Source organism: Candidatus Krumholzibacteriota bacterium, from assembly GCA_016932415.1.
Classification (GTDB): domain Bacteria; phylum Krumholzibacteriota; class Krumholzibacteriia; order Krumholzibacteriales; family Krumholzibacteriaceae; genus Krumholzibacterium.
The window spans coordinates 1-57,671 of the sequence record JAFGCX010000014.1 but is presented as its reverse complement, the minus strand read 5'-3'; the positions used below and the strand labels follow the sequence as shown (position 1 = coordinate 57,671).

Below are 57,671 nucleotides of genomic sequence, written 5' to 3'. Positions count from 1 at the left end.
ATATTTCCTTTAATATGGGATTATTATTGTTATGATGATACTGATCAATCATATGGTGGAGTATGTTTTGATATTGATATAATGAATCAAACATATACTAAAATAAATTTAGCCCTATATGATATAAATGATTTTGATTGTGCTGGAAGTGATAGTGACCCGCCCCCGATTCTTGTTCCACTTTCTGTCTCAAACTGCCACCCCTAGATTCGATGGAAGTACTGCTTCAGGTGCTGGCGGTCTGGCAGGGATGATATATCCCTTCGTTGTCGAATCCGAAACGCTCTCGCGTGACATGGCCATCATGGGGGGCTGACCCTTTCCCTTTTCGTCATCGGGTACGGGTTCAGAGGCAGGCGAGGACGAGTGAGTCGTGTCGAGGGCGCGGTCCCGCTCGCTATGTGGCGTATATGGGCTACCTGATCGCTTCGGTGATGGCGGTCCGGCCTTGAGCCTTGTGGTTTGCTTAGATGGCCCTACGTCGCTTGTGACTCCGCGAACCAGCCGGCTGTGCGCTTGCAGATCCCGACAAGCATCAACATCACCGGCACTTCTATCAGTACTCCGACAACTGTCGCCAGCGCCGCTCCCGAGGATAGTCCGAACAGCATCACAGCTGTGGCGATCGCAACTTCGAAGTGGTTGGAAGCTCCGATCATAGCCGCCGGCGCGGCGTCTTCATATTTCAGTTTCAGCATTTTAGCGGCGCCGTAGCCCAGTCCGAAGATCAGCATGGTCTGGATGAAGAGCGGGATGGAGATCCAGAGGATGGTAAGCGGGTTGGCCAGAATCGTTTCGCCCTTGAAGCTGAACAACAGGACCAGGGTCAGCAGCAGCGCGACGATCGTCACGGGCGTGAGCAGGTGCAGGAATCTTTTCCTGAACCATTCTTCACCCCAGCGCCCGATAACCCATTTGCGCGAGAAATATCCGGCAACCAGTGGCAACGCCACATAGATTGTGACGGACAGCAGCAGCGCCTGCCATGGAACAGGCAGTCTGCCGATACCGAGCAGGAAGCCACCCAAAACGCCATACAGCACCAGCATGGTCAGTGAGTTGATAGCGACCATGACGAGGGTGAGACCATCATTGCCACGCGCCAGGTATCCCCAGACCAGAACCATGGCTGTGCAGGGAGCTATTCCCAGCAGGATGCATCCGGCAAAATAGCTGCGCCAGAGGGGGATCTGCAGCATTTTCACGCCTTCCTGCAACACAATTGTTCCGGCGCCGTGCACCGCTCCGACCGGCAGGTCGAGCCCGAACGGCATTTTGACCAGATCCATCGCTTCGGTACCGATCAATCCTTTAAAGAGAACACCAAGAAACAGCGTGGCGATGGCGTACATGGTGAACGGTTTGACGCACCAGTTGATGAACAGGGTCAGAAAAACGGGCTTTCCGCTCTTGCCTGCTTTGACGACGCGGGCGAAATCAATCTTGACCATGATCGGATACATCATGAAGAAAAGGCAGACGGCGATCGGGATCGAGACGATGGGTGCTCCCTTGATATTAATAGCCATCTGGTCCAGTGTCCGCGCCAGTCCCGGGGCGATTTTGCCGAGAAGAATCCCGGCAACGATGCACAATCCGACCCATACAGTCAGATATTTCTCGAAGATGCTGGTCATATGTCGATCATTCGCCGGACAAGTTTCAATATTCACCGCGTTACCCTCCTTGTTTCACGGCGGCAATTACCGCTGAACGAACATGATTTTCCATTCCACTTCCCGGGAACCAGTCCCGAATAAACTGGTTGCTCTCTTCCTTGATATCAATGGATATCTCGGAAAAACCGGCATTGCTGAGCATCTGTCCGATCTCATTTACCAGAGCCGCTCCCCCTACGCATCGGCAATGCGCGTCCATATTCTGCCGAACCTCATCCGGGATGGGGGATATTGCGACCACATCGGATACGGCAAGCCGGCCATTTGGCTTCAATACACGGTGTGCCTCGCTAAAAACCTGCTTTTTTGCCGGGGACAGATTTATGACGCAATTGGATATAACTACATCAATAGAGTTGTCAGCTACAGGCAAGTGCTCAATTTCGCCCAGGCGGAACTCCACATTCGTGTAGTAGCTTTTTCGGGCATTTTCTCTCGCCTTCGCAATCATTTCAGGTGTCATGTCTACGCCGATGACCTTCCCTTCTTCGCCAACCTGTTTAGCGGCAAGGAAACAATCGAACCCTCCACCGCATCCGAGATCAAGAACGACCTCTTTCGGTTTCATCTCGGCTATCGCCTGCGGATTACCACAGCCAAGACCCATGTTCGCTCCATCCGGAACCGCTGACAACTCGGCGGTTGTATAGCCAAGGCGGGTCGAGAAACCAGGGTTCCCCAAAGGAGCCGGTCCGCAGCAACCGCCTCCGCAGCAGGAGCCGTTTTCTTTTGCGATTTTCGAATAGCGGGTTCGAACCTGCTCCCGGATATGATCTTTATCTGTGTTCGCCGTCATCATCCCACTCCTTTTTACTTACGATCTTCTCCCTGATCCGTGTAAGCTTTTATTTTCGGGCAACATTCATCGCCGCGCTGTTTTCTGCAAAGTTCGTCGGGATCACACGATGTGATTTTATCAAGTGTTTTCGCGTCGAGCGCGATATCCGGATCGCTGCTGAGCCGTGATTCGATCCAATCGATCAATACACCGAAATCATCCCGCTCCCTGCGAATCCGATAATAGACCCATCGTCCGTCTTTCCTACTGTCGACCAGACCGGATGAAATCAGAACTCCCATGTGACGGGAGGCCGTCGCGCCTGCGACTTGAATCAGCTCTGTAAGCTGACAGGCGCACAGCTCGTCGTGTTTCAAAAGAGCTGATACGATCCGGAGCCGGTTCCTGTCGGACAGCGCCTTGAATGCTGCAATCAGTTTATCCATTATGACCTCATTGCAATTGTATAGTTAGCCAAGTAACTAAATAATATATATTAAATCAGGAACCCCGGTCAAGTTCCTTTGTTGTTTTTCACGGGAATCGGTGTATTCAGATTCGAGTTTATGGGTAGCATGGGCCATACCGCATCACATTGCCATCGACGGTGAAGTAGATATGGTCGTCAGAACCCCAGACAGCGTCCCTTGGGAGAGAATATTCGGTCAGGACCTGCGTCATCGATCCATCGGACAGAAGCACGTAACCGGTCAGGCTGCTGCGGCAAACGCCCTGGTGGACGAGCAGGCGCTCACCCCGCGGATCGGTGGAGATGACCCAGGTGATGTAGCCAGTGTCAAAAAAATCAATTTCCACTGAGGTCTGTCCATCGAATGTGAACAGGATAAGTTTATAGTATGACAGATCGACGTCCGGGGCTGCCATCGATGTAATAAATCCGGAACCATCAGGCAGCGGCGCGAAGCAATTATGCCTCTTGCCGTTCAGGCCGTTAATCGGAGTTATGATACCGCTGTTCAAATCAAGGAATCCCATATTGTACACCTTAAGATCCGGATCGTAAAAGGCAACCAGTAAGCCTGCCTCCCCGGGAAGGAAATCGAAATGGTAGATCATCATCCCCCCGTCAGGTACCTCCTCGACATCCTGTTCGCTGCCGGCGACTGGTACCCGGCAGAGCGAAAGTTCATAAGTATTATCAGAGCGCCAATGGATCCGGGTGAAATAGATCGTCGTATCACCTTCTGCAAAACGAAGATTCCGATCATCGTGGTTGCCATCCGCAGGATTTTCAGTCAGTTGTCTCGCGGCGCCTGTCCTCATGTCCCTCACCCAGATATGCGAGGCATAATGCGTCGGATAGATGACTTCTTCGCGCTCGATGGCGAGGTATCGTCCGCCGTTGGATAAACGCGGGTAGTAAAACAGGTCCCCCTGCTCGTGGTCGAAGACCAGGGAATACTCAGGTTCGATATTCTCTTCGGGGGAAGTCACAGATTTTGAATCCCCGCAACCGCACAGGGTAAAAAGGATCAGAGTGACAAAACCGGCTGATCCCAACCATTTTATTGTTTGCATGAGATTTCCACTCCTCTCGCAATGCACGCCGGCAATTTCACCCAATAGATATCCATCTTCTTGTTCATCGGGGACTGCATATTATCCAGCAATTGCCTGTAGTCAGTCACCGGCGCCGGATCAGATACTGTTTCTGTTCTCATGCTTGAAAAGAACAGGTATCTGCCGTCCGGAGATACGGTCGGGCTCATTTCAGCCGCGTCAGAATTGATCTTTTCGCCGAGATGGACGGGCTCGGTCCAGGAATCGTCCGGTTTACGGAAGGCGACGAAAAGATCGCCCCTTCCCGCCGCGTGTCCCCAGCTGTGCGAGCTGTAGATTAGAAACCGCTCATCGGGATCGATAAAGGCGTTGTATTCGGCTCGCGTGTTGATCGAATCGGACAGGACTTCAGGCTCAGAGTATCTGCCTTCTTTAAACCTCGATCTGCATATCTTCATGTCATAAGAGGTAAAATAGATCGTCCCGTTTTTTGTGATGGAAGGGTAGAATTCGTTTTGCCCGGTATTGACCGGCTCGCCGAGATTGCGCGCTTCTCCCCAGCCATCTCCGACCCGCTCGACATACCAGATGTCGGAATCCTTTGATTCATCGCCTGCCCTGAGCGGCCGCTCGGAGCAGAAATAAAGACGATTGCCGTCCGGAGAGAATTGAGGTTCATAATCATCATACTTGCCCGAAAAGGGGGCGATTCTGTGAGACTGCCATCTGCCGTCGACTTCCTTCATCCAGACAAGCACGTAACGCGGTTTCTCCAGAACGCCGAAGAATATCTCCCTGCCGTCGGGGGAGATGGCGATATCACGGTCATCCATGCCGGTGCAGACGATGCCAGGCGCGAAGAGTTCCGGGGTCTCGCCAGGAGCCGTTTGACCCAGGTAGGGACCTTTCGGGACCGGTGTGCTGTTTTGCGCGGAACATGCCGGGATGAGGATGGCTGCCGCGGCCAGAAAAAAGAAAGATTTTATCTTCATAACTGCCTTTCGCAAAGTAGGTTTCATTTTACAGCATAAATATATGCGTGACATCCGCGCCGGAGCAGATATTCTCGACAGACTGCTTTCAGGCGCCCGCAGACAGCTGCATCAGGAGGACAAACGGAAGCGGTAAGTGCCCGTCCAGGAGACGGTGAAGAGAGGCTGACTTGATAGCCCGGTCACCGCTTAATATCGTAAGGGGTAACCGGGCTATTGTACAATGTCGTATCGGAATCGGATCTATTTCAACAGCAGAAGTTTTGTGTTAAAAAGATCCTTACCGGCGATAATCATTCGCGCGAAATAAATCCCGGACGACACGCTCTCTCCATAATCGTTTGTGCCATTCCATGTCACCTGGTGCACTTTCCTGGCGTAGTGACCGGAGACCAGCGTTTTCACGTGCCGGCCATTGACCGAGTAGATGTTTATCTCGATTTCCGCCGCCTCGGGGAGATTGAACGAGATTAACGTCGATGGGTTGAACGGATTCGGCCACGCTCGCAAGTACGGTTTTTGTTCCTCCACGCTGGAGACACGAAGTGGGTCAGGCAGCGTTCCCGAACAACGGCCGCTACGAATCTCGAATACCCCGGTCTGATACGTCACGTTATCGATCACCGTAGAGATCTTGTACTCATAGTCGGTGCTCGCTGAAACGGGGAATTTGGCCAGATAGAACCGATCTTCATCACAGTCGTCCTGATAAGCGGCGACCTGCTGCCAGGGGATGGCGCCGTCCCTGCGGTAGTACACCTTGTTCTGCTTCGACGGAAACTTGGTATACCAGTAAACGTGGATCTTGCAAGTCTCCGCGTTGAATGAAGCTCCATTGCTGTAAATGTTGCTGTAGTTGTTATTGAGAGCGAAGCTCCCTGTCACATCGACCGGGCAGTCCATGGGGTCGTCTTCTGATTCAACCGTTATCTTGTAGCAGTACTCGTTTGCCGCCGCGAGGCCAGTCAGCACGACCGTGTACTCAGTCTCCTCCACACCGGCTTGCTGCTGGCTGTAACTGCAGGCGGGGTAGCAGTCCATATCTGGATCATAGGCGACGACCGAAGTCGCCGGGAGGTTAGTCTCAAATGTGATCTCGGCGTCCCAGGTATAGGACGGTGAATCGAAGGTGGTATTCACTTCTACATTAGTTATCTCGAGGTAGCAATTATCCACTTGCTGGGCATAGATGTCGCCGCTGTCGTCGCGCAGGTCTGTCCAGGCGATGATCGTTCCGTCATTACCATGGTAAATCATGGCGGGATGCCCCTGCCGATTTGATACCGTACAGACAGGCAACCCCGACGCCGACCATTTCTTTACTCCATCTGCATCCACCCGCTGGGCATAGATGTTGTAGTTGCCTGTGAGGCGAGCATCGCACCAGGTAGTGATGACGCCGCCGTTGCCGTCTGTCGCAGCCGAGAACTCCTTGCCGACCATTATGGGATCAACTATCATCACGCCGGTATCCGACCATGGCTGGTTGCCGTCTCCGTCGATTCGTTGTGCCCAGAGCCATTTATATGTTTCCGGTGAGGGACCAGGGTCTTTACTGCCGAAAACATAGATTGCGCCACCGTCGCCATCCGAGACTACGCGATGATCCGCGTCAGCGGGATAGACTGTCGATATCCATTTGTCCGCCACCCATTGAGCTGTTCCACTCGAATTGACGTGCTGGGCATAGATCTTGTACCAATGATCGTCATAAGCGTAAGTCACGCTATGGTCCCAGCTGATTATAGCGCCACCCGAGCCGTCCGCCACCAGTTGGGGTGAATTGTCATCGACATCGACAATGTTGTAGTTTCCTATATTGACCTGATTGTTCCACAGCACAGAGCCTCCGGCGTTGACTCTGGCCGCTCTAACGTCATGGTCTTCATCTATCCAGGCGGCTATGCACCCGCCGTTTTCATCGGAAACGATTTGAGGGTAGCATACTGGCGCCTCAAAATTGCTTCCGAGACAGATGCCTGCAGGATCCGGATACCAGATCAGATTGCCGCTGGAATCGAGTCTCTGAACGGAAACGCGATAATAATCATCATACCATCCTGTAGAACCGTTATACACTCTTTCATGCCACCCATAGGCGATAATCGCGCCACCTGCTCCATCCGGCATCGCGTCGAGCGATTCACAACCGAACAGCATGCTGCCGGACATGATGACTGCTCCCTCGGGGCCCCAGGGAAGCGTCCCGTCCGCTCCGACCTTTTGAGCATATAAAAAGGCAATACCGCTATAACAGTTGAAGACTATAATCGCTCCGCCATTTCCATCAGGCACGACCTGGTGGGAAATGAATGATCCGAATATATAGGTATTATCTGCAATTATGACCCCATCCTCCTGCCAGAGCGGGTCTCCATCAGCGTCGATTTTTTGAGCGTAGATGGAATAACTGCTTCCACGGGTATCAATCCACGCGATGATCGAACACCCGTTTCCGACTTCAGCGATACTGGCGTTGAATTGAGATCCATCTTCAGTACAAACGCCTTCCCCTCCGGAGGTCCATGATCCCCAATCCGCGGCCGCGGGAACTATCCAACCGGTCAGGATGATAATTGTGATAACAGGGATCATCAAACTAGACTTATTCCGCATATGAAATTTCTCCTTCTTCCATGATGAGAAAATATTATCCTGCGTACCAATCCTTTGAATAAAAACAACTTGATGCAGCGAGTTTTCGCTTTGAGATTTGAGAGATCTACATTTTTTCACCCCCCCTGTCCGTTACGGAAAATCCCGTAAGGCCGATATCAGCATCGCAGGCATGGGGATAGAATCAGGCATTCTCTGAAAAACCAGCCTTATTTCAGACTGGTCGGGTGCTGTCTAGATAGAAAATATAAAGCCGCAAAAGTCCATATCATCTTCCCCTAGTCCACGAAGGACCAAATAGTAGCAGCGGTATTTATTAACAATCAAGATATTTTTCAACTCTTCATAGCCCGCCGGTCACCACTGCCCGTCCCGAAAGAATTTGACGCCCCGCAAGCTTATAGGGTATGATACATAAACTTATGCGTCGCGGGTGGGCCCGCCGGACACAGTATTTCGGCACCTGCTTCCAGGTGACTGCTCGACTTCAACCAGGATATTTAAAATGCGAAAATCTTCGGATAAAAGGAAATCTTCACTTAATTACAACGAAGGCACGATGAACAGGATATTTTACCTTATCCTCTCCTGTTTTTTCCTTTCAGGAGTCGCCGGGATCATCTATGAAGTGCTCTGGATCAGGATGATCGAGAGGGTCATCGGCGGCGCGCCATTCGCCGTAAGCATCATACTTACCATCTTCATGGGCGGCCTCGGCCTGGGGAGCTATCTTGCCGGCAGGTTCATCGACCGGATCAGGGACACTCTGGCCCTGGTGAAGATATACGGGATGCTTGAGCTGGTGATTGGTATCTACGCTTTTCTGATCCCTCTGCTGCTCGCTCTCTTCGAGCCGCTCCAGGCAGCTCTTTATAACAATCTCTACGGCCACTTTACGATATACAATATCCTCACCTTCATCGGTTGTTCCGTGATTCTTTTCATTCCCGTCCTCTGCATGGGAGCGACTTTGCCGATCCTCTGCAGGTTCTATGTCGCCAGGCTCTCACATCTCGGCACTCACGCCGGGCGGCTGTACGGTTTGAACACGATCGGAGCGGCCGCGGGTTCGCTGGCGACCGGATTCTGGCTGATAGACCTCTGGGGCGTGACCGGCACGCTCATCTTTGCCGTTCTCATCAACTTCCTGATCGGAGCGACATGCCTGTCGATCAGTTATAAAGCGAAGATCTCTGTTGGAAACGGAGGGCGGGAAGATCAGGATCCAGGGGAGGCTGAGCAGGTAGAGGGAACGAAAGAGGAAAGAGTCGATATCCAGCCCGGAGATTCCCTTGAAACTGGGAGCGCCCTGTTGATCTTCGCTGTCTCAGGTTTTTGCGCGATGGCGTGCGAGGTGATATGGACGAGGCTGCTCGGCCTGATCGTAGGCCCGACGACTTATTCTTTCACGATCGTACTGGTGACTTTTATCACCGGCCTCGCGCTGGGCAGCATGATCTTCGGTCATTTTGCCGACAGGGTGAAAAAAGTCATCTGGCTTCTGCTGTTCACCCAGGTGATCGCCGCCCTGCTTGTCCTGGCAGTCAGCCAGCTGCTCGGAAACAGCCAGATGCTTTTTGCAAAGCTGATCTTTACCTTCAAGGACCAGTTCGGGATGCTGAGCTTTATGAAAGCAGTGGTTCTTTTCATATTCATGATCATACCGACACTCTGTTTCGGCGCCACCTTCCCTCTGGTCGGAAAGATATATACCGAGTCGGTCTCGAAGGTCGGAAAATCGATAGGTTTCGCGTACATGATCAACTCGGTCGGAGCGCTCGCCGGTTCGTTCTGCGCGGGTTTCGTTCTCATCCCGCTTGTCGGCAAGGAATCGGGGCTTGGAATAACAGTCGCTCTGCAGCTTGCCACCGCTCTGGTCATTGCCGGCGTCCTTATGATCAGAATGAGAAAAAACTACGCGCGGTTCGCTTTTCTCGCCGTGCCGGCGCTGGCGGGGATCGTCCTTTCTTTCAACTATCCCGCGTGGAATCACAGGCAGCTGTCGATCGGTAAATACCACAGGTTTGAGGCGATCAAGGCGGATATAATCAATACCGGATGGCTGGGGGCGCTCCTGCAGGGACCAGAGATCCTGTCGAAAACGGAAGAAGGAGAGATAGTCTATTACGGAGACGGAATCGGCGGATTTACGACGGTCGTAAAGAGAAAGAACTCCCTTGGCGAGATCAACTACAGCATGACGAACAGCGGAAAAGCGGATGCCTCGACTTATGTCGACATGAAGACGCAGACGCTCCTTACGCATTTCCCGATGCTTTTCCATAAAGATCCGAAGTCGGTGATGGTACTCGGGCTCGCCAGCGGCATCACGGCGGGAGAAGTACTCTGTTATCCGGTCGACAGGCTTGATATTCTTGAGATAAGCAACCAGGTCGTATCGGCAAGCAGCTTTTTTGACCGCTGGAACAGAGATGTCCTTTCGGATCCGAGGACGCACCTGATCATCCAGGACGCGCGCGCTCATCTACAGCTCACGAACCAGGGATATGACGTGATCATCTCCGAGCCGTCCAATCCGTGGATGGCAGGGCTTGCCGCTCTTTTCACAAGCGAATTCTTTTCCCTCGCCCGCGAGAAACTGAATGATGACGGGATACTTGTGCAGTTCATCCACTCGTACCAGATGGACTGGGAGACTTTCGCCCTGATCGGCCGGACCTTTGCCGGCGTATTTCCAAACAGTATCCTTGTCTCGACCGGGCCGGGCGAATATGCCGGTGATTACCTGCTCGTCGGGTTCAAGGGCGAGGAAAGGCTCGATCCCCGGCATGCCGATCAGAAACTCCCATTTATCGGTACGTCGGAAAATGTCGTCCTCAGCGATCCGAGGCTGCTCTACCGGTTGATCGTCTCAGAAAACCTCGAGTGGCTCTTTGGCAAAGGTGATATAAATACCGAGACAAAGCCGCTGCTTGAATTCGCCGCGCCCCGGCTTATGTACTACGATGATCTTGTTGTTCCGGCGATAATCGAACGCAACAAAGAAAACAGTCTCGGCGCCGGCACAAAAGATATAGTCCGGCTGGTCGAGACGGATGCCGATTCGAGGATTGATTTCGCAGCCTATCTCCTCTCTCTATTCATGCCTCAGAGGGATGTGGTCGACACCTCCGTTCTGACCCCATCTCAAAAAGAGAGATTCTTCAGGCTGATGGAAGATTATTGCGTGAAAAACGAGATCGATTATTCGATCTTTGATGATGAGGAATTGAAACAGCGATGCCTCTCGATCCAGATAGACCTGCTCGAAAGCAGGCCGGAGCTTCTCTCTGACAGGCCCGATCCCTATTTTTACCGCGCCAGTCTCTACCATATGAACGGCAGGACAGTCGACGCGATCAAATATTACAATAAAGGATTAAGGATAGATCCGTATTCGGTGGTCGCGCGTAACAATCTCGGCAACATCCTGCTTGAGCGGGGGAGGGAGACCGAGGCGATAGACCAGTACAACGCCGCTGTCACTCTCGATCCAGGTCACCTTATAGCGCGTAACAATCTCGGCAACGCTCTGAAGAAGCAGGGAAGAACAGACGAGGCGATAACCCAGTACCTCGAAGTGCTGCGGCTGGACCCCGATTTTGTTCAGGCGCATGTCAGCCTTGGTGAAGCCCTCGTAGACAGGGGCAGGCTCGACGAAGCTATCGGCCACTACTATGAGGCCCTGCGGATAGATCCCGGGAATGCCGTCACCCACAACGATCTTGGAATAGCGCTTTACGGCAGGGGAAGGATAGATGAGGCGATCTCTCATTTTCAGGAGGCTATACGGCTGAGGCCTGAATATTCGAACGCGCGGATCAACCTCGAAAAAGTCCTGGCAAAAAAAAGGACGCTCGAAGGCTCGTGAGGCGAGACGGTGAAGGAAACTCTTGAGTTATCATGCAGAGCGACCGATAAAAAGCTATAAGGGGCGTTATTTCGCGTCTCGATAAATGTTTTTTGCAGAGAGTGCAAACCGGAACGGATGAATATGTCGCGCAGAGTTAATAATTCCCGCAAGCAGATCCGATCCGGACGTATGCCGATTATACTCGTACTTGGGCTTGGACTGGTCGCCATCCTGGCGATAGTCTATATCCAGGTGACTACGACCCGGATTTCCAGGGAATATATCCCTCTTGCCGAGGCTGTCAAAGAGATCAAATATGAATCAGTGATCGGGCATCTCTGGTTTGAGGAAATGATCAGCGGTGACAGAAACGAGGAAATAGACGATGTCTTTGCGCATATCGATCTTGCCGCCTCGTATGCCAAAGCGATGCTCGACGGCGATTCGATCTCAGGAAAAAGGATTTTCCCACTCAGCGATATCGAAACACGCATCGAGATAGAAGAAGTTCGCGCGAAGTTAAGCCAGTTCCGGGCGATAGCCGAACAGAGGTGGGCCGCAATAGACAGTTCGCAGATCGGATCGGAGATCGATCAGCGATTCGACATGGTATTCAGGGATTTTCTCGATCGCGCCAACCGGGTGGAAGCCCGTTTCGGAGGAAAGATCGCCGATGACCTTAAAAAGTTCCATTTTATTCAGAACGTGCTTATAGTTTTCCTTCTGGGGTTATTCTCTTTGGCCGGTCTTTTCTTCTGGAGATATGAAAAGAGCAAAACCTCGGGTATGATGAAGCTGCAGCTTAGCGAGGAGCGGTACCGGGGGCTGATCGAGGATATTCCGGTGATGATATGCCGGTTTCTTCCAGACGGGACGATCAGGTATGTCAATAAGGCATACTGCGATTATTTCGGGAAGGCGCCGGAGGAACTGGTCGGGTCATCATTTCTCGATCTGATTCCTGAAGAAGACAGAAAGACAGTGATCGGCAATATCAGATCTCTGACTCCAGAGCGGCCTACCCAGTCGCATGAACACAAGGTGATAAATCCGGACGGAGAAGTATGCTGGCAGCGATGGACGAACAGGGCGCTCTTTGACGACAGGGGCATAGCCATGGCTTACCAGGCTGTCGGGGAGGATATCACTGAGCGCAGAACTGCCGCGAAAGCGATTGAAGAGAGTAGAAGGCTCCTGAACGATATGGGCGATATCGCCAGGATCGGGGGCTGGGAAATGGATCTTGAAAGCGGGGGGAAGGCGGCGTGGACAAAAGGGACTTACGATATAGTCGAACTGGATGAAGATGAAAAGTTGCCCGGGCTGAATGAACATATCGGCTGGTACCTTCCCGAATACAGGGAGATGGTCAGGGAAAAGATCGACAGGCTGATCAAGACGAAGAAACCAATCCATTATGAGGCTGCTTTCAAGACAAGAAGCGGGGTTCTTAAATGGTGCAGAGTCTTCGGCGAAGCGGTCGAAAAGGATGGTAACGTAGTAAAGATCAGGGGGACTTTTCAGGATATCACCGATTTCAAGCAGGTCCAGATCGAACAGGAACGGCTGATCCATGAGATGAATGAACGGGTCAAGGAACAGAGGTGCATCTATGGCGTCGCCGAAGCGATCCGGAACAGGGAGAGTCTCGATCAGATATTCGAAGATGTCGTCGCGCTGATTCCGATGGGATGGCAATATCCGATGGTGACATGCGCGAGATTGATCTTTGGAGAAAAAGAATATCTTTCCGAAGGTTTCACCGACTCGAAATGGAAGCAGGCCTCCGATATAATCGTCCATGGCAATCTTCGCGGATCGATAACGGTGTGCTACAGGGAGGAAAGACCGGAAAGCTACGAAGGCCCATTTCTGAGGGAAGAGCGGGAACTTCTTGATACAATAGCCAACACACTCGGTGAGGCGATCGAGCGTTTTCGTGCCGAGCACGATCTGAAAAGACTCAGCCACGCGATAGAGCAAGCGGCAGAGACGATCGTAATAACGGACACAGCCGGGGCGATAGAATACGCCAACCCCGCTTTCGAGAGAATTACGGGATACAGTATAAGTGATGCAATCGGAAAGAACCCGAGGATACTCAAGAGCGGGGAGCACGGTGAGCAGTTTTACCGCGAGATGTGGAAGACTCTGACGAGCGGATCGATATGGGCCGGCTGGCTTGTGAACAAAAAGAAAGATGGCACTTTCTACACTGAAGAGGCCACGATCTCGCCGGTTCGGGATACGTCAGGCGCCATCGTAAATTATGTCGGCGTAAAGAGAGATATCACAGAGAATCTCAGGCTCGAGGAGCAGTACAATCAGGGTCAGAAAGTCGAATCGATCGGGAGGCTGGCAGGTGGAGTAGCGCACGATCTGAACAACCTTCTTTCTCCGATACTAGGTTACAGCGAGATGCTGCTCGATGATATTGATCAGGAAGATCCCCGCAAGGAATCGGTCAGTGAGATCATCAGGGCCGGGTACAGAGCGCGCGACCTTGTCCATCAACTGCTCGCTTTCAGCCGCAAGCAGACGCTCGAATACAAGCTGATCGATCTGAACGATATTCTCGACGGCATCGAAAAGCTTATAAGGAGAACGATACGCGAGGATATCGAGATCGTGATAAGCCCATCTCCCGATATCGGGATGATCAGGGCGGATACAGGCCAGATAGAGCAGGTTATCCTCAATCTCGTATCAAACGCCCAGGATGCGATGCCGGATGGAGGAAAACTCGCTTTAAGCACGCGGCAAGTCGAAACAGATACGCGGCAAGCCCGGAGGAATGAGGGGATCGATCCGGGGATTTACGTGATGCTGTCTGTAAGCGACACGGGAATAGGAATGGACAGGGATATCCGGGGGCATATTTTCGAACCGTTCTTTTCGACGAAGGGTGAAGCGGGGACGGGACTCGGTCTTTCGACAGCTTATGGCATTATCAAGCAACACGGCGGCAATGTACTTGTCGAAAGCGAACCAGGCAAGGGTACGACTTTTGAGGTCTATCTTCCAGTGTCGGATGATCCCCTCGACAAGGGGAAAATCTTTAAAAAGAAGCCTGAAAATCTTGAAGGTACAGAAAAGATCCTTCTGGTAGAGGATAACGAAAATGTGCGCAATCTCACCGAGACTATTCTGAAGCGGAAGGGATACTTCGTACTCGTGGCTGAAAACGGAGAAGAGGCGTTCGAGATCCTGAAGAATCAAAAGGGACCGGTCGATCTATTGCTGACAGACGTCGTGATGTCGGGAATCAATGGCCGGGAATTATATATCAGGGCCTCAGAAGAATATCCTGGACTGAAGGTGCTTTTCATGTCGGGGTATTCGTACGATGTCATAGCCAATCGAGGAGTACTGGAAGAAGGAATGTCGTTTATTCAGAAACCGTTTACGATAGACGCGCTTGCCACCAAGATCAGGGATGTCCTCGAGGAGCGATAGAAAGGAGAGCATGAGTTCTATCGCGGCGATTGCCGGAATTAACGGAATGGAAGATGCCGGAGAGATAACCGGCAGAATGTGCGCCGTGATGGCTGACCGCGGAAATGACGGGGCAGAGATCCTGCAGATCGGCAGAGCCTGGCTGGGACGCAACCTTTGCCTCTACGACAGGGCCCCGGATCTCGCCGAGCGTGGTATTTTCATCGATGAAAATAGTGGCCTGACGGTCCTGCTCGATGGAGAACTCTACAACGCTTCCACCCTGGCCGGCGAACTCGGCTGTGAAAATATCGATGAGACGGTCATTGCCGAAGCATACGGAAGATGGGGAAGGGCCTGCCTGCCGAGGTTCAGAGGCGCGTTCAGCTTTGTGATCTGGGACGGCAAAGAACGCGTCCTTTTCGCGGCGCGGGATTTTTTCGGTGAAAAGCCTGTTTATTACCACATCGCTTCCGACGGTACCATCACTCTCGCCTCGGCCGTCCGGGGGATACTTAGGAACCCCGGCGTATCGAGGGAGATCGACTATGAAGCGGTCTCGCATTACATGTACGAAAAAGCCTTCATCTATCCTGATACTCCACTGAAATACGTAAAATCGCTGCCGCACGGCGGATGGCTCGAATGGAGATCGGGAGTAGTTGAGACGGGCCGGTACTGGCACCCTCCGTATGGCGCCGGGAAGATCGAGGATCCGATATACGCTACCGCCAGGTATCGTGATCTGATGCTCGAGGCGATAACAAAAAGGCTGCCCCGGGATTATTCGAGCCCCGGGCTTCTGTACAGCGGTGGGACCGATTCGAATCTCTTGCTCGGAATGATCAAGCATGTCACCGACAGAAAGATCACTACACTGTCGATAACCGACGGGATGAGCGGACGCGATCTCGATTATTCGAGAAGGCTGGCGAAAAGATTCGACACGGAGCACAGGGAGATCAGGATGTCGGCCGCATCGATCAGGGAGAACCTCGCCGACCTCGTCTGGACGTACGGGACTCCAGGAGTCTCGATCGTCCAGGCTTTCTTCGGGACAAAGGAAGCCCATAAGATCGGAGTCAAAGTCGCCTTCACCGGACTCGGGGTGGAGCCGACCCTTGAACCTCTCTGGTATCTCAAATATATAAATATCCTCGAAAAGGCCTTTTCTCCGTTCAAAGCGCTCCCCGAGAAGTCGAGGGAAGGAATCTATGATCTTTTCTGCCGCGGCCTGAGGGGGAGCGGTTCTCGATGGAAGGGGGGAAAGTACAGGAAAGCGATCAGCATATTGTATTACTATTTTATGTTCAAAAGGGGATACTACCGGTGGTACGGGACCGGCCTGTTTCCCGACGGGATCAAGTCGCTCTTCTCCGGGGGGATCGATAAAAGAGGGTGGAAGGTCGGAGCTGACGGCTACAGGGATATATACAGGGATTGTCCCGTATCGGACCCTCACGATCTGAACAACATGGTCCTGATGAACAAGGGGCTGACCGTCAACGCCGTGCCCAAATTCGAAAGCGCCGGAGCTTTTAACCGGGTGCTGATGAGGTTCCCGTTTCTTGACCAGGACGTCGCGGAATTCGCTCTCGGCGTCTCCTATGATCTGAAATACAGGGGAGGGCGGAACAAATTTCTCGTCAGGGAAAACTGCAGAAGTTTCGTCTCGGAGGAGTGCGCTCAGCTTGGAAAGCAGGACTTCAAGCCTCCCTTTGAAGGATGGATGAGAGGAGAACTCTGGCCCGTTTTAGAAAAGATCATTTCAAGAGAGGCGGTGGAAGAGCGGGGGATATTCGACTACGACAGGCTCTGGCCTCTTTATGAAAGGTTTAAAAATGATAAGTCCGCCCTGCCATGGGCGGATATAATGGCTCCGGTGACCCTCGAACTATGGCTGAGATTGCATGTTGACCCTGCTCCCGGCGATACCTCCCGGCCGGAAATAGACTTTTAACGGAATGTTTTAAAAGAATCTGGGGGTGAGAGCCTGTTTTTATTTGACTGTTAATTGGCGATTTGGTAAAATAACCAACACGATATGAATCTGGATAAGAGTAAAGGATGTGATATGAACGGCAAATTGAAAGCAAGGTATGACGCAAGGGCTAAGATCATAAAGGCGATGTCGCATCCGAGCCGGCTCTTCATGGTCGATGAGCTTTCAAATGGTGAGCGGTGCGTGAACGATCTGACGAAACTGATCGGCGACGATGTCTCCACAATATCGAAGCACCTTTCAATCCTCAAGGATGTCGGTATAGTCGCTGATGAAAAACGGGGCGCGCAGGTATTCTATTCGCTGCGGGTCCCCTGCGTTTTGAACTTTTTCTCATGCGTCGAATCGGTACTCAAGAGCAATGCAGCCGAACAGGCGTCGCTTGTCGAATGAACTGTTGATATCTGACCGATGATTGTCAGGGCTGACAGCGGAAATGGATGGACTGTTTTTATGGACTGGAAAAAAGAATGGAAGACGATGGTGATCGGCCTGGCAGTCTTTGCCGCCTGTTTTTACCTGCCGGTCGAGGCGATACGCGGCTGGGCAAGGTTGAATACCGCTTTCTGGGAATCCCTTCAACTCATCAGATGGTACGCGCGCGAGCATGTCATCCTGTGCCTTGTCCCCGCTTTTTTTATCGCCGGCGCGATAGCGGTATTTATCAGCCAGGCATCTGTGATGAAATATCTCGGGTACAGAGCGAACAAGGTTCTCGCTTATGGAGTAGCTTCAGTCTCTGGAACAATACTCGCTGTCTGTTCCTGCACCGTCCTTCCTCTCTTTGCCGGCATCTACCGCATGGGGGCGGGTCTCGGGCCTGCATGCGCTTTTTTGTACTCGGGCCCGGCGATTAATGTCCTGGCAATAGTACTGACGGCGCGGGTCCTCGGACTGGAACTCGGTATTGCCAGGGCTGTCGGAGCTGTCGTTTTTTCGATAGTCATCGGTCTGTCGATGCATTTTATATTCAGAGATGAGGAAAAGATGAAAGCCGAAGCGCGGGCTGGTAGCGGCGAACCTGAAGTCACCAGGCCATTGTGGCAGAACGCCCTGTTTTTCGCCGCGATGGTCGGAGTACTTGTCTTTGCAAACTGGGGCCGGCCAGCGGTCGATGAAGGATTCTGGAGCGCCGTTTATTCGGCAAAATGGGTCATCACCTCGATCTTCGGTCTGGCGCTCGCGCTGATGCTTGTTGTCTGGATAAGGTTGTCACTGGTCAAGGTCGCTCTGGCCGCCGCGGCTACGGCGATCCTGGCCATGATCTTCAAGGATCAGCCGATGATCGCTTTCGCTGTTGCCGTAGCGGGGCTTTCCTGGGCTGCTGCTTCAGACAGCGGAGAGGGAAACGAATGGTCAGGGCAGACATGGGGGTTCGCCCGTCAGATAATGCCTCTTCTTCTCGGTGGAGTCCTGATTGCCGGACTGCTTCTCGGGCGCCCGGGACATGAGGGCCTGATTCCGGCATCATGGGTCTCAGGAGCGGTAGGCGGCAATTCGCTCTTCTCGAACTTCTTTGCTTCGCTTGCCGGGGCGTTCATGTATTTCGCGACTCTTACCGAAGTACCGATCCTGCAGGGGTTGATCGGCAGCGGCATGGGCAAGGGGCCGGCGCTGGCGCTCCTTCTTGCCGGACCCGCTCTGAGCCTGCCTAACATGCTGGTGATCCGCAGCGTGATGGGGACGAAAAAAACCATTGTATTCGTATCGCTCGTTATCGTGATGGCGACTATAACCGGCATGATCTATGGAGCCGTTTTTGGCCAGGAGGTATGATGAAGAAGATAGAAATACTGGGCACTGGATGTCCGAAATGCAAAAAACTAGCTGAACACGCCGAGAGCGCCGCGCGGGAGCTTGGAATAGAATATGAGCTGATCAAGATAACCGATATCAACGAGATAATCAGTTATGGCGTGATGATGACTCCGGCGCTGGTCATTGACGGCGAAGTAAAATCGTTGGGAAAAGTCCTGCCTGTCGATGAGATCGCCGATCTTCTCGATCGTGGATAGAGGAAAATCACGGGATCAGGTGATTCGGGCGGGACAGGACTTCATGTAGTCTCCCGGAGATCATGGAGAAGACATTTTGGAAATCACCGGAGGTAAGGTCAGATGAGATCAAAAAGGATAGTCACCGCGGTGCTTCTTCTGTTTGTCGCAGTGAGTGTCGTTTATCTGGTAGCGAGAGAGACGGGGGTCACTTCAAAAGGCGGAGAGACTTTGTCTGGCAGGGAAGATCAGGGATCGGCCGGGCGGAATGAAACGTTGGATGAAGGTTCATCCGGCCTCGCCCCGGCACCGGCCACAGTCGTGGCATATTACTTTCATGGTAAGACGCGATGCAAGACCTGCCTTACGATAGAAGCATACGCAAAAGAAGCGATCGAGACGGGATTCGCAGACGAGCTGAAAAAAGGGACACTCGTTTGGCGGGTAGTCGATGTGGAAGATCCCGAGAATGAGCATTATGTAGAAGAGTTCGAGCTTTCCACCCGTTCAGTCGTGCTCGAACGGATTGGAGAGGGTAAAAGACAGGAATGGAAAAATCTTAACAGCGTCTGGGAACTCGTATACGAAGAGAAGGAAAGCTTCATCGATTACATTCAGGAAGAGACTGAAGAGTTTCTAGAGGCGGTGGAGAAGTGACAGAACTGTTTTTAGGGATAGCTTCAGCATTCTGGCTCGGGATCCTGACATCGATCAGCCCATGTCCCCTGGCGACCAATATAGCGGCTATTTCCTTCACAAGCCGCAATGTCGGATCACCCTCAAGGGTCCTGGCGTCGGGAGCTCTCTATACGGCGGGGCGTACCTTTGCCTATCTCGTTGTCGGAGTATTCCTTGTGACGAGCCTGCTTTCAGCGCCGTATATCTCGCACAACCTGCAGAAGTACATGAACATCTTTCTCGGCCCTCTCCTGATACTTACCGGGATGGTCCTGATCGAGTTGATCGAGATCAATATGGCGGGGCGTGGAGCGGGGGAGAGATTTCAGAAAAAGATCGAATCTCTCGGGATGTGGGGATCGTTCCTCCTTGGAGTGATATTCGCCCTTTCATTCTGCCCCGTCTCGGCGGCCCTTTTTTTTGGAAGCCTCATCCCCGTGGCGCTAAGGCTGAGGTCAGGAGTAGTCCTGCCTGTCATATATGGTATTGCCACCGGGCTGCCCGTCATGCTCTTCGCCATCCTCATCGCGCTCGGCGCCAAACGGGTCGGGCAGGCTTACGAAAGGATCGTTCTTATGGAGAAATGGGCCCGGAGAGGAACTGGCGCGATATTCATACTAGTCGGAATCTATTACACGCTTACGCATATCTTCGGTATCCAGTTGTAATCCAGGTGAAAAAATCAGCGGACAGTATAGAGTGTTGATGATATCATTGAACTCATGAAGCGTATGATACCGGTCTTTCTGTCACTGCTCCTTCTTAACGCGTCGGTCTCTGCCGCGCAGCTTCCGGCAAATAGCCCGGGGGGGAAGGATCAGGCGGAAAGATTGAAGGAGTTCGAATCGCTTGCCAGGCGTCTTGATACGGGAAAGAACTCCGAGACTGTCGAATATTGCCTGAAATTACTCAGAGACGATCCTGGATCGATCATTGCGTCCGATGCTCTGATAAAGGCGAGATCGCGCTTCGGAATACTCGATTCTGACCGCCTCCTGAAAGCTGTTTCAGCAGACAATGTCGATCCTGGTGAAGTACTTCATTTCAGATCCTTTATCAGAAGTGTCCTGCTGAAGCGCTCGCGCGATTTCGAGGGGGCTGCAGAAGGATTATCGGATGCTGGCTCCGGATATCTTGCCGCTGGCGACGGCCTTTCAGCGCTGATATGTTTTATTGAAGGAATAAAATCGCAGATAGGCGCAAGGAATTCTTCCGGCGCCGAATTATTGGTAAAGAAAGCCCGCGATTGCCTGTCCAGATTGCCATATCAGAAAAGGATCGATCTGGAGATACTCTCTCTCGAAGCGGAGATCGCAAATATCTCCGACGATCTATCCACCGCGGACAGCCTTTTTTCTTTCGTCCTTGAGAACCGGGAAAACCATCAATACAGGCAGATCAAGGCATATTGCCTCTCAGGCCGGGGACGGTTAAACGAAAAACGGCAGAAATTCCAGGAGGCATCAGGATATTACCTTGACGCGCTGAAGGAGTACGAAAGACTTGGCGCGATCGAGAACCAGGCGATAATCCTGAACAACATGGGCCAGGTCATGGGGAAGCTTGGAGACAACGCAAGATCTTCGGGATACCTAAAAGAGGCTGAAGAGAAAGCGGAATCGATCGGCTCGATGTGGCTTCTCGGGTTCATTGACTACGGCCTCGGAGCGATCGCCGAGACGCAGGGAAACAAGGGAAAGGCAAGGGAATATTTCAGGCGTTCTCTCGACAATCACCTGGGCAGCGGCAACACCTGGGGTGAACTTGGCGCGAGGTTGAGACTGGCCTATATCCAGGTCCTCGACGGGGAGTACAGCGAAGCAATACGGCATTACGAACACGCTGTCAGTGAATATGAAAAGATGAAAAGCCTGTACGGGTTGAACTGGGCGCTCGCTGGGATGGCTCTCGCGAAACACAGGTTCGGTGATCTCGCCGGGGCGGAAGAATACTATCGGCGGGCGTACGAATTAAAGGTGAAGCTTGGAGACCTTAAAGGGGCGGCGTGGTGTCTCAATTCGACAGGAATGGTCTGCGACCTCGGTGGAAGATACAGGGAAGCGCTGACCAACGAATTCGAGGCGATGAAGATCTACAGGGAAATCGGCGATCTGAGCGGCGAGGGGGAAGCACACTTCAGTATCGGTTCGGCTTACTACTACCTTGGCAATTACCAGGCCTCGATCGAACATTATGAAAAAGCGAAAGAGATCGCCGCAAGCGGCAATAATATCGATCTTCTTAAAAGAGTGGCCAGCGGGATGGGATCGATCTACATGGTCTCGGGAAGATTCGATCTGGCTGAAAAGTATTACCTGGAATACCTCGAAACTGCCATAAAGACAGATGAAGCGGGTGATCTCATATGGGCGAACAACAATCTCGCTTCCCACTACATCGCCGCCGGAGACATTTTCGAGGCGAAAAAATATATCCAGGAAAACAGAAAGCTGATATCCGCCGAAAACAGGGACAGTCTCTACGGGATCAGGGCGCTGTACCTTGAAGGCATGGCCTGTGCCGACAGAGATTCATCGATCTTTTATCTCGACCAGTCCGTGTCGATGGCAAGAGTGAAAGGACTCGAGGAGTTGAGATGGAAGTGCCTGAGCGAACTGGGTGACAGGTACCGCGAGAAAAAGGATTTCGCCATGGCGAGAGAATGCTTCGAAGAAGCTGTCAGGACAGTCGAGTCCCTGAGGTTCATGACAGGTTCCGGACAGTTCCAGAGGCATATGCTGAGATCGGCGATCACGCCGTATGAAAGGATCGTCGCCCTGCTTCTCGATAGTGAAGATGACGGGAATGGAACATTAGAAGCATTCGGATACATGGAACGATCAAGGGCGTGGGTCCTTGCCGCTCGCCTGAGAAAGGCGAGGACGGAGAATTCGTTTGATGACGGCAAGGGCGCCGACGAGGAAGAACTCGAACTGGTATCAAGACTGTCCTTTCTGCAGAAAAGACTCCAGGAAGGCGGATTGAAGGATGATGAGAGAAAAAAGATGAATTCGGGGATCGAACGCATAGAAGAGGATTTCAGGAAGCTTCAGTTGAGAAAAGCGGGTGGCAGCGATTGGCGGATATCGGAGGTCTGTCCGGAGTTTGAAGAGCCCGAAGAACTCCTCTCGGCTCTTTATCCAGGCGAACTGCTGCTTTCATATTTTCTGGGGATCGAAAGATCATATCTTGTTTCTATCTCCGGTGGCATGGTGAAATACTATACCCTGCCTGGAAGGTCTGAGATTGAAAAAAAAGCGGGATATTTTCTAAGTCTTTTCAAAACCGGTGGTGACCGGCGGAGCGCCGGCGGAGAAGGAAATATCCCCGCTCATCTTGTCGAAAGAGCGCAAAGGCAGATATACGATCTTCTCCTCAGGCCAGCCGAGGGTGATATCAGGGCAGGGGACAGGCTTGTCATTATTCCCGATGGCCTTCTGGGACGGGTGTCGTTTTCTATGCTGAGAAGTGCGAGTGGGTACCTCGGGGACAGTCACCAGATATTCTACACGCCTTCTCTCAGGACTCTTTTTTACCTGAGGAATCGCCCCGGTGAGATGGCCGGTGACGTGGAGCGACTCCACGAAATGATCTCTTTCGGATACCGGGGACAGAGTGAGCAGTTTGATTCGAAGAGGGTATACCCGTTCACCGACATTCCGGTCCAGAACCTTCCAAATGCTGAACGAGAGGCGGTGAGGGTCGCCTCATTTTTCAATAAGTCTCTCGTGATCACTGGAAAGGATGCGAGCGAGAGGAGATTCAAGAATGCGCCGATCGGCATGATCTCATTTCTTCATTGCGCCGCGCACAGCCATGTCGACGATGATAATCCGCGAAGATCGTTCATCGTACTCGAACCCGATTCTCCAGGCCCGGACAGCCTCGCCTCGGTACATGAGGACGGGCTGCTGCAGTGGAGGGAGATAGCTTCCCTTGATCTCGTAGGAACCTTTGTATCCCTGTCGGCGTGCAGCTCGGCAGGCGGTGAGATCTCTTACGGCGAGGGAATACTCGGGCTTGCCCAGGCGTTTATTCATGCCGGCAGCCGGTGCGTCCTGGCTTCGCTGACCGACGTCCCCGACAGTTTTGCGGAAAAATTCATGGTCTCCTTTTATGAAAGAGTGACCGGAGGGAGTTCCCCCTCGGAGGCGCTCAGACAGCTCGGGCCTGAAGCGAGGGGTTGGGATGAAGTGGAAGGGAATCCGGGCCTGTGGGCTTCCTTTATCCTTACCGGCGACGGTGTGGCGGAAAACAGTTTTTCGAAGTAGAAAATATATTATGATTTTTATGTCATTTTATCTGCCGGAGAGTCTAACGATTGAGAGCACGACTTGAGAATATCACCGATGAGGATCTGGCAAGGCTGATAGCCGCGGATCGTCCGGAAAAAGCTTGCGAGGAACTTTTCGGCAGGTATAACAAAAAGATATACATGTGGTGTTTCTCGTATACCCATGACGCCGAGGAGGCTCTGGACTGCGCGCAGGAGATCCTCATGAGGGTCTTCGCGAAGATAGATTCTTTCTCTTTCAGGTCGAGTCTTTCCACTTGGATATACAGGATAACGAGGAATTACTGCCTCGGGGAGATAGCGAGCAACAGGAGAAAATGGTACAACAGGATGCTTGTACTGGATGAACTGACCGATTTCGTCCAGGGTGGCGACGAACCTGGAAAGAGATTGGAGATATCGGACGATATCGAATGGTTTGTCGAAAAAGCCGAGGGCGTGATCTCCGACGACGAGATGGAGGCATTTATCCTGCATTATTATGAAGGGATGAGGATAAGAGAGATATCGTCGATCATGCGGCGCGAGAACCTGACGGGAGCGAGGACTCTTATCCAGAACGCAAGGCGCAAATTCAGGAAGCTCATAAGCAAGGGGTAGAAGATTTGATAAAGAGAAACGGCGATGGCCATCCTGACATTGAGATGCTTGCCCTGTACAGATCGGGAGATCTCGGCAAGGCAGAAGCGTCAAAGATGGAGGGTCATATCAGGTCCTGTCCTCTCTGCAGGCACGAGTTGATGATGATCGATCGGTTTGAGTCTATCGACGGCGATACGGAGCTGGAGAGAGCATCGGGCTGGAAAGAAGCGAGATCCGGACTGGAGAGATTCTTTTCTGAAGATATCATCAAACGCTCATCCACCGTAACGAGTCGCCCGGGCAAAAAGACCGGCGGGTTATTTCAACTAAGGTGGCTGGCGTCGGCAGCGGCGGTAGTTTTGATCATCATAGCGTCGATCGTCGGCCGGGGTCCGGGGGATGTCGAGAATGGACCGACGAACGATCCGGTCCGCGGCGACGGAGCGGAAAAAATCAAGATCAGGTTGATCGAGCCTGCGGGGGATCTGGGTGAAGCGCCCGGGATCTTCAGATGGAAGACTGATGAAGAATTTGATTTCTTTTCTCTGGAGATATTCGACGCCGATCTCGCCGGGATATTCAGCCGTGAGAATATAAAAGGCATGGTCCTGACCCTTCCCGATTCGACAACCGGTGTATTTAAAAAAGGGGAAACATATATCTGGAGCGTCAAAGGTCACAAAGGCGTCACGTTATCGATCTCTGGCGATCAATGGTTCAGGATATCGGGTGGCGACGGGGAAAAGAGACCCGCGGAAGGAGATTAGGCTTCTTCAACATGCCTTTCCAACCGCTCGGACGCCTCTGTCCGGCTGATACCGGTGAAAATTTTTCCCAGTAGAAGGAAATCGATTCCTTTCCCCCGCGCAGTCTCATTATCTCCTTAATTCTTCCATTTCCAGTCCTGTTTCAATCAAAAGCCTGTTCTTCCGGAGGTTAGACAGGGCTATTCCCCGCTTCGGCTTCACGATCGGTCCGTGGCATATCTCTTGCCGTTCGGGGGTCTGTAGGATTGTCTCATCGAAGAGGCAGATCGATTGAACAAACGATAAAAAGTGTAAAAAACGGATTTGATTTAAACGGGAGCGTGAAGATCGTGAGCAAGGCAAGAAGAGAAGCAGATCGATTGCTGAAGACCGTCGTAATCTGCGCGGCGCTGATAATGATATTCAATACTGGAGCGGGTTCGTGCCCCTATCCGCAGCTTCAGATCCTGTTGCCGGGCGAGTCGCCCGCGCCGGGAACCGACCAGGGCAAGACTGGCACGCCGGTCTTACAGATAACCGGCGTACCTTTCGAGGTGATCGTCAGGGCGTGTGATGGTGAATGGAACACCGTCGCCGGTGTCAATCACGTTATAAGGATCACTTCGACCGATCCGAACGCCGTACTTCCTCCCTCCAGGCCGCTGATCTCCGGAGAACTGAGGGCGCTTGTCACTCTCAATTCATCCGGGATCTTCACCTTTACGGCAGAGGATCTTACCGACCGTGAACATTTTTCCGCGACATCCTCTCCCGTCGAAGCAGCCAGCGGAACTGGCGACGCTGCAGCGCTTGAGATCTCGCAGATATACGCGGACCAGTACGCAGGCGCGCCGTTCGATCTCGAGATTCGCGCCGTTGACGCGGGAGGCAATACCGACACAGGTTTTTCCTCAGTCATAGAACTTTCAGAATTGACGAGTATCGGCAATGGACGGATGAGCCCCGACACGATCGAGCTTCAGGGAGGCTTCTGGTCGGGAGCGGTCACTCTCTTTCTGGCTGATGAAAACAGTTCCGAATGCGCGGGCGGCAGCGTAAAGATATCGGCTGTCGCGATCGTGGACCGGACTATCAATGGGACAAGCGGTTGTTTCAGCGTACACCCAGGTGAAATGGCAAGAGTACAGCTTCTCGTGCCGGGGCAGGCACAGGCTCCATCGACGCTGGCCGGCCTGAGCGGATCTCCGGCCACGCAGACAGCCGGGTATGGGTTCAGGGTCTACGGGTACGCGACCGACGAGTTCTGGAACCAGGTGGAGAGTTCGGACGAGATCATGGTCACCTCCACCGATCCGGGCGTCCCGGTCCCGTTCACTGGATCTTTCGCCGGCGGAGCCATAGAATTCAATATGACCTTCATGACTGCGGGAAACCGGACTCTTACGGTCAGCGACCTGACTGATTGCGATATCATCGGGATGACGACAGAGGTTGTACCGGTCATCTCAAACGAGCCGACTTTCGTCATCGAGCCGGTTACCGGGCCGGTCACAGCCGGCATTCCGGTCATGGCGGGGGTCAATGTCATAGATAATGAAGGAAATCCCCTTACAGATTACAACGGTTACGCGATGCTCGCCGCCAATACAGGGCCGGGCAGCATCTCTCCGGAGACGATCAAGTTCACAAGCGGCGCCTGGCGCGGAGAAGTCACCTTCTTCGGCGCCGGCGAGGATATCCTCTTTTCCTGCATAGATTATTCGATTCCGCCAAATATCGGGACGAGTAGTACGATAGAGGTCTTTCCCGGTGAGTATGTGGCTCTCCAGGTCGTCATGCCGGGGCAGACTCCCCAGGGGGGAATGGATCCCGGTCTCTACGGAATGCCCGATTGGCAGGATGCCGGGGGGAGTTTTGATATAATGATCGTCGCGATAGACAGATGGTCAAACCGCGTTCCCGATGTAAACGATCGAGTAAGAGTCATATCGAGCGATGCCTATGCCGAAATCGCTCCCGAAACGCAGCTTTCCAATGGTACTGCTCTTCTCAGCGCGACATTCTATGCAGCCGGAGAGCACAATATATTTGCCAATGATATCGATATTGAGGAGACGACGGTATTCAAATCGGATGATTTCACCATCCTTCCAGGACCATTCTCAAAGATCATTATGATCGCTCCAGGCGAAGAGCTTGTTCCAGGGTCCGAAAGAGGAAAAGCGGGAACGCCGACCGATCAGACGATAAACCACACATTTACCGTGAAGATACTGGCCACCGACCAGTGGTGGAATCCGGTCGGAGAGGCCAATGATGACATAGAATTTGTCTCGACCGATCAGCTCGGTGAGATCATCAGCGGGGGATTCCTTGTCGATGGCGTTCTGGAGGTCTCGGTCAATCTGTCCACTGGCGGGTATCAGCTTATCACTGCTTCGAACATATCTGATCCCTCGATGGAGGAGGCTGTCTCGCAGGTCAGGATGATCAACAGCGGATTCCATTACGAGGTCGAGATCGATCGCGACCAGGTGGTCGCCGGAGAATCATTCACCCTTTCAGTCAAAGTGACAAACGACGCAGGGGCGGTAATGCAGGAGGTCAACTCCTTCGCCAGGGTTGAAGTGCTCAACGCGGAAAACGGCAATCCGGGAGGAGGCGTGCTTCTCAGTCCCAGTTTCCAGCTGTTGCAGGGTATCAGGTCTATCCGCCAGACATACACAAAAGCGGAACCGATCATCCTAGTCATCCGCGATGACGAGGGGAGCGCTCCAGGGATGACCGGGGTCGTAGCCGTCGCGCCTGCTCCGCCGGACAGGATGGCTGTTGAAAGCGATCTGCCGTGGATCGGCGGCAGAAAAAGCATGATCGTAAGAGCCAGCGTGCTTGACGAGTTCGGAAACGGTATTCCGGATCAACCGGTCGAATTCGAACTTGCCGGAGGCGCGGGATCGATCATGCCGATCGACGAATTCACAGATGGAGCAGGAATAGCAAGAGCAGAATTTTTCAGCCCGTACGAAGCCGAGATAGGGATGGTAAGGGTCAAGTCGAACGAACTTGCCGCCTCTTTGCAGATAGAAACTGCGCTGGTCGATCCTTCGTCGCCGGGAGGATCGGTAACGAACTATCCGAACCCGTTCCATCCCGACGAAGGCAATACGACGATCGCCTATAACCTTTCCGACGACGCTTCAGTCACGATGAAACTTTTCACTCTCAGCGGCAAGCTTGTCTTCAGAAAGAGCATCGCCCAGGGGGACGCCGGCGGCCTTGCCGGCTTGAACGAGATCGAATGGGACGGGAAAAACGGAAACGGCGCGATGGTGGCAAGCGGAGGATACCTTCTTGTCATAGAGGCTGTCCGTTCGGGAGAGACTATTCATTCAATGCGCAGAAGAGTTGGAGTCATAAGATGAAAGATCGGGAGGATCCGATGTTGTACCGTAAGAAAAAAACAATCAGATCGCTTGTCCCCGTCCTGGCGGCCCTGGCCGTCTTACTGGACCCCGCCGGACTCAAAGCCGGCTGGGCAGATGACCAGAACGGGGGAATGACCGGCGACTGGCTTGCCAGTTACCGTACCGCGAGAAGCCTCGGCTTCGGTGGCGCCTTTACGGCGATAGCCGACGAGCCTATCGGCATGGTCTGGAATCCCGCGGGGATGACCCGGCTGCAGATGAACGAAGTCTTCCTTGAAACTGCGGTCCTTTTCGAGGGGACATCAATAAACAGTTTCAGCTTCGTCATTCCCGGAAGAAAATTTCCGACACTGGGCCTGAGCGTCCTGACGCTCAGTTCGGGTTCGTTCGAAAGGACGAACGAATTCAACGAATCTATCGGGACATTCGGAGAGAGCGATATCGCTTTTATCCTCTCCGCTTCCCACGATCTTTTTTCCTTCCTCTCGGTCGGATCGAATATCAAGATCATCCGGCAGTCAATAGAGGATTACAGGGACACCGGGTTCGGCCTGGACCTGGGTCTTTTGTGCAGGGTGTCGCCGAAAGTCACGGCGGGCGCTTCCCTTTTAAATATTGGAGGTCCCTCGATCACGCTCAGAGACACGGACGAGAGTTACCCGGTCGGATTCAGGGGAGGCTTAGCCGTTCAGACATATTCGGGAAGGGCCCTTGTCACGGCCGAAATCGTACGTCTCGGGGCTGAAGAGACGCGTTTTCAGACGGGAGTGGAATACTGGCTGACGGAGAAGATGGCGATGAGGTTCGGCCTTAACGCTTTTTCACCCGCGGGAGGATTCAGTTTCAGGATGCCGCACGACCTGAAGGTCGATTACGGGATGGAGAATCATGAACTTGGCGTCACGCACAGGTTCAGCATCGGATACAGGTTTGGAGGATTCTACGCCAGGTCAAAAGCGGTCCCGGAAGTGTTTTCACCCCTTGGCAGCCGTTCAGTCACCAAGTTCGACCTCAGTTCCAGAACGAGGAATGAAGTGGCCGGATGGGTCCTTACGATCTCTGACAGGAACGAGGCGATCGTCCGCACTTTCGGAGGAAAGGGATCGATTCCATCGCACCTGATGTGGGATGGCAAGAGCAACACGGGAGATCCCCTGCCTGACGGAGCCTATAGATATCTTCTTAAAGTTACAGACACTGACGGAACGGAAGTGACAGGTAGGACCGGGATTGTCGAGATAGACACGAGTATTCCTGATCTTAACGTACCGGTAGTAGTGGGAAAAAAGTAAAAGGAAAGTGAGATGCCACAAAATAACCAGGACAGAGCGATAGCCGTAACGACTTTGACGATCGCGGTCGTAATACTGATGATATCCTCGATGCTGTCAGCGGCTGTTCCCGGGGCAGGAAAGCAGCGTACGGATATTCTGGGACCGCTGACCCTGTCGCAGCTGGGCAGAGAACTGGAAGGGGCAAGATCCGGTTCATTCCAGACGAAGTTGTTTGTTTCCCGGGAGATCGTAAGTTCGCTTGAGATGATCAAGAGAGCGGGACTTCCCGCCGATATACTCGCCGAAGTCTTTTTCCTCGAGGGGCAGGCAAGGGCGATGGCGGGGGAATACGAAACGGCAGCCGACCGGTTCGGCGAGGCGCTGAAGAGATCAAAGGGAGACGATTTCGCCGATGATGCTTTTTTCGCCAGGATAAGGAATCTCGAAGCGGCTGGGCTTGGCGATGAGGCGGAAAAAGAATGGAAAGAGTGGAGCAGGGCTTTTCCTTCCAGCCCTCTTTCGCCGTATGCCCGTCTGGCTGGGATCTGGAATGATATCCGGGCCGGCCGTATTGATGAAGCCGCGGGGAAAGCCTTTATCCTGGGGAGCGATATTCCATGGATGAAAAACGATCGAGGGCTGAATCTTGCTGTCGCTACCATCGAATACCTCGGCGAAGATGACGATGCCTGTATCCTTTCACTGGAGAGGGCGGGAGAGAGTGCTCCTGCTCTTATACTAAAGGGCCTGGCATTCGAGAGGAAAGGGGATCTTTTCAAAGCGGCTGGAGCCTACCAGCATCTGGCCGACCGGTATCCCGATTCGAATCTTCAGGGTTTCGCCCTTTTCGCCAAGGCGAGGATATTTTCCAGCAAAGACGATTATCGAAAGGCTGCCGCCCGTCTCAACCAGACTGGCGCCGGCCTTACCCGCGGCGACCTCTCCGTCCGCCTCCGATATCTTGAAGCGCTGAGCCTCTTTCTCTCCGGCGACGAAGGCGCGGGGTATGGGGTCATGCGCGAAATCGCCGAGGGGAATTCTGATGAAGCGGCCAGGGCACGATTCGCGATGGGAGAGATGAGATGGCACCAGGGAAGGTACGAGGATTCGATCACGGAGTTCAACAGGCTTCTTGAAAAGTTCTTCGATCATAGGCTGGCCGGGGCTTCATTGTACAGGATAGCCCGTTGTCTTGACGCTCTCGGACGGAATGTCGAAGCCAACAGTACATATCAGGCGGTCGCTTCGGGGTATCCATATTCACCGGAAGCTCCAGCCGCCGTATATCTTGCCGGAGTGGGACTGCTCGAACAGGGCCTGCCGTCCGCGGCGGCGCCATATTTTCAGCTTGTGCTGGACAGATACTGGGGAGAGCCGGATGGGTCCACATACCGGTTCAGGTCTTTGGAGCACCAGGAATTAGCCGAAGCTGCCCTCTGCCTCCTGGAGTACTCATACCACCAGACCGGAGACATGGGACTTCTAGCTGGCGCACCCCATCTGGTGCTCCATAAGATGCCATCGAGCAGATCCCGGTGGAGAGCGTACGCCCTTCTTCTTGACGCCGATGCTCTAGCCGCCGAATCGCGCTTTACCCAGGCGCAGGCGACACTGGAAAAACTGTTCGAGGAATTTCCGGACCACCCTGCCGGCGTAAAGGCGAACAAGCTGCTCGCCTGGACTTACGCGAAGCAGGGAAGGGAAGATCTGGCAATAGAGACGGAAGAGAGGATGCTCGCGCGTTATTCGGCGCAGGATGATCAGGAGAATATCAGCGCTGCTTCCCTGACGATAGCCCATTCATTTTTCAACAGGAAAGAATATGAAGAGGCGGTGCTCCGATACAATGATTTCTACAGGAGATTTCCCGAGCATGACGATCATATCTTTGCTCTTTACCAGTCAGGGCTCTGTTACCTGAGGCTCGGCAGGCCGGGGAACGCGGCCGCGTGCTGGGAAGGGGTCGTCGCCGCCAGTCCAGGTTCCCCCACCGCCCTCGAGGCATGGAAAAGAGCGGGAGACCTGTATTTCCACACGGGACATTACGAAGAGGCAAGAAGATGCTTCAGGGGGCTGATCGACAATACTTCCGATCGGGACAGAACAGCCGGCGCTATGGTGAAGCTGGCCAGTTGCGATTATAACGAAGGCAGGGACGAGGAAGCGCTGGAGCAGTTCAAGCAGGTCGCCAGCCTCTACCCGGATACTCCCGCCTCGGTGGAAGCGAGATCCGGAATCACCCAGGCTCTGTATCGCATCGGTCTTGAGGACAGCAGCGACGCGAGGCTGGCGGAACTGGTCGATGATTTCAGCGATTCGCCACTGGCTCCCGACGCGCAGTTCGAGATCGGGATGAGGGCTTATGACCGTGGAGATTATATCTCGGCGGGCGGGGAATTCCGCAAAGCGATCCAAAGATTCCCGACCTATTCAGCCGCCGACCGGGCGTGGTTCTTCATGGCTGATTCGTACAGCCGGGCTGATTCGATATCGCTGGCAAGGTTGGCGTGGGAAGAGTTCCTTGCTTATTTCGAGAAGAGCGAGTTTGAACCAGCCGCTACCTTCAGGCTGGGGATGATCCGGTTCAATGAAGGGGAATACACCGTCGCGGCGGAAGATTTCAACGCTGTCCTTGAAATGGATGCCGATGAAGAGACGAAGCTGGCATCGATCTACAACCTCGGGATGTGCTACCGGATCCTCGGTGATTACGACGCCGCGATCGCAATGCTTGACCGGTACAGGACTAATGGCGTGGCTGTAGCGGGCGATAACGGGCCTGACCGGACGCGGGAGATGGAAGTTTCCAAACTTCTCGGCGAGATATATGAAGAGCAGAAGATGTTCGAGAAGGCTGCCAGGGAATTCGCCAGGATACTGCCGGCGGCGGAAGAGGTTCCATCGCTTCAGATCGAGCTGAATTACCATATCGGATATTGCCGTGAGAGGATGGGAGATCCCGAAAAGGCTCTCGCGGCGTACATCAAAGCTGTTGATTCGGAGGACAAGACTGATCCGTTCAGGATCTCCGCCGTGATCCGTTCAGCCGCGCTTCACGAGAAAAAGATGAACTTTAAAAACGCGTTGATCGCGTACAGGGATATCATCCGGCACACCGACGATCCCGATCTTATCGGGGCGGCGAGGGAAAGGGTCGCTCAGATAGAAGAAGCCCTTAAGTAAAAGGCCGCAGCAGACCGGGTCGGCTGGTCCGGACGCCGCGCCGCGGCTGATATCACCGACGCGCGATCGGAAAAGAAACGAACGATTCAAAAAGGAGATGAAAGATGTTTTCGGAGTTCAACTGGATGGATGCTCTCGCCGACAGTCCGATCTTCCTCGTCCTGCTCGTATGCAGCGTCATAACTTTTGGCGTGGCTGTCGAGAGGCTGTACTACTTTTTCAAGCGCAGGGGAAGACCCGAGGAAACGATGGCATTATCGATAAAAAAGATTAAGAACAGGGACCTGAAGGAAGCGTACAGAGCATGCGAATCGTCTCCCCATCCGATGGGAGCGGTCGCCCTTCAGATCTTTGAAGGGAAGGATATCAACAGCGAACCTGTCGAGGAAAGGCTCCAGATAAGCCTCAGCGAGCAGAAGATGCTTTTCGAGAAAAACCTCGGAGTCCTCGGAACGATGGCGGCCGTAGCACCCCTGATCGGTCTACTGGGAACGATATGGGGAATAATGAGAGCGTTTTCCAATATGGCAGCCGCCGGGTCCGCGGCGCCGTCGGTGGTCGCCGCCGGCGTGGCCGAAGCTCTTCTTACGACGGCGGGAGGAATAGTCATAGCGGTACCGGCGATCATGCTTTACAACCACTTCTCGCGGCGGGCCAATGTGATCCTGACCGTTGCCGAGAACAACGCCCGCAGCCTCAGAGCGCTGATAATGGAGACAGGGAGTTAAGATGCTTCTGTTAGATGAAGACGGCAAAAATGGATATGGCATACACAGCGCGAACATGACGCCGCTGATAGACGTGTCGCTCGTGCTTGTTGTCATGTTGATGCTGCTCACACCGCTCGCTTTTGAATCGAGCATATTTATCCGGGGATCGGAACAGCAGAAAGATCAGCCTGTCGGGGAAAAGACGGTACTGACTCTTTCGATCGTATCGGAGGACAGCGTCAGGGTAGATGACCGTATGGTCAACAGAGAGAGCCTCGCGGCAGCGCTGCTCCCGCTGGCTGGGAGTGATGGCGGCAGACAGGCGGTCATCTCATGCGACGGTTCAGTGTCGCACGGGGCGTTCGTAGATGTCGTCGATCAGGTAAAGGTCTGCGGGATCACCGATATCGCTGTGACAGGGAGATAAGATGAAGGGAAGATTAATGAAAGCAACACCGGGGATCATGGGAGTAAATGTCACTCCGATCATAGATGTGGCCCTGGTGCTGGTGATAATACTTCTGATAACGGCTCCGGTCCTTTCAATATCTGATATAGGAGTCAACCTGCCTAAGACACAGACGAGGGGAGTGGAGGATGAGTCGAGATTGAGCATCACCCTCGGGCTGACCGGCGAGCTTTCGCTGGAAAAGAATATAGTATCAAGGGAAGGGCTTGCCGCCGAATTGAAAGAACTGCTTTCCATGCCCGGCCGGGAATCTACCCTGGTCGTAATCAGGGCGGATGAGGATGTTCCGTACAGGATGGTCAGGGAGATCCTGAAAGAAGCACGTAACGCCGGAGCGAGGAGGCTCGCGATCGCCACATCACAGGGAGAGAGGGGAGTCGAATGGACACCTACGCTCTAAAATTCGAGATCGCTTCGATACGGTCGAGGACGAATCGGTTCATCCTGGCGAGCGCTCTTCTTCATATCGTGGCCGGAGTGGTATGCCAGTCTTACGACTGGTACCGGCCTGAACTGCCCGAACCGGAAAAGGTCATAGAGATATCATGGATCGAGAAAGTCCCGGCCGACCAGGGAATAGCTATAGTCAATACGACCCCTGCCCGGGTCGCCACAAGGAAAAATCCCAAGAAAAAGGACAGTCCGGTCGAGGTCCCCGGCGCCGCCGAGACGGGGGAGAGACTGAACAGACATTTTACCAGCCTCGAGAGCAGGATAGGCAGAAAGGCCCTGGCGGCGTCTATTGCCACGCCTGTTCATATCAAGCGCCCGAAGGCGGCCTCATCGAGCCTTGCCAGGCAGGCGGGCAGGCAGCAGTTACCGCTGGAAACGGGGAGAAGCGAGCCTGTCGATCTCGAACACGCTCCCGGCAGAAAAGAGATCCATGCGATGCCGGTCGTCGAGCCGGTAAAAAAAGCAGGTTATAAAACAAATGACGAGGACCCGAAATCAGTTTCCGTGGGGGGGATCAAGCTCAGCGGCCCCGTTGCCGACAGGGATCTGCTTCAGTACGATTTGCCCGCGTACCCCGAGTGGGCGAAGAAGAGCGGTATAGAATCTTCGGTGATGCTTCATTTTGTCGTGCTGCCTGACGGAAGGATCAAGGAAAATATACTGATCGACAGGTCGTCAGGTTTCGAGGAATTCGATTCAGGAGCGAAGAACGCTCTGTCCGGGTGGAGGTTTGAATCTCTGCCCCGGGGCGCGGTCAGTGAACAGTGGGGGAAAATAGTCTTTGATTACAGGCTCGGAGGATCGAGCGGCGATTAATGGAAGCAGAGAGTCAAGTAAGGAGTAAAGGATAATGAAACGACATGATTCACATCTTTTTCGACCAGTTGTGATAGTAGCACTGCTTACGATATCAGTGGCCGCGATGTCCAGTGGTAAAGCGGTGGCGATTGCTCCACCGGCATCTGTCGCCGCTGTTGTTCCGGACAGTACTGTATCCCCGGGTATCGGTGGTTCCGGGATCTCCCTTACCGGTGGGGTCGACGGGAGTGTCCTTCGAAATCTTACGATAGAGGGTGAGGACAGGATCAACCTCGATTTCGACCGTCCAGCGCTAGATCTGGACCTGGCAGCGAGAAGAGCGCCGGGGCTGGGTTGGAAAGAAAGCTGGGAGTCGGTCGATATCGCGTCGAGTATGATTTTCCTCTCGGCGCTGGAAAGAGACAGGTACACGGGCAGACCGTGGTCGCATCTTTTCGCGACAGGGAAAGTCGCTTCGTTCAGGCCCGGGATCGGCAAGGTCGAAAAGTGGAATCTGACGATCGCCGATTCAAGGGGCCGTGTCATTAAGACCTATTCTGGAAAGGGAAGGCCTCCTGAGGAGATATGCTGGGACGGTAGTACGGAAGAAGGGATCGAGGCAGTCCCCGGGCTGACCTATTCATTCGTCGTTGAGACCTGGGATAGGGCAGGTAATCCGAGGAGCTACATAGGGGATAGCTTCCGGCTGCCGCCGTTCTACCTCGTCAACGATAAAAGAAACGTCCTCGTGATCTCAGGAAGCGAGATCCGGAACACTGCTGCCAATTCCGCGCGGACTGCCGGGGGCGTACCCGAGCTGCTGCTAGAAGCGGCTTCCTGGCTCAACCAGATCGAGCGGCCCGGGCACCGGGTAATAATCGAGACGAAGGCGCGGACAATAGCCGAGGCGAGGGATCTGGCCGATCATCTCAGCGCAGTCCTGGGAGATCTTGTCGCCGGCGATCCAGCGAGGATAAGCAGCGACAGCAGGGTGCTCGAAGACGCGCCGGACGAAGGGATAGTCTCGATAATAGTAAAGTATTGAAAATCCGTCCGGATGATTATAGAAATAAGGCAGAAACGACTTTATGGATCGGTTGAGAGATACGCGGATAGAGGGAGAGGACGCCGCCGTTGTACAGGCCTGTAGCATATCCCGCCGGGAAAGGCGAATGGAGACCGGAAGATCCCGCTATCGCTCATATAGATATGGACGCTTTTTTCGCGTCGATCGAGATCCTCGATTTCCCCGGACTTGCCGATAGATCTGTCATAGTCGGCGGTAGCAGCGACCGGGGCGTCGTGGCCGCGGCGAGTTACAAAGCGAGAGAGTACGGCATCCATTCAGCGATGCCGATATTTCAGGCAAAAAGACTCTGCCCCGACCTCGTCATCCAGCCAGGCAGGATGAACCGCTACGTTGAAATATCCCGAAAGATAATCAGGCTTCTCGGCCGTTACTCCCCGCTGGTGGAACAGGTATCGATCGACGAAGCGTTCATCGACCTGTCCGGGACGATGAGGCTCTTTGGAAGGTATGAGGATATAGTCGTCGCTATAAGGCGGGAGATAAAAGAGGAGACAGGACTGACCTGTTCGGCGGGGCTTTCGACGGGCAAACTCGTCGCGAAGATAGCATCGGATATCGACAAGCCTGACGGTATGGCGGTGATCCCTCCTGGAATGGTCGACGGATTCCTATGCGGCCTGCCGATCGGGAAGGTGCCGGGTGTCGGGGAAAAAAGCGCAGAACAGCTGAGAAAGAAGGGGATAAGATATCTTGGCGACATAAGGAAACTGCCACCAGCGCGTGTTTCGGAACTTTTCGGAAAACAGGGATCGAGGCTCCTCGAGATCGCCCTGGGAGATCACAATCCTCCCGTGATACCGTATTCAAGGCCCAAATCGATAAGCAACGAATTGACTTTTGCCGAAGATACCGCCGACAAGGCAATCCTCGAAAGGTATCTGCTTTCCCTCTCGGAAAAAGTCGCCGGAAGGTTGAGAAACCAGAATCTTGCCGGCAGGACGATAACGCTGAAACTCAAGGATTTCGATCACTCGATGATAACGCGCAGCATAACGCTCGATAACCCGACGCACCAGGGCAGGAAGATCTATGCCGAAGCGGGAAAACTTCTCGCAGCGTCGATCGGAAACAGAAGAAAAAGATTGATAGGGGTCGGAGTCTCCAATCTCGAACCGGAGGAAAAGGCCGGCCAGTACGATCTTTTCGACGAAAGACCTGCCGAAGAGGAAAGGTGGGACAGGGTGGACCAGGCGGTAGACGATATCGCGCACAGATTCGGCCATGGCGCCATCAGGCGGGGGAGGCTGCGCAAGGAGTCCTGATCATCCGGGCGGGCGGGAGCGATCTGTCCGGGGAAACCCCCTGATATCGTTTATTTCGGTGGATATCTGCCGAGCATCTTTTTTACCGATGCTTTTATGTCCTCAGCGGCGTCCTCTCTTCCATGGAGCACACTTTTGGCCCATCCTCTCCAGACAAGCTGTTTCGTGCGGGCATCTATGATATCGAGTATCAATGTTCCCTCGCGGTATTTGCGGACACTGATATCGCGTCCGTGGAACCGCCCCCACCTTCCATACCTGTAATGGTAGTGAGTCACATCGACCCTGTTTTTCGCGCCGGTGTAGAAAGCGATCAGAAAATCGGGTTTTTCGTTGACAGCCTTGAAATATCCGAGGGCATCCATCTCGTTTTCGACCGCCGTTATGACGTGTTTTCTGATCAGCGGGTCTTTCATCATCTGGCTGTCCGTCTTTTTTACATGCTCGATCCACTGATACGTCCTGAGCGCCGCGAAATCAGCGTCGGGATCGAAATCGGTCTCCACCTTTATCGTCGAACATCCGGTAGTCATCGTCAGAAGGCATATACATCCAATGATCAGAAGAGATCTCATCGCCGCTTCCTCCTTTAGCGATTGGTTCTGCCTGTATCGTAACTGAAACGACAGTCCGATTCAACCTGATAGTTGCCATTTATGGCCCGCCATGCTATCCTGCGCCATTATGATAGATGTCATCAGGCACACGGTCATGATAACAGGTTTTGTATTCGTGATGATGCTTGTTATCGAGTATATCAATGTCCTGACCCGGGGAATGTGGCAGGGCAGACTGGCACGAAACCGTTTCGGCCAGTATCTGATCGCCGCTTTTCTCGGAGCCGTTCCGGGTTGTCTCGGCTCTTTCGCCGTAGTCGCGATGTTTTCTCACCGGGTGATAGGTTTTGGAGCGATAGTGACGGCGATGATAGCGACGAGTGGAGACGAGGCTTTCGTCATGCTCGCGATGATTCCGAGGCAGGCCCTGATTCTTTTCGGTACACTCTTTGTCGTCGGGATCGCCGCTGGCGCGATAACCGATTTTATCACCCGCAGGATCACTAAATCGGAGATATTCTGCTGCGACGGCCTCGTAATCCATGATGAGCACGAAGATGATTTCAACCTGAGGGGGAGATTCATCGACCAGTGGAGGCACTGTACGATCGCCAGAGGCGTTCTCGCCATATCTCTCGTCGCGCTGGTTGCCGGCATCATCTCCGGGCAGGTCGGCGGACACGGCCACGGGCATCTTCCTGGAACATCCGCCGTGGAAGAGCATACAGGAGCAGTCATTTCTCATGACCACGCCGACAAGATCTCTCATCCAGGCGAACCTGTCGACGCGCCGGGGGAAACGGCCGGCGACCCCGGCCATCATAAAGGTGATGGCGGGGCCAGGTGGGGATGGGTAAGGGTGACGATGCTTTTTTCGACCGCGATAGCTCTATTTGTCGTGGCGACCGTTCCCGATCATTTCCTCGAGGAACACCTGTGGGAGCATATAGCGAGGGACCACCTCGCGCAGATATTCTTATGGACGCTGGGAGCCCTCGTATTTCTACATATCGTCACCGAATACTTCCACCTCGATGTGGAAGCGCTGACGGGAGGCGGGAAATGGGTGATCCTGTCCGCCGCCTGCCTGATAGGGCTGATACCGCAATCCGGCCCCCATCTGATCTTCGTCACCCTCTTCGCCCAGGGGCTGATACCTTTCAGCGTGCTTCTGGCCAACTCGATCGTCCAGGACGGCCACGGGATGCTGCCGCTTCTGGCCCACTCGCGAAAAGCGTTCATCATGATAAAGGCGATAAACGTGGTCGTCGGATTCATAGCCGGCGCACTGGCGATCCTGTTTATGTCGTGACAGGCCGGTCGCGCCGGGAGGTCACCGTTTTACCGCGAAGAAAAAATAATGAAAATTGTGATACCGGCTTATCCGTTCGTTTTTCGATATCGACCGGTAGATCCAGGCTGGAAAACGGGTCCTGAGCGGATATGATCGAAGCGGGATCGCCTCGACAGAGGTGAATCCTGTCTCCTCGAGGAGCTTTCCGACCCTCCACACGGAAGTGGGAAACTCGTACTCAGCCGGCTGGATAGTCGAACCCTTCAGCCTGTGATATGCTGATCTCAGAGCGGCGTGAGCAGGCCGCGGAAGGAGGATCGATTTCCAGAACTGAAATACCCCCCACGCGTTGACATCCTCAAGGAAAAGCATCCCTCCCAGCTTGAGAGTATCGTGGAACGACCGGAGTATCCGGCGAAGGTCTCCCGATTCGTGGTGGATCAGGTCTATACAGCAGAGGGCGTCGACCGATCCATGTCGGAAGGGGAGAGCGTGGATATCGCCGGCTATGTTGTTCGGTGAACCATGGGCCGCGCGAAGGGTTCTGAGAAGGCCATGCATCAGATCGAACGCGATGATCTTGTTATCTTCGCCGAGCCGCAGAAAATGGGTGTCGATACCGCATCCGGCGTTGAGGATCGTCATCCCTCCTGATGATGTCTTTTCCCTGACGAACGACCAGAACTCTTCTTTCGATTTCTCCCACTCCCTCTGGTACGATTCCTCCCGCCGGGGGGGAGTCCGGTGCTGCATCTGCTCGCCGAGCTTTTCCTCCTGCTCGAGATGCCTCCGGTCGAGGTCGTCGGGATAGAGGAGGGGTATCCCGCCGCGGATCTCGAAGATTTTTCCGCAATGAGTACACCTGAGATGCTGCTGACTGATGACCATGCGGCCCCCGTCATCAGGGCAGGCGAGAAGATCGAGTATGTCGCTGACAGAGTGATCGTCCATATATCTCTTTCAGTTCGATAAGAGCCGGCGTTCGTTCTCTGAATATATCCGATTTTTCCTTCATTTCAATTTGTTTGTTCATCGCCAGGCTCGCGACGTTCGCGGAAAGGACAAAGTGCCGATTCAAAGTCACAGTGGCAAGCGCTTTCTTGACAGGTCTGTCGATACCGTGATAGCGTTACTCCGGCAGAGGGAATAATATATGCCATTTACCCGATCTGGAGGACACTACAATGGATCTTGAATCTATTCAAGCGGCGCTTAAGGACAAGGGCGTCGATGGCTGGTTGTTCTATGATTTTCACAATCGCGATCATCTTGCCTACAGGATACTCGGACTCGATTTCGACAAGATGACGTCGAGAAGATGGTTTTACTACATTCCGGCGGAGGGTGATCCTGTCAGGCTGGTACACCGCGTGGAGATATCCAAACTCGATTCTCTCCCCGGTGAGAAGGTGCTCTATCACCCGTGGAAAGAACTTCACGAGAAACTCAGAGAGATCCTCGGCGCGCCGAAATCGATCGCCATGCAGTATTCACCCCTAAACAATATTCCCTACACGTCTATAGTCGATGCCGGGACGGTCGAGCTGGTAAGAAGTTTCGGACATGAGGTCGTCTCTTCGTCAGATCTCGTGCAGCTTTTCGAGGCGATAATCGACGAAAACGGATACCAGAGCCATCTGAAGGCGTGCGATATAATTCAGGGGATCAAGGATGAAGCTTTCGCCAGGATCGGTGCGGCTGTCAAGGAGGGACGAAAGATCACCGAGTACGACGTAGCCACCTATATCCTGTCGCGGTTCGAAGAAGAAGGGATCGATCCCGGGCATGATATCCCTATCGTCGGAGCCAATGATCACCCTGCCAACCCCCACTTTGAGCCGAAAGAGGAAGGGACATATCAATTCAAAAAGGGAGATACAGTCCTGATAGACCTGTGGGGAAAACTGAAAGCGCCCGGATCTATCTATTATGACATCACGTGGTGCGGATATATCGGTGATGACCCTCCGGCGAAATATGTCGAGATATTCAACACGGTAAGGGATGCCCGAAAGGCGGCTGTCGATTTCGTGAGAAAGTGTTTTGCCGGCAAGAGGCCCTGTTATGGATGGGAAGTCGACGACGCCTGCAGAAATGTGGTCAAAAAGGCGGGATACGGGGAGTATTTCATTCACCGGACGGGTCATTCGATCGGTGAAGAGGTACACGGAAACGGCGTACACATAGACAATCTCGAGACAAAAGACGAGCGACAGCTCGTACCGGGGATCTGTTTTTCGATAGAACCGGGCATCTATCTCGATGGAGAAATGGCGGCAAGAAGCGAGATAGATCTCTTTATCACCCTTGACAGCGAGGTAGTGGTAGCCGGGGATGAGCAGGAAGATCTCGTACTGATCGGAGTATAGGGCGAGTCAGTAAAGACAGGGCGCTTTCCGCAGGAAATGGAGAAGCTGCCCGGCCAGGCGGTAGCGATGTCTGTTCTGGACAACTACAGGCGGATCAGGGAGAGGGTGGCCGAAGCGGCCGTCAAGGCGGGGCGCGATCCAGGATCTATAACGATTGTGGCCGTGACCAAGACGCGTCCGGCTTCAGTCGTAATGGAAGCCCTGGAAGCGGGGATAACCGATGTCGGCGAGAACAGGGTCCAGGAGTTCCTCGGCAAGGTGGATGATATCCCCCTTCCGTGCAGGTGGCATCTTGTCGGGCATCTTCAGACGAACAAGGTAAGCAGGGTGATCGGACGTTTCGAACTGATCCATTCGATCGATTCATTTAAACTCGCTGAAAAGATAGACCAGGCTGGCGGGGGCCAGGGTAAAAGGACGAATATACTGGTCGAAGTCAATACGAGCGGGGAAGAATCGAAATTCGGGAGCAGGCCGGAAGATACCGTCGAACTCTGTTCGAGGATATCGGAACTGGAGAATATCAGGCTGAAGGGGTTGATGACGGTCGGCCCGTGGGTCGATGATATCACCCTCGTCGCCCGATCGTTCCGTTCCCTCCGGGAACTTGGTGAAAAGGTCCGATCGGCCGGGATAGATAATATCGAGATGACTCAACTTTCGATGGGGATGACAGATGATTTTGAAGTGGCGATAGCCGAGGGATCCACGATCGTGCGCCTCGGAAGGGTGATCTTCGGGCCGAGAGGAGGAGAGTAGGGGGTAGGCGTGTTGACAGAAAATCGACCGGAAAATCTATCCGGTGGCCGGTTTTCTGTTAAGGGAAAATGAGGGGCGTGGAACATGCCATGCGGTTTAAACGTATAAGTAACAATAAGATATAACTTTTATTTTAAAATATGGCATTGGACCGATAATTGCTTTTTTTGGATTTGAAAATAAATTTGTCAACTCAGGAGGCAGTAAGATGAGAATCACACCGCTTGATATCAGAAAGCAGGAATTCCGGAAGACGATGAGAGGTCTTGATTCCGATGAAGTCTACGCGTTTCTGACAACGGTCGCCGATGAATACGAAGCAGTTCTTTCCGACAATAAAAAACTCCGTGAGAGGATCGTTGAACTCGAGGAACGGCTCAGGGAATTCAAGGAGATCGAAAAGAACCTTCGAAACACCCTTCTTACCGCCGAAAGGATCACGGCTGAGGCGAAAGAGAACGCTCGCAGAGAGGCAGGGCTTATTCTGCGGGAAGCTGAAGTGGAAGCGGACAAATCGTCAGAATCGATCAGGGCTCACACGCAGCAGCTCAGAAGAGAGATCCTCGAGTTGAAGAAGCACAAGGATAATTATGTAACGAGATTAAGGACTCTTCTAAACAGCCACCAGAGAGTGATAGACGGGTTCGAGGATGATTTTGCCACGGTCGATAAAGAGATCGACGCGATAGGCAAGATGGTGGAAGAGGACACGAAATCACCCGCTGCCGGAGCAAGGATGAACCGCGACAGGATAACCGAGGATTTCGCTCATGAACCGAAAGACAAGGTGACCTGGGGTGAGGAGAAAAAAAGAGAAGATATGCCGAGACCGGTAGTCCCGAAACCTGACCAGCAGGCGGAGACCGGTTCCTCTGCCGCCGGACCGGCTCACGAACAGGAAGTTGAAAGAGCCCGGCAGAGCGATCCAGGTATGGAGATGGGATCATCCGGCGCTATAGCTGATGCCAATAAGGAAGCGACGAAAGTCGAATTCCACAGCATCGACGCCGACCATGTGCCGGTAGCGAAAGAAGATGATCCTGAAATAATGAGCGATTACGAAATAAGCAGAGTCCGCAGCGAAGTGGCTCACACTATAGAGGACAGTCTCTATCCGGAAGCCCATATCAGGGAATATTCCGAAGAGGGACAGTCGGCAGAGCAGCATCCTTCCGGGACGCGGCAGCAGGACCAGCATCAGCAGGCCCCGTCGCAGCCGGCCGGTCAGACGCAGCAACCGGCCAGTCATGCGCGGGTGGAAGAGCAGGTCCAGACTGCCGGGAACGAAACGGTAAACGCCCCGGTAATGACGGAAGACTCGCCAGAGCCCCAGGCCTCACAGACCCGGCCTGGGGAAGCTGTCCAGCAGGATAACTGGAAGTCGTACGAGGTCGAAAGCGGGAAAGAGGACTGGAGCAATTACGAAGTCCCGGTCGATGAAAAACCGCGGTCAGCGGCGAGTGCCGCCCCTCAAAGAAGCGGTAATGAGGCCGAGGTCGAAAATGCCCTCTCAGGGCTGACCGAGGCGGGAGGACCCACCGCCCCCCGGGCAGGCGTGGAACCGGAAGTGATAATAAGGTCAGAGCATATTTCTGCCGCTCCCAAACCTCCCGCGCCACAAGCTGCTCAGGAGACGCAGCAAAAGGCTCAGAAGAAAGACGAGGAACCGGCGGGAGAAGATACAGTCAGCACATGGTCGATGGAGGAATTAAGAAAAAATCTGTCGAACATCAGCAACGATCAGGAATAAAGCCAGGGTAAAGGCTTACAAGATACAATGCGCGGGAGGGGTTGGATACCGGTATCGGTTCCAGCCCCTCCCTGCTTTTTTTATATCAACCAATCACTCCCGGGGCAAGTTCCTATTCGATAGCTGCCCGTTTCCGGAAAGGGGCGGCCCTCGCGGGGCCGGACGATACCGATCGATTACCTCTTGCCTGCCGGCAGGATTGAGAGTATAACGGGTTTGTCCCCGAAGCTGCAAATAACGGTCGAAAGGAGCAATCGTGTCGGATCTATACTCGCGGATCAACGAGAGCGCGAAATATATAAGGAAACAGACCAGCCTCAGGCCGAAGACAGGGATCGTGTTGGGAAGTGGCCTGGGGGGGCTGGCGAAGATGATAACAGCCGCCGTGGCAATTCCTTACGAGAATATCCCGAATTTCCCGGTTTCGACTGTGAAGGGATTGCACGCGGGAAACCTCATCATCGGGAGGCTGGCCGGCAGGACCGTCGTCGCGATGGAGGGAAGGATCCATTATTACGAGGGGTATTCGATGAAGGATGTGACCTTCCCGATCCGCGTGATGAAAGCACTGGGGGCAAGATCACTTATCCTCACGTCGGCGGTGGGAGCTATGAATCCTCTCTTTCCGGCCGGTTCGATAGTCGCCCTGACCGACCATATAAATCTCATGGGCGATAATCCGCTGATAGGCCCGAACGATGAAAGGCTCGGAGTCCGGTTTCCCGATATGAGCGAACCGTACAACAGAAAGTATATCGCGCTTCTTGAAAAAGTCGCCCTTGATCTGAAGATCCCGCTTAAAAAAGGAGTCCTCGCCGCAGTCTCGGGGCCGAATCTCGAGACCGCCGCGGAATACAGGTTCCTGCGAAGGATAGGTGCCGATGTGGTGGGGATGTCCGTGGTCCCTGAGGATATCGTGGCGATCCATTCGGGGATGAAGGTGCTGGGGATATCGATAGTCACCGATGAAGCGCTTCCCGATTGCCTGAAGCCTGCTGACATAAGGGAGATAATCTCGGTAGCGAAAAAGGGAGAAAAACTTCTCTGCAGGCTGGTCGAGCGGTTTCTGCGCGAAATATAAAGATGCTTTTTATCGCCGCAGTGATACTTGACATGTATGAAGTAATAGATTATAAGATATTGACCTCTCTTCCATCGATTCGGGCATGAGGTGTCTTGCCGGGAGGAAGACCGGGGCCTGTACCAGGAATACAGCCGGTCGGTATTACAGTAATTGGAGTCGCAATCAAGATGTCAGATAAGAAAAAGCATATCAGTTACAAGCAGTTACCTTCGCAGCGTGACGCGATCCTTATGGAAGAGGAGATCCTCAGGTATTGGGACGAGCATGAGATCTTCCGGAGAAGTATCGAAGAAAGGTCTGACGACAAACCTTTTGTCTTCTACGAAGGTCCGCCGACGGCGAACGGAAGGCCGGGAGTCCATCACGCGATGGCGCGGACGATCAAAGACATCGTCTGCAGGTTCCAGACCATGCTCGGCCACAGCGTGATAAGAAAAGCCGGCTGGGATACTCATGGCCTGCCGGTGGAGATAGAGGTCGAACACAAGCTCGGGCTCGATGGAAAAGACCAGATTGAAAAATATGGAGTCGCTGAATTCAACCGGGAATGCCGCGAAAGCGTTTTTACATATCTTGATGAATGGCATACGTTTACTCGCAAGCTGGGATATTGGCTCGATCTCGATGACCCTTACATCACATGCGATAATGAATATATCGAATCGGTCTGGTGGATCCTCAAGCAGTTCTGGGACCAGGATATGCTCTTTGAGGGTCACAAGATCGTCCCCTATTGCCCCCGTTGCGGGACATCGCTTTCAAGCCACGAAGTCTCCCAGGGGTACAAGGACGTATCAGACCCTTCAATCTTCATAAAGCTCAAACTCGAGGATGAAGACGCGTTTTTCCTCGTATGGACTACGACGCCCTGGACCCTTATATCCAACGTAGCCCTGGCCGTCGGGCCGGAGCATGATTACGTGAAGGTGGAATTCAACGGTGAGGTCCTTATCTTCGCCGAAGCTCTCCTCAGCGTCCTCGACGGCGAATACTCCATCCTGGAAAGGATGAAGGGAGATAAGCTGGTCGGAAAGAGGTACGAGCCCTGTTTCCCCTGGTTCGGGGATGAAGAGGGAGCTTTCAGGGTGATCGGAGCCGATTTCGTCACTCTGACCGATGGCACGGGGATCGTCCATACAGCTCCCGCCTTCGGGGAGGACGATTACAAGATCGGACTGGAGGAGGGACTTCCCTTCGTTCAACCGGTAGATTCCGAGGGCAAGTTTACCGATAAGATCGACAGATGGGCGGGAAGGTTCATAAAGGATTGCGATGCCGAGATCATCGAGGATCTGATAAAGAGAAATATCCTGTACAAGGCCGAAGAGATAACGCACTCCTATCCGTTCTGCTGGCGGTGCGATTCGCCGCTTATATATTACGCCCGCAGATCATGGTATATAAAGACTACCGCGTACAAGGATCTTCTGATCGAAGCGAACAGGAAGATCAGCTGGTATCCCCCCGAAGTCGGCGAGAACAGGTTCGCCAAATGGCTCGAGGGGAATGTCGACTGGGCCCTGAGCAGGGAAAGGTACTGGGGTACGCCTCTCAATATCTGGACGTGCGATTCGTGCCAGGAGAAGTTCTGTATCGGGGATCTTTCCGAACTGCGCTCGATAAGCGAGCAGTTCCCCGATGATTACGATCTGCACAAACCGTTCATAGATGATCTCGATGTCGGTTGTCCTGATTGCGGTGGGAAGATGACGCGCGTGCCCGAGGTGATCGATTGCTGGTTCGACTCGGGAGCGATGCCTTTCGCCCAGTATCACTATCCGATGGAAAATATGGATTCTTTAAAGAATCAGTATCCCGCGGCGTTTATCAGCGAGGGTGTCGACCAGTCGAGGGGCTGGTTCTATTCCCTACTCGCCATAGGAGCGTTTCTCACGAAAGAGAGCCCGTATCAGAGATGCCTTCCTCATGGGATGATCCTCGATAAAAACGGGCAGAAGATGAGCAAGAGCAAGGGTAACGCCGTGTTCGCCAGCGACATTCTTGGCAGTGACGGAGCCGATTCACTCCGCTGGTACCTGATGACGAGCGGCGCTCCCTACCTTCCCAAGAGGTTCGATCTCGATGCGATGCGAGACGGGGCGAACAAGTTCCTCGGTACGCTGAGGAATCTTTACAATTTCTTCGCGATGTACGCCGATATCGACGGATTCAGGCCGACCGGAGATATCACCAGTGATAATATGATCGACCGGTGGCTTCTCTCCAGGTACAACACCGTCGTGCGGGAAGTCACAGCCTCGCTTGAAGGGTACGAGATGACGAGGGCGGCCAGGACGATACAGACATTCGTCATCGATGAGCTGAGCAACTGGTACCTCAGGCGCTGCAGAAGGCGTTTCTGGAAAAACGAGATGAGCGGCGACAAGCTTGCAGCCTACGAGATCTTCTTTAAAGTCCTCGAAGGGACCGTTTCCCTGGCGGCGCCCTTCATCCCGTTCCTCAGCGAAGCAGTATATCACAGGCTCCATGGCATCGACGGATCGGAAGAGAAAGGCGGGAGTATTCACCTTTCTCATTTCCCGAAGTTTGACGAGGCGATGATAGATGAAAAGCTTGAGAAGGATATGGACGAAGTGCGCAAAGCGGTGACCATCGGCAGGGCGGTAAGAAACAAGGCCGGCATCAAGGTGCGTACGCCCCTTTCGAGGATCCTGCTTCACAGTTCTTCGAAGGGCGCTCTTGGATGGCTCGACGATGAAGGGCTGGTCAGCCTCCTGCTTGACGAATTGAACGTCAAGGCGGTGGAATCGGTCGCGAGTACTGACGATTTCATCAGGTCCAGCGTCAAACCCGATTATTCAATACTGGGGAAAAGGTTCGGCAAGAATATGAAGGCGGCGGCGAATGTAATCGGGAACCTTAGCAGGGAGAGCATCAGCGAACTGGTTGAAAAGGAAAAGGTCAGTGTTGAGATAGACGAAAAGAAGGAGGTCATATCGCTCGACGAGGTCCAGGTCCATCAGGATACCGAGGAAGGGTTTTCCGCGGAATCTGAGGGAGGACTCACAATAATACTTGATATTAAGATGACACCGGAACTAATTAAGGAAGGCATTGCGAGGGACCTTGTCAACCGGATCCAGAACCTGCGGAAGGATTCGGGATTTGACGTGAGTGACCGTATCGAACTTTCGTACGACGCTCCTGATGAGATCGCCGAGGTCTTTGACCTTTACGGGGATCACATCAGCAGCGAGACCCTGGCGGAGAGGATATCGAGGGGAAAGCAGGAGTGGGATTCCAGGGCTGAAATCGATCTGGAAAAACATAAAATCGAACTCTGGGTTAAACTGGTTTGACGCTTGAGAAGAGTAGGAGAGATCAGATGCCAGCAAAACGCAAGAAGACAAAGCTGACAAAAAAAGAGATCGAGGTTTACAGGGAGAAGGTCCTTGCCGAGAGAGAGAGAATAATCATGGAGCTTGGCAGGATAGAGGAGACTATAAACGACGCGACAAGCGGCCAGGATGGATCCAAAAGATCCTACTCCAATCATCTTGCCGATCTCGGAACCGATTTTATGGAGAAGGAAAAGAACTTCTACTATGCGAGCCAGGAAGGGCATTACCTGCGTTCCCTCGACGACGCGCTCAAGCGTATGGAGCGTGGTATCTACGGGAAATGCGAGGAATGCGAAGATCTGATATCTTTCAAGCGCCTCGATGCCGTCCCCGGCGCCAGACTGTGCATCAAATGCAAGAGCAAAGCGGAAAAGGATATGAGGGGACGTTGACAGGTGTTGTATTTCACTATCGCAGCCCTCGTTGTAATTCTTGATCAGGCCTCAAAAAGGATAATCTGGGAAATCTACAGGTATTCGGGCGGAACCGATCTTATCGACGGTTTCCTCAGGATCACGCTGAGCAAGAATAACGGCGCGGTCATGGGGATTCTAGGCGGGTCCCGGATCATCCTGCTGAGCGTGACAATCATATCGATCGGCGCCCTGATATATTTTGCCTATCGAATGAGATACGCCCCCGTCTTCAAGAGGATATGCATAGGTCTTATCCTGGGCGGAGCCTTCGGAAACCTGATCGACCGCATCGCTACCGGTGAAGTGATAGATTTCATAGACATGGGAATAGGGGCATATCGCTGGCCCACCTATAATGTTGCCGACACGGCCGTATCGATCGGAGCGGTATTCCTGATCGTCGGATTCATAAAAGCCACTGACGATCTTTTTGAATCTCCCCGGGGGAAGGATCCCGCGGCTGCTCTCAAAAACAGCCGGTCATCCGATGAATGATCAGAAAGTATACGCTTTTATAGTCGATGAAGAATCAGGCGGGGACCGCCTGGACGCTTTCCTCGCGACAAGGATCCCTGAACTGTCCAGGTCGAGGATCCAGAAGGCGGTGCGCGGCGGGGAAGTCTTCATCGATGGAGATCCCACCGACAAAGTCTCCCGGAAAATAAAGGAAAACGAACGGATAGAACTTCATTTCGAACCTCCCGAGCTTCCACGGGCGATCGCGGAGGATATTCCTCTCGACATAATCTACGAGGACAAAGATCTTCTGGTAATAAACAAGAAGGCGGGAATGGTCGTTCACCCGGCGCCTGGAAACCGTACCGGCACATTGGTAAATGCTCTCCTGGCGCATTGCGGCGATCTTTCCGGGGTGGGCGGAGTGCTGCGTCCTGGTATAGTCCACCGGCTCGACGCTCTGACCAGCGGACTGCTTGTAGTCGCCAAGAACGATCCGGTACATATCTCGCTAAGCAGGCAGCTTATGGAGCGGAAGGTGAAACGGATATATTTCGCTTTAGTATGGGGCGAGATGCCCGAAAATGAGGGTAAGATAGATCTTCCGATCGGAAGATCCAGCGCGGACAGGAAAAAGATGGCCGTCAAGCTTTCGGGTGGACGGGAGGCTCGTACATATTACTATCTTCTAGACACATTTGGGCCGTTTCAGTATATTAAAGTGAAGCTGGGGACCGGCAGGACACACCAGATCAGGGTCCATCTAAGCCACATTGGACATCCGGTCCTGGGAGATGCTGTTTACGGGGGGAGGAAAGTCAGGAGAGGATCTCTTTCAAAACCCGATATGGAAATGGGGCATAAAGCGCTGTCAATGATCGACAGGCAGGCGCTTCACGCGGGAGAGTTGTCGTTTTTTCATCCCGGGCTGAAAGAAACAGTGAGTTTCAAAGCGCCGCTTCCTGACGATTTTCGCTCTGTACTCGCTTTTTGCGGGGGAAAAGATTGAAAGCAAGAGTCAGGGAATCAGGGCCTGTCACGATCATCGAAGTGACCGGAAAACTTATGGGCGGAGCCGATGCCGATATTTTCAGGGACCTTATACACGGCATCATTGAAGAGGGGAAAAGAAAGGTCCTCATCGACCTGTCCGGCGTGAAATGGGTGAACAGTACGGGGGTCGGGATACTGATAACCGGGTATACGACATTGAGAAGAAATAATGGAGACATGAAACTTTTGAACGTCTCCAACAAGATACAGAGTATATTGTACGTGACCAAACTTAATCTTATCTTCGAATGCTATGATGATGAAGATGAAGCTATAACAAGTTTTTCCTGAGTCCGGCGGCGGACCGGGGAACGGGAGGAGGGATCTCTGATCGCCATGACATCTCGTATTGTATTGGAGTTTCCAAGCAGTTACGAATGGTTGAATATGGTCGACCTGATTTGCTGTGAATTGACATGTGAGTCCAGCCTTTTCTCAAAAAACGAACTGAACGATATATCTATCTCTGTCATAGAGGCCTGCACCAATGCTCTGGAACATGGGAACAACAGTGATCCAGACCTGACCGTTCGCGTCGTATTCACCCGCCATAGCGAATATCTCGAAGTGGAGGTGTATGATTCGGGAAAAGGATTTGATTTTGAGGGATATCTTCAGCATATCCCCGATCCTTCGGATATCGAACACCAGAGAGGCAGGGGCATCTATATAATGCAGGAGATGATGGATTCACTGAAATTCGAAAAACTCCCCGAAAAAGGCATGAAAGTGACGCTCAGGAAGATGATCAATGGATCCGGCGGCGCCAGGGAATGATCTTTCAGAGAATCTTTCTTTCATTGACCTGAAAGCAACTCTAATCCATTCTGTTCGTAATTGAGTATGGGACGGTAGAGTCAGGACTGGCTGATTCCCGATGTTCGATATGGAGAGGTCCGATGGCCACCTCATCGTTTCTGGCTTCTTTTTATTTTGTGAGCGGCGCGATCATCTTCTTTCTCGGAGTGATGATTCTTCGCTATTCCTCGCGCGACATCGTCGGTTGGGCGACGGCTCTCGTACTTTTCTTCGCCGGCATAGGACCGATTCTCGGCGCTATAGGCGTCATCCTGGAAAATAATCTCCAGCAGGGGACCCTTCTCTTCAAGAACGTGATGGGGAACTTCGACTACGGGTGGGAATTCTTTTTTCCATCCCTGGTGCTATTCGCTCTTGTCTATCCTGTCAGGCACAGGATATGGAAATATATCAGAAGGTATGTCTTCCTTCTCTTCGTGCCGCATTTTTTCCACCTGATACTCGTCCTCTTCCTTCTCGACAGGGTCAACCCGGAGAACACATTCAATTTCCTGGCGAACAGGGAGATCAAGTTCGCCCCTGTTCAGGCGTTTTTCGTCTCTTCTGCGAGCGTTCTCAACATCCTGACTGCTCTTCTGTTCAAGGCTCACAACACCTTCTTTTCGCTCGTCAACATTTCGTACGCCGCCTTCTCCATTGCCCTGCTGAGAAAATCGATGAAGCTCGAGCTCCCCCCGAGGGTCCACAGGCAGATGAGAGTCGTCGTCACCGGTCTCGGTCTCTGTATAGTGATCTATTCGCTCGGCAAGACGGTGCCATTTTTCCTCAACCTTGAACTGGACGATAATGTCGTCACTGCCTTTATAAATGCCGCCCTGATCCTCGGAGGAGGATCGATCGCCCTTGCGATTGTGAGGCACCAGTTCCTTGATATCCGCCTTATCGCCAGAAAAGGGATATTCTATGGAGCTGTAGTGGCCATCTTCGCTACTATCTATCTTCTTACGATCAAACAGGTAACGGAGTTCTTCTACCGGTTCTCGGGAGCAAGGTTCGAATTTCTCGAAACGGTCCTGATCATCATCTTCATCATCATCTTCCAGCCGGTCTTCAGCAGGATGGAGGAGTGGATAGACCGCCTGCTCGCGAGGGAGGAAAAAAGCACCAGGGTCAGGATCCGGGAGCTTAGCGATGAGCTGCTTTCAGTGATTGAAGTGGAAGATCTTAAAAAGAAGATAAATGACGCGCTCGGGTCAGTATTTACCACAAAGAGGGTGGAGACGGTATTCTGCGATGAGATATTCGCCCTGAAAAACGACGATCCCTATGCTATCGAGGTAGTCAAGCTGATGATAAAGGTCGCCGAACCGATGACGAGGCTCGATTTCATGGAGGCGATGGGATTTCTTAACCTCAGGGGAAGGACTTTCCTTCGCCCTGGCAAAAAGGCGATCAATGAAGCTGTCAAGACGATGCCGGGGATAGTGAGGCGGTTTGCCGGGTACAAGCTTATAGTCCCGGTGCTGCACGAAGGGGCCTGCATGGCCGTTCTTCTCCTCGGCGAAAAAGAGGAATCGGACAAATATACGATGGAAGAACAGGCTCTTTTATCGATGCTTGCCCTGCAGATATCGGCGTCTCTTTCGCGGATAGAGCTTCTCAAGGAGGTCGTCGAGAAGAAGGTTATGGAAGAAGAGCTCAATATCGCCAAATCGATCCAGATGAACCTGCTTCCGACGAGTCTGCCGGTGATCGACCGGTACGAACTGGCCGGTCTGAGCATAGCAAGCAAGCAGGTCGGAGGCGATTATTACGATTTCATCCATGACGATTCGCACTTGGCGTTCGTAGTGGCCGACGTGTCGGGAAAAGGCGTACCGGCATCGCTCCTGATGGCCTCTCTTCAGGCGTCGCTCCGCTCGATGATGGACAGGATGAACGACCCTGTCGCGGTGATCGGCAGGCTGAACGATGTGATGTGCGATATAACTGCTCCGGACAAGTTCGCAACGATGTTCTACGGGTGCATCGATATCGACAGGAATGAGATCAAATATTCCAACGCCGGACACTTTTTCCCCGTTATCCTGAGGAAAAACGGTAAGGTCGAGGAACTCGATTACAGCGGGCTGATCCTCGGAGTAAGTCCGGGTTTTGAGTATGAGTGCAGGAAGACAAGGCTCGAGCCGGGGGATTCGATAATCGTGACGACCGATGGAGTGACGGAAGCGGAAAACCAGCAGGGAGAACTCTATGGCGAGGAAAGGCTGCATCCGTTCCTTGCCACGGTGAGGGACCATTCCGCTGACAGGATCAAGGATTCGATCGTGGAAGAGGTGAACAGGTTCTCATATCCGATGGGAGCGAACGACGATATGACGATCGTGGTGGTAAAACGCAACAGGCTGTAGAATAAAGCATTACAGTGTATTAGGCTGCCATTGGCGATATCGGCGGGAATGATTTAACAGGGGAAAAAGCGCAAATGACTTCCGCGGGAGAGGTGAAATCGCGTATACTTTGTATAGACCCCGGTTCAAAAAGAACCGGATTCGCCGTTAGCGACCAGCTGGGGATCACAGCCCAGGGGCTTGAGACGTTCGAGAGCTCGGGCGGCAATGATCTCATCGATCAAATAGAGGATCTTGTCGGGCGGTATGAGATTTCAACGGTAGTAATCGGATTGCCGCTTTCGATGAGCGGGGGAGAGACGGAAGGGACGGCGCGCTCAAGGCAGCTTGCCGTAGAGATCGGTAATCGATGCGGCGTAGCAGTTGAGCTGAGAGACGAGAGGATGTCGAGCCTCGAAGTCGAAAGGGTCATGAAGCGGGAGGGAAAGATCAAGAAGGCTGGCGATATAGATAAGTTGTCGGCTGTCATCCTGCTTCAGAACTATCTTGATGAATCGTTCGGATAAGGTCTCCCGGCCGATCGAGAGCGAAACCTCCACCCTGCGGAGATTATGTCATGAGTGTTAGAGTCTCGGTCCTGATATCACTGACATTGACTCTCCTTGTGATGATCTCCGTCCAGCTCGCCGATTTATACTATGAAGATGCCGGCAATTTCTCCTCGCGCAGAGTCTCGATAAAGGTCCATCCCGGAGCTACATTCAAGGAAGTGCAGGCTCTGCTCGCGGAAAAGGGGATCGTTCACAGGCCCGGCGTATTCCGCTGGGCGGCATATCTTACACGCAGGGAAAAAAATATCAAGGCGGGAAGATACCTTTTCCGCCACGGGGAAAGTGTCTCATCTGTACTGGGCAAGCTTGTTTCAGGGCAGGTCGATTACGCCCGCGTCGTGATCCCCGAAGGGATGATGCTCAGGGAGATAGCCTCGGTCCTCCAGAGGGAAGTCGAGATCGATTCGACCCTTTTCATGACGGCGGCGGCCGATTCGGCCTTTCTTGCCAGTATCGCGATAAAGGCTCCCGACCTCGAGGGGTACCTTTTTCCCGACACATATCTTTTTGACTGGCCGGTCGATGAGAAGGATGTGCTGAAAAGGATGGTGAACAGGTTCAGGGAGATCTACGACGCGCAGATCGCCCCTCTTGCAGACAGTATCGGGATGGATATGCACCAGGTCGTCACCCTCGCTTCGATAATACAGGCCGAAGCAGTCTTCGATTCGGAGATGAGGCACATATCGGCAGTCTACCATAACAGGATCGAAGCGAAGTGGAAGCTCGAAGCCGATCCAACGGTCGCCTACGCCCTCGGCGGAGTAAAAAGGCGGCTTTATTACAATGATCTCCGGGCTGACTCCCCATACAACACCTACCGCGTGCGCGGGCTGCCACCGGGAGCCATCTGCAGTCCCGGAAGGGCCGCTCTTGAAGCGGCGGCCGATCCGCTCAAGGGATGCGAAGATTTCTACTTCGTCGCCGATGGATCTGGAAGGCACAAATTCAGCAAGACGCATATGCAGCATCTGAAGGCGAAGCATATTATCAAGTACGGCCCCATGCCGGACGAGATGAAACAGAAGACCTATCTCGAAGCGCTTGAAAGCGAAGGGGATGGGTCGTGGCATGAGGGGAGCGGAGACGGTCTCGATGCCGGGCCCGAGTCTCCCGACCGCGACGGCGACGCGGAGGAATGAACCGTTTATGGATGAAGAGAAGCTGGAGAGATTAAAAAGAATGATCAGGGAAAGGGGGCCGATGGCCCTCGCTTTTTCTGGAGGGGTCGACTCGGCTTTTCTTCTTGCAGTCTTGCGCGAGGTCCTTGGAGATGGGCTCCTCGCCGTCACCGCCACGGCGGCGTTCATAGATGAGAGGGAGACAGGCGAAGCGATAGAGATCGCCGCCAGCCTTGGCGTCGATCACCAGGTCATCGATGTCGGGATGTCCGATATAGACAGGTTTGTCGAGAATCCCCCAGACAGGTGCTACCATTGCAAGAAACACCTTTTTTCGAAGATCATCGAGACTGCGGAGGAGAGGGGCTTCGGGGTCGTCTGCGACGCGAGCAACATCGACGACGAGGGGGATTACCGGCCGGGGATGAAAGCTTTGAAAGAACTTGGCGTCCTGAGCCCCCTGCGCGAGGCGGGGCTGACCAAGGCTGATATAAGGGCCCTGTCGAGGGAGATGGGGCTTGCCACGTGGAATAAGCCGGCGATGGCATGCCTGGCGACGAGGATCCCTTTCGGCGAGAAGATAACGCCGGAGAAGCTCTCGCGGATACTGAGAGCGGAGAGGTTTCTGGTTTCATTGGGATTCGAGGCGGCGAGAGTCCGAAGCCACGGTGATCTGGCGAGGATCGAGGTCGATCGGGAAAAGACATCTCTTCTCGCTGAGCCTGGAGCGCGCGAAAAAATCGTGGAACATCTCAGGTCGCTGGGTTTTCGATATATTACAGTCGATATCGAGGGGTATCGGACAGGTAGTCTTAACGAATCCCTTGACATGTGACGATTTACGCATATTATATCTCTATCGGGAAGACCACTGGCGCCCCGTACGCGGGCAGGAAGGCTCTGGAAATGGAAGTCATACGAAAACACAGAAAGTGGATAATGATCGCAGGCCTGATATCGATAGTGCTGGGTTATATCTTTCTTGGCAACAACTCGATCTCGCTGGCTCCGGTCCTTCTCGTCCTGGGATACTGCATCCTGATCCCGGTCGCGCTGATATAGGCAAATCTTTGTGGGCGATTAGCTCAGTTGGTTAGAGCACCTGCTTTACACGCAGGGGGTCACAGGTTCGAGTCCCGTATCGCCCACCACTTTTCTTCAAACAAATCAAACAGTTAGGGCTTTAGGTAGTAGGAGCTGGCAGCCTTATTATGTCCAGGGAGCATGCGGGGGCACAGGTAGGTCACTTGTGAGGCACTCCCAGAGGAAACGGGAAAAAATAGATAGGACAGTCCTAAGGAGTACCGCGCCAGTCCTCGACCCTACCAGCCTGCCGCATTCTGATAAATCCATTAATATAACTAAGGCTAAGTAATATTTCAGGAACCCGATACATTCAACAGGAACACGTTGCGCTTCGGTTCAACCGGGAAGCACCCGGGTTGTAAATTAAGCGAGATACACAGTTCGGGTAGAAAAAAACGGCCGGGCCATCCGGGCCCACGTTTATTCATCGGACTATAATATTCAAGTTGATCAGCATCCGGGGAGAACAGCCATCAAATCGAGGATAATCTTCATACTGGTATTTCTCCTTCACCTGGCCAACGGAGTCTGTCTGGCCCAGGAGATAATAGTTCCCGTCAAGATTCAATACGCTCTGATTCTGAAAATATTCGAGTACGACCGGAACCTGTATGACAAGAATGCCCCGGAAAAGGTAATCGGCATCGTTTACGAAAGTGAATTCCATGAATCAGAACTTGTTATGAATGAACTGGTCAAAAACATATATGAGTTCTCCGAAAAAAGTAAAAAATATCAGAACATCAATTATACTACTATCGACCTGACGGCGAAGGACATAAACAATTCGATCGGCCAGACCCGAGTGGATGTCCTGTATGTATGCCCGCTGAAGAAAAATAGCGTCG

Annotated in this window: 45 protein-coding genes and 1 tRNA gene (1 of these 46 running past the window's edge); 38 read left to right on the top strand and 8 right to left on the bottom strand. The window is 53.1% G+C overall.

Annotated elements, in window-relative coordinates; genetic code table 11:
* A protein-coding gene (locus JW814_05700; GenBank protein MBN2070933.1) for a hypothetical protein crosses the window boundary here: on the top strand, positions 1 to 207 show its 3' portion. The gene continues 294 nt to the left of window position 1, outside the view; only the last 207 of its 501 coding nucleotides appear in the window; the start codon falls outside the window, past its left edge; its stop codon occupies positions 205 to 207.
* Positions 208 to 476: 269 nt separating this feature from the next.
* On the opposite strand, the gene arsB is transcribed toward JW814_05700, so the two are convergent.
* The 6 genes from arsB to JW814_05670 form a co-directional block, all read right to left on the bottom strand.
* Positions 477 to 1,637, bottom strand: coding sequence for an ACR3 family arsenite efflux transporter (gene arsB, locus JW814_05695; protein MBN2070932.1), 1,161 nt, complete (start codon positions 1,635 to 1,637; stop codon positions 477 to 479).
* A 40-nt stretch (positions 1,638 to 1,677) separates the two neighbouring features.
* Positions 1,678 to 2,475: an arsenite methyltransferase gene (locus tag JW814_05690; GenBank protein ID MBN2070931.1), complete on the bottom strand. Its 798-nt coding sequence runs from the start codon at positions 2,473 to 2,475 to the stop codon at positions 1,678 to 1,680.
* A 14-nt stretch (positions 2,476 to 2,489) separates the two neighbouring features.
* A complete protein-coding gene (locus tag JW814_05685; protein ID MBN2070930.1) occupies positions 2,490 to 2,903 on the bottom strand; it encodes a winged helix-turn-helix transcriptional regulator in 414 nt (137 codons plus the stop codon).
* A gap of 118 nt (positions 2,904 to 3,021) precedes the next feature.
* Complete coding sequence (locus JW814_05680; protein ID MBN2070929.1) at positions 3,022 to 3,996, bottom strand: hypothetical protein; 975 nt, start codon at positions 3,994 to 3,996, stop codon at positions 3,022 to 3,024.
* A complete protein-coding gene (locus tag JW814_05675) occupies positions 3,984 to 4,970 on the bottom strand; it encodes a PD40 domain-containing protein (GenBank protein ID MBN2070928.1) in 987 nt (328 codons plus the stop codon). Before JW814_05675 ends, JW814_05680 begins: the two co-directional genes overlap by 13 nt.
* Positions 4,971 to 5,213: 243 nt before the next feature.
* Complete coding sequence (locus tag JW814_05670; GenBank protein ID MBN2070927.1) at positions 5,214 to 7,586, bottom strand: T9SS type A sorting domain-containing protein; 2,373 nt, start codon at positions 7,584 to 7,586, stop codon at positions 5,214 to 5,216.
* A 505-nt stretch (positions 7,587 to 8,091) separates the two neighbouring features.
* On the opposite strand from JW814_05670, the gene JW814_05665 reads away from it, so the two are divergent.
* The 20 genes from JW814_05665 (at position 8,092) to JW814_05570 (ending at position 37,795) form a co-directional block, all read left to right on the top strand.
* Positions 8,092 to 11,457 (top strand): fused MFS/spermidine synthase, encoded by a 3,366-nt coding sequence (locus JW814_05665; protein ID MBN2070926.1) that lies wholly within the window; start codon positions 8,092 to 8,094, stop codon positions 11,455 to 11,457.
* A gap of 123 nt (positions 11,458 to 11,580) precedes the next feature.
* Positions 11,581 to 14,895, top strand: a complete 3,315-nt coding sequence (locus JW814_05660; protein ID MBN2070925.1) for a PAS domain S-box protein — start codon at positions 11,581 to 11,583, stop codon at positions 14,893 to 14,895.
* A gap of 10 nt (positions 14,896 to 14,905) precedes the next feature.
* On the top strand, positions 14,906 to 16,834 hold the full coding sequence (locus tag JW814_05655) for a hypothetical protein (protein MBN2070924.1): 1,929 nt from the start codon (positions 14,906 to 14,908) through the stop codon (positions 16,832 to 16,834).
* A gap of 114 nt (positions 16,835 to 16,948) precedes the next feature.
* Positions 16,949 to 17,269 carry a winged helix-turn-helix transcriptional regulator gene (locus JW814_05650; protein ID MBN2070923.1) on the top strand — a complete coding sequence of 107 codons (321 nt, stop codon included), beginning with the start codon at positions 16,949 to 16,951 and terminating at the stop codon, positions 17,267 to 17,269.
* A gap of 60 nt (positions 17,270 to 17,329) precedes the next feature.
* On the top strand, positions 17,330 to 18,652 hold the full coding sequence (locus tag JW814_05645) for a permease (protein MBN2070922.1): 1,323 nt from the start codon (positions 17,330 to 17,332) through the stop codon (positions 18,650 to 18,652).
* Positions 18,652 to 18,891 carry a TM0996/MTH895 family glutaredoxin-like protein gene (locus tag JW814_05640; GenBank protein MBN2070921.1) on the top strand — a complete coding sequence of 80 codons (240 nt, stop codon included), beginning with the start codon at positions 18,652 to 18,654 and terminating at the stop codon, positions 18,889 to 18,891. The genes JW814_05645 and JW814_05640 overlap by 1 nt, the downstream gene beginning before the upstream one ends.
* A 102-nt stretch (positions 18,892 to 18,993) precedes the next feature.
* A complete protein-coding gene (locus JW814_05635) occupies positions 18,994 to 19,527 on the top strand; it encodes a hypothetical protein (GenBank protein ID MBN2070920.1) in 534 nt (177 codons plus the stop codon).
* Positions 19,524 to 20,216: a sulfite exporter TauE/SafE family protein gene (locus tag JW814_05630; GenBank protein ID MBN2070919.1), complete on the top strand. Its 693-nt coding sequence runs from the start codon at positions 19,524 to 19,526 to the stop codon at positions 20,214 to 20,216. The genes JW814_05635 and JW814_05630 overlap by 4 nt, the downstream gene beginning before the upstream one ends.
* A gap of 54 nt (positions 20,217 to 20,270) precedes the next feature.
* Positions 20,271 to 23,819: a CHAT domain-containing protein gene (locus tag JW814_05625; protein MBN2070918.1), complete on the top strand. Its 3,549-nt coding sequence runs from the start codon at positions 20,271 to 20,273 to the stop codon at positions 23,817 to 23,819.
* A 50-nt stretch (positions 23,820 to 23,869) separates the two neighbouring features.
* Entirely contained in the window at positions 23,870 to 24,442 is a 573-nt protein-coding gene (locus JW814_05620) for an RNA polymerase sigma factor (protein ID MBN2070917.1), read from the top strand.
* A gap of 5 nt (positions 24,443 to 24,447) precedes the next feature.
* On the top strand, positions 24,448 to 25,191 hold the full coding sequence (locus tag JW814_05615) for a hypothetical protein (GenBank protein MBN2070916.1): 744 nt from the start codon (positions 24,448 to 24,450) through the stop codon (positions 25,189 to 25,191).
* A 329-nt stretch (positions 25,192 to 25,520) separates the two neighbouring features.
* Positions 25,521 to 28,553 carry a hypothetical protein gene (locus JW814_05610; protein ID MBN2070915.1) on the top strand — a complete coding sequence of 1,011 codons (3,033 nt, stop codon included), beginning with the start codon at positions 25,521 to 25,523 and terminating at the stop codon, positions 28,551 to 28,553.
* A gap of 17 nt (positions 28,554 to 28,570) precedes the next feature.
* Positions 28,571 to 29,848, top strand: coding sequence for a PorV/PorQ family protein (locus JW814_05605; GenBank protein ID MBN2070914.1), 1,278 nt, complete (start codon positions 28,571 to 28,573; stop codon positions 29,846 to 29,848).
* A 12-nt stretch (positions 29,849 to 29,860) separates the two neighbouring features.
* Positions 29,861 to 33,013 carry a tetratricopeptide repeat protein gene (locus tag JW814_05600; protein ID MBN2070913.1) on the top strand — a complete coding sequence of 1,051 codons (3,153 nt, stop codon included), beginning with the start codon at positions 29,861 to 29,863 and terminating at the stop codon, positions 33,011 to 33,013.
* A gap of 104 nt (positions 33,014 to 33,117) precedes the next feature.
* Positions 33,118 to 33,741 (top strand): MotA/TolQ/ExbB proton channel family protein, encoded by a 624-nt coding sequence (locus JW814_05595; GenBank protein ID MBN2070912.1) that lies wholly within the window; start codon positions 33,118 to 33,120, stop codon positions 33,739 to 33,741.
* Position 33,742: 1 nt separating this feature from the next.
* Entirely contained in the window at positions 33,743 to 34,150 is a 408-nt protein-coding gene (locus JW814_05590; protein ID MBN2070911.1) for a biopolymer transporter ExbD, read from the top strand.
* Position 34,151: 1 nt separating this feature from the next.
* Positions 34,152 to 34,592 carry a biopolymer transporter ExbD gene (locus JW814_05585; protein ID MBN2070910.1) on the top strand — a complete coding sequence of 147 codons (441 nt, stop codon included), beginning with the start codon at positions 34,152 to 34,154 and terminating at the stop codon, positions 34,590 to 34,592.
* Positions 34,574 to 35,461: an energy transducer TonB gene (locus JW814_05580; GenBank protein ID MBN2070909.1), complete on the top strand. Its 888-nt coding sequence runs from the start codon at positions 34,574 to 34,576 to the stop codon at positions 35,459 to 35,461. Before JW814_05585 ends, JW814_05580 begins: the two co-directional genes overlap by 19 nt.
* 34 nt (positions 35,462 to 35,495) lie before the next feature.
* Positions 35,496 to 36,488 (top strand): hypothetical protein, encoded by a 993-nt coding sequence (locus JW814_05575; protein MBN2070908.1) that lies wholly within the window; start codon positions 35,496 to 35,498, stop codon positions 36,486 to 36,488.
* An 89-nt stretch (positions 36,489 to 36,577) separates the two neighbouring features.
* Positions 36,578 to 37,795 (top strand): DNA polymerase IV, encoded by a 1,218-nt coding sequence (locus JW814_05570; protein MBN2070907.1) that lies wholly within the window; start codon positions 36,578 to 36,580, stop codon positions 37,793 to 37,795.
* 50 nt (positions 37,796 to 37,845) lie between these two features.
* On the opposite strand, the gene JW814_05565 is transcribed toward JW814_05570, so the two are convergent.
* The gene (locus JW814_05565) at positions 37,846 to 38,370 is read right to left on the bottom strand and encodes a DUF4136 domain-containing protein (GenBank protein MBN2070906.1); all 525 of its coding nucleotides are present in this window, start codon (positions 38,368 to 38,370) and stop codon (positions 37,846 to 37,848) included.
* 136 nt (positions 38,371 to 38,506) lie between these two features.
* On the opposite strand from JW814_05565, the gene JW814_05560 reads away from it, so the two are divergent.
* The gene (locus tag JW814_05560) at positions 38,507 to 39,664 is read left to right on the top strand and encodes an arsenic efflux protein (protein ID MBN2070905.1); all 1,158 of its coding nucleotides are present in this window, start codon (positions 38,507 to 38,509) and stop codon (positions 39,662 to 39,664) included.
* A 21-nt stretch (positions 39,665 to 39,685) separates the two neighbouring features.
* Here JW814_05560 and JW814_05555 read toward each other — a convergent pair whose 3' ends face one another.
* The gene (locus JW814_05555) at positions 39,686 to 40,597 is read right to left on the bottom strand and encodes a methyltransferase domain-containing protein (GenBank protein MBN2070904.1); all 912 of its coding nucleotides are present in this window, start codon (positions 40,595 to 40,597) and stop codon (positions 39,686 to 39,688) included.
* A 233-nt stretch (positions 40,598 to 40,830) separates the two neighbouring features.
* On the opposite strand from JW814_05555, the gene JW814_05550 reads away from it, so the two are divergent.
* From JW814_05550 to JW814_05475, 16 genes are all read left to right on the top strand, one after another.
* Positions 40,831 to 42,015, top strand: a complete 1,185-nt coding sequence (locus tag JW814_05550; GenBank protein ID MBN2070903.1) for a M24 family metallopeptidase — start codon at positions 40,831 to 40,833, stop codon at positions 42,013 to 42,015.
* Positions 42,016 to 42,081: 66 nt separating this feature from the next.
* Complete coding sequence (locus JW814_05545; GenBank protein ID MBN2070902.1) at positions 42,082 to 42,774, top strand: YggS family pyridoxal phosphate-dependent enzyme; 693 nt, start codon at positions 42,082 to 42,084, stop codon at positions 42,772 to 42,774.
* 208 nt (positions 42,775 to 42,982) lie between these two features.
* Positions 42,983 to 44,524, top strand: a complete 1,542-nt coding sequence (locus tag JW814_05540; GenBank protein ID MBN2070901.1) for a DivIVA domain-containing protein — start codon at positions 42,983 to 42,985, stop codon at positions 44,522 to 44,524.
* Positions 44,525 to 44,780: 256 nt separating this feature from the next.
* A complete protein-coding gene (locus JW814_05535; protein MBN2070900.1) occupies positions 44,781 to 45,605 on the top strand; it encodes a purine-nucleoside phosphorylase in 825 nt (274 codons plus the stop codon).
* 170 nt (positions 45,606 to 45,775) lie between these two features.
* Entirely contained in the window at positions 45,776 to 48,928 is a 3,153-nt protein-coding gene (locus JW814_05530; protein ID MBN2070899.1) for an isoleucine--tRNA ligase, read from the top strand.
* Positions 48,929 to 48,954: 26 nt separating this feature from the next.
* A complete protein-coding gene (locus JW814_05525; protein ID MBN2070898.1) occupies positions 48,955 to 49,362 on the top strand; it encodes a TraR/DksA C4-type zinc finger protein in 408 nt (135 codons plus the stop codon).
* Between the two features lie 3 nt (positions 49,363 to 49,365).
* Positions 49,366 to 49,881, top strand: a complete 516-nt coding sequence (gene lspA, locus JW814_05520; GenBank protein ID MBN2070897.1) for a signal peptidase II — start codon at positions 49,366 to 49,368, stop codon at positions 49,879 to 49,881.
* Positions 49,874 to 50,851: an RluA family pseudouridine synthase gene (locus JW814_05515; GenBank protein MBN2070896.1), complete on the top strand. Its 978-nt coding sequence runs from the start codon at positions 49,874 to 49,876 to the stop codon at positions 50,849 to 50,851. Before lspA ends, JW814_05515 begins: the two co-directional genes overlap by 8 nt.
* The gene (locus JW814_05510) at positions 50,848 to 51,186 is read left to right on the top strand and encodes an STAS domain-containing protein (protein MBN2070895.1); all 339 of its coding nucleotides are present in this window, start codon (positions 50,848 to 50,850) and stop codon (positions 51,184 to 51,186) included. Before JW814_05515 ends, JW814_05510 begins: the two co-directional genes overlap by 4 nt.
* 45 nt (positions 51,187 to 51,231) lie before the next feature.
* Positions 51,232 to 51,672, top strand: coding sequence for an ATP-binding protein (locus JW814_05505; protein MBN2070894.1), 441 nt, complete (start codon positions 51,232 to 51,234; stop codon positions 51,670 to 51,672).
* A 122-nt stretch (positions 51,673 to 51,794) separates the two neighbouring features.
* A complete protein-coding gene (locus tag JW814_05500; protein ID MBN2070893.1) occupies positions 51,795 to 54,065 on the top strand; it encodes a SpoIIE family protein phosphatase in 2,271 nt (756 codons plus the stop codon).
* Between the two features lie 92 nt (positions 54,066 to 54,157).
* Positions 54,158 to 54,571, top strand: coding sequence for a Holliday junction resolvase RuvX (gene ruvX / locus JW814_05495; GenBank protein MBN2070892.1), 414 nt, complete (start codon positions 54,158 to 54,160; stop codon positions 54,569 to 54,571).
* Between the two features lie 50 nt (positions 54,572 to 54,621).
* Positions 54,622 to 55,758 carry an endolytic transglycosylase MltG gene (gene mltG / locus JW814_05490; GenBank protein MBN2070891.1) on the top strand — a complete coding sequence of 379 codons (1,137 nt, stop codon included), beginning with the start codon at positions 54,622 to 54,624 and terminating at the stop codon, positions 55,756 to 55,758.
* Positions 55,759 to 55,765: 7 nt separating this feature from the next.
* Positions 55,766 to 56,572: an ATP-dependent sacrificial sulfur transferase LarE gene (larE, locus tag JW814_05485; protein MBN2070890.1), complete on the top strand. Its 807-nt coding sequence runs from the start codon at positions 55,766 to 55,768 to the stop codon at positions 56,570 to 56,572.
* 71 nt (positions 56,573 to 56,643) lie between these two features.
* On the top strand, positions 56,644 to 56,799 hold the full coding sequence (locus JW814_05480; GenBank protein MBN2070889.1) for a hypothetical protein: 156 nt from the start codon (positions 56,644 to 56,646) through the stop codon (positions 56,797 to 56,799).
* A 12-nt stretch (positions 56,800 to 56,811) separates the two neighbouring features.
* Positions 56,812 to 56,888: transfer RNA gene (locus JW814_05475), tRNA-Val, on the top strand.
* Positions 56,889 to 57,671 lie beyond the last annotated feature (783 nt).

Coding starts and splice junctions, on each gene's coding strand:
- arsB (MBN2070932.1), bottom strand. CDS start 1,637: ATGACCAGCATCTTCGAGAAATATCTGACTGTATGGGTCGGATTGTGC.
- JW814_05690 (MBN2070931.1), bottom strand. CDS start 2,475: ATGACGGCGAACACAGATAAAGATCATATCCGGGAGCAGGTTCGAACC.
- JW814_05685 (MBN2070930.1), bottom strand. CDS start 2,903: ATGGATAAACTGATTGCAGCATTCAAGGCGCTGTCCGACAGGAACCGG.
- JW814_05680 (MBN2070929.1), bottom strand. CDS start 3,996: ATGCAAACAATAAAATGGTTGGGATCAGCCGGTTTTGTCACTCTGATC.
- JW814_05675 (MBN2070928.1), bottom strand. CDS start 4,970: ATGAAGATAAAATCTTTCTTTTTTCTGGCCGCGGCAGCCATCCTCATC.
- JW814_05670 (MBN2070927.1), bottom strand. CDS start 7,586: ATGCGGAATAAGTCTAGTTTGATGATCCCTGTTATCACAATTATCATC.
- JW814_05665 (MBN2070926.1), top strand. CDS start 8,092: ATGCGAAAATCTTCGGATAAAAGGAAATCTTCACTTAATTACAACGAA.
- JW814_05660 (MBN2070925.1), top strand. CDS start 11,581: ATGTCGCGCAGAGTTAATAATTCCCGCAAGCAGATCCGATCCGGACGT.
- JW814_05655 (MBN2070924.1), top strand. CDS start 14,906: ATGAGTTCTATCGCGGCGATTGCCGGAATTAACGGAATGGAAGATGCC.
- JW814_05650 (MBN2070923.1), top strand. CDS start 16,949: ATGAACGGCAAATTGAAAGCAAGGTATGACGCAAGGGCTAAGATCATA.
- JW814_05645 (MBN2070922.1), top strand. CDS start 17,330: ATGGACTGGAAAAAAGAATGGAAGACGATGGTGATCGGCCTGGCAGTC.
- JW814_05640 (MBN2070921.1), top strand. CDS start 18,652: ATGAAGAAGATAGAAATACTGGGCACTGGATGTCCGAAATGCAAAAAA.
- JW814_05635 (MBN2070920.1), top strand. CDS start 18,994: ATGAGATCAAAAAGGATAGTCACCGCGGTGCTTCTTCTGTTTGTCGCA.
- JW814_05625 (MBN2070918.1), top strand. CDS start 20,271: ATGAAGCGTATGATACCGGTCTTTCTGTCACTGCTCCTTCTTAACGCG.
- JW814_05605 (MBN2070914.1), top strand. CDS start 28,571: ATGTTGTACCGTAAGAAAAAAACAATCAGATCGCTTGTCCCCGTCCTG.
- JW814_05600 (MBN2070913.1), top strand. CDS start 29,861: ATGCCACAAAATAACCAGGACAGAGCGATAGCCGTAACGACTTTGACG.
- JW814_05595 (MBN2070912.1), top strand. CDS start 33,118: ATGTTTTCGGAGTTCAACTGGATGGATGCTCTCGCCGACAGTCCGATC.
- JW814_05590 (MBN2070911.1), top strand. CDS start 33,743: ATGCTTCTGTTAGATGAAGACGGCAAAAATGGATATGGCATACACAGC.
- JW814_05585 (MBN2070910.1), top strand. CDS start 34,152: ATGAAGGGAAGATTAATGAAAGCAACACCGGGGATCATGGGAGTAAAT.
- JW814_05580 (MBN2070909.1), top strand. CDS start 34,574: ATGGACACCTACGCTCTAAAATTCGAGATCGCTTCGATACGGTCGAGG.
- JW814_05575 (MBN2070908.1), top strand. CDS start 35,496: ATGAAACGACATGATTCACATCTTTTTCGACCAGTTGTGATAGTAGCA.
- JW814_05565 (MBN2070906.1), bottom strand. CDS start 38,370: ATGAGATCTCTTCTGATCATTGGATGTATATGCCTTCTGACGATGACT.
- JW814_05560 (MBN2070905.1), top strand. CDS start 38,507: ATGATAACAGGTTTTGTATTCGTGATGATGCTTGTTATCGAGTATATC.
- JW814_05555 (MBN2070904.1), bottom strand. CDS start 40,597: ATGGACGATCACTCTGTCAGCGACATACTCGATCTTCTCGCCTGCCCT.
- JW814_05550 (MBN2070903.1), top strand. CDS start 40,831: ATGGATCTTGAATCTATTCAAGCGGCGCTTAAGGACAAGGGCGTCGAT.
- JW814_05545 (MBN2070902.1), top strand. CDS start 42,082: ATGTCTGTTCTGGACAACTACAGGCGGATCAGGGAGAGGGTGGCCGAA.
- JW814_05540 (MBN2070901.1), top strand. CDS start 42,983: ATGAGAATCACACCGCTTGATATCAGAAAGCAGGAATTCCGGAAGACG.
- JW814_05530 (MBN2070899.1), top strand. CDS start 45,776: ATGTCAGATAAGAAAAAGCATATCAGTTACAAGCAGTTACCTTCGCAG.
- JW814_05525 (MBN2070898.1), top strand. CDS start 48,955: ATGCCAGCAAAACGCAAGAAGACAAAGCTGACAAAAAAAGAGATCGAG.
- JW814_05515 (MBN2070896.1), top strand. CDS start 49,874: ATGAATGATCAGAAAGTATACGCTTTTATAGTCGATGAAGAATCAGGC.
- JW814_05505 (MBN2070894.1), top strand. CDS start 51,232: ATGACATCTCGTATTGTATTGGAGTTTCCAAGCAGTTACGAATGGTTG.
- JW814_05500 (MBN2070893.1), top strand. CDS start 51,795: ATGGCCACCTCATCGTTTCTGGCTTCTTTTTATTTTGTGAGCGGCGCG.
- mltG (MBN2070891.1), top strand. CDS start 54,622: ATGAGTGTTAGAGTCTCGGTCCTGATATCACTGACATTGACTCTCCTT.
- larE (MBN2070890.1), top strand. CDS start 55,766: ATGGATGAAGAGAAGCTGGAGAGATTAAAAAGAATGATCAGGGAAAGG.
- JW814_05480 (MBN2070889.1), top strand. CDS start 56,644: ATGGAAGTCATACGAAAACACAGAAAGTGGATAATGATCGCAGGCCTG.